General features: G+C 61.7%; 32 protein-coding genes (1 of these 32 running past the window's edge). 18 read left to right on the top strand and 14 right to left on the bottom strand.

Features of this window, described 5'->3' with window-relative positions:
• From HX898_RS29155 to HX898_RS29110, 10 genes are all read left to right on the top strand, one after another.
• Nucleotides 1–990 (top strand): alpha-E domain-containing protein (locus HX898_RS29155; protein ID WP_180196446.1); only part of this gene is annotated, 990 nt, incomplete at its 5' end.
• Between the two features lie 5 nt (nt 991–995).
• A complete protein-coding gene (locus HX898_RS29150; protein WP_180196445.1) occupies nt 996–1,874 on the top strand; it encodes a transglutaminase family protein in 879 nt (292 codons plus the stop codon).
• A gap of 115 nt (nt 1,875–1,989) precedes the next feature.
• Complete coding sequence (locus tag HX898_RS29145; RefSeq protein ID WP_164054203.1) at nt 1,990–3,222, top strand: pilus assembly protein; 1,233 nt, start codon at nt 1,990–1,992, stop codon at nt 3,220–3,222.
• A gap of 276 nt (nt 3,223–3,498) precedes the next feature.
• Nucleotides 3,499–5,961 carry a glycogen/starch/alpha-glucan phosphorylase gene (locus HX898_RS29140; protein ID WP_180196444.1) on the top strand — a complete coding sequence of 821 codons (2,463 nt, stop codon included), beginning with the start codon at nt 3,499–3,501 and terminating at the stop codon, nt 5,959–5,961.
• Nucleotides 5,958–8,165, top strand: coding sequence for a 1,4-alpha-glucan branching protein GlgB (glgB, locus tag HX898_RS29135; protein WP_180196443.1), 2,208 nt, complete (start codon nt 5,958–5,960; stop codon nt 8,163–8,165). The genes HX898_RS29140 and glgB overlap by 4 nt, the downstream gene beginning before the upstream one ends.
• A 19-nt stretch (nt 8,166–8,184) precedes the next feature.
• Nucleotides 8,185–9,447, top strand: a complete 1,263-nt coding sequence (gene glgC, locus HX898_RS29130; RefSeq protein ID WP_012758982.1) for a glucose-1-phosphate adenylyltransferase — start codon at nt 8,185–8,187, stop codon at nt 9,445–9,447.
• A 3-nt stretch (nt 9,448–9,450) separates the two neighbouring features.
• The gene (gene glgA / locus HX898_RS29125; RefSeq protein ID WP_180196442.1) at nt 9,451–10,893 is read left to right on the top strand and encodes a glycogen synthase GlgA; all 1,443 of its coding nucleotides are present in this window, start codon (nt 9,451–9,453) and stop codon (nt 10,891–10,893) included.
• Between the two features lie 6 nt (nt 10,894–10,899).
• Nucleotides 10,900–12,531, top strand: a complete 1,632-nt coding sequence (locus HX898_RS29120) for an alpha-D-glucose phosphate-specific phosphoglucomutase (RefSeq protein ID WP_029871878.1) — start codon at nt 10,900–10,902, stop codon at nt 12,529–12,531.
• 12 nt (nt 12,532–12,543) lie between these two features.
• Complete coding sequence (gene glgX, locus HX898_RS29115) at nt 12,544–14,520, top strand: glycogen debranching protein GlgX (protein ID WP_180196441.1); 1,977 nt, start codon at nt 12,544–12,546, stop codon at nt 14,518–14,520.
• A 90-nt stretch (nt 14,521–14,610) separates the two neighbouring features.
• Nucleotides 14,611–15,099, top strand: coding sequence for a MaoC family dehydratase (locus HX898_RS29110; RefSeq protein WP_171600666.1), 489 nt, complete (start codon nt 14,611–14,613; stop codon nt 15,097–15,099).
• A 15-nt stretch (nt 15,100–15,114) separates the two neighbouring features.
• On the opposite strand, the gene HX898_RS29105 is transcribed toward HX898_RS29110, so the two are convergent.
• The 6 genes from HX898_RS29105 to HX898_RS29080 are packed head-to-tail and all read right to left on the bottom strand — an operon-like array spanning nt 15,115 to nt 21,091.
• Nucleotides 15,115–15,513: a VOC family protein gene (locus HX898_RS29105; protein WP_180196440.1), complete on the bottom strand. Its 399-nt coding sequence runs from the start codon at nt 15,511–15,513 to the stop codon at nt 15,115–15,117.
• 38 nt (nt 15,514–15,551) lie between these two features.
• Nucleotides 15,552–16,100 carry a sarcosine oxidase subunit gamma gene (locus HX898_RS29100; RefSeq protein WP_180196439.1) on the bottom strand — a complete coding sequence of 183 codons (549 nt, stop codon included), beginning with the start codon at nt 16,098–16,100 and terminating at the stop codon, nt 15,552–15,554.
• Nucleotides 16,093–19,086 carry a sarcosine oxidase subunit alpha gene (locus tag HX898_RS29095; RefSeq protein ID WP_138333321.1) on the bottom strand — a complete coding sequence of 998 codons (2,994 nt, stop codon included), beginning with the start codon at nt 19,084–19,086 and terminating at the stop codon, nt 16,093–16,095. Before HX898_RS29095 ends, HX898_RS29100 begins: the two co-directional genes overlap by 8 nt.
• Entirely contained in the window at nt 19,083–19,424 is a 342-nt protein-coding gene (locus tag HX898_RS29090) for a sarcosine oxidase subunit delta (RefSeq protein ID WP_138333319.1), read from the bottom strand. The genes HX898_RS29095 and HX898_RS29090 overlap by 4 nt, the downstream gene beginning before the upstream one ends.
• Nucleotides 19,425–19,436: 12 nt before the next feature.
• Entirely contained in the window at nt 19,437–19,838 is a 402-nt protein-coding gene (locus tag HX898_RS29085) for a hypothetical protein (RefSeq protein ID WP_138333318.1), read from the bottom strand.
• Nucleotides 19,838–21,091, bottom strand: a complete 1,254-nt coding sequence (locus HX898_RS29080) for a sarcosine oxidase subunit beta family protein (protein ID WP_003542921.1) — start codon at nt 21,089–21,091, stop codon at nt 19,838–19,840. Before HX898_RS29080 ends, HX898_RS29085 begins: the two co-directional genes overlap by 1 nt.
• Nucleotides 21,092–21,345: 254 nt before the next feature.
• Between HX898_RS29080 and HX898_RS29075 the strand changes: the two genes are divergently transcribed.
• Nucleotides 21,346–22,368 carry a FecR domain-containing protein gene (locus HX898_RS29075; RefSeq protein ID WP_138333317.1) on the top strand — a complete coding sequence of 341 codons (1,023 nt, stop codon included), beginning with the start codon at nt 21,346–21,348 and terminating at the stop codon, nt 22,366–22,368.
• A gap of 6 nt (nt 22,369–22,374) precedes the next feature.
• Here HX898_RS29075 and HX898_RS29070 read toward each other — a convergent pair whose 3' ends face one another.
• Nucleotides 22,375–24,546 carry an adenylate/guanylate cyclase domain-containing protein gene (locus tag HX898_RS29070; RefSeq protein WP_138333316.1) on the bottom strand — a complete coding sequence of 724 codons (2,172 nt, stop codon included), beginning with the start codon at nt 24,544–24,546 and terminating at the stop codon, nt 22,375–22,377.
• 284 nt (nt 24,547–24,830) lie between these two features.
• On the opposite strand from HX898_RS29070, the gene HX898_RS29065 reads away from it, so the two are divergent.
• From HX898_RS29065 to HX898_RS29045, 5 genes are all read left to right on the top strand, one after another.
• On the top strand, nt 24,831–26,432 hold the full coding sequence (locus HX898_RS29065; RefSeq protein ID WP_138333315.1) for an adenylate/guanylate cyclase domain-containing protein: 1,602 nt from the start codon (nt 24,831–24,833) through the stop codon (nt 26,430–26,432).
• A 178-nt stretch (nt 26,433–26,610) separates the two neighbouring features.
• Nucleotides 26,611–26,826, top strand: a complete 216-nt coding sequence (gene rpsU / locus HX898_RS33365) for a 30S ribosomal protein S21 (RefSeq protein ID WP_003542939.1) — start codon at nt 26,611–26,613, stop codon at nt 26,824–26,826.
• A gap of 135 nt (nt 26,827–26,961) precedes the next feature.
• Nucleotides 26,962–27,831: a tetratricopeptide repeat protein gene (locus HX898_RS29055; RefSeq protein WP_029871866.1), complete on the top strand. Its 870-nt coding sequence runs from the start codon at nt 26,962–26,964 to the stop codon at nt 27,829–27,831.
• A gap of 517 nt (nt 27,832–28,348) precedes the next feature.
• A complete protein-coding gene (locus HX898_RS29050; protein WP_138333312.1) occupies nt 28,349–30,001 on the top strand; it encodes a sensor histidine kinase in 1,653 nt (550 codons plus the stop codon).
• Nucleotides 30,002–30,063: 62 nt separating this feature from the next.
• The gene (locus HX898_RS29045) at nt 30,064–30,546 is read left to right on the top strand and encodes a DUF992 domain-containing protein (RefSeq protein WP_129418983.1); all 483 of its coding nucleotides are present in this window, start codon (nt 30,064–30,066) and stop codon (nt 30,544–30,546) included.
• Between the two features lie 81 nt (nt 30,547–30,627).
• Here HX898_RS29045 and HX898_RS29040 read toward each other — a convergent pair whose 3' ends face one another.
• The 6 genes from HX898_RS29040 to HX898_RS29015 form a co-directional block, all read right to left on the bottom strand.
• On the bottom strand, nt 30,628–32,022 hold the full coding sequence (locus HX898_RS29040) for an NAD(P)(+) transhydrogenase (Re/Si-specific) subunit beta (RefSeq protein ID WP_138390582.1): 1,395 nt from the start codon (nt 32,020–32,022) through the stop codon (nt 30,628–30,630).
• A 7-nt stretch (nt 32,023–32,029) separates the two neighbouring features.
• Complete coding sequence (locus HX898_RS29035; protein ID WP_003542949.1) at nt 32,030–32,428, bottom strand: proton-translocating transhydrogenase family protein; 399 nt, start codon at nt 32,426–32,428, stop codon at nt 32,030–32,032.
• On the bottom strand, nt 32,428–33,576 hold the full coding sequence (locus HX898_RS29030) for a Re/Si-specific NAD(P)(+) transhydrogenase subunit alpha (RefSeq protein WP_180196438.1): 1,149 nt from the start codon (nt 33,574–33,576) through the stop codon (nt 32,428–32,430). Before HX898_RS29030 ends, HX898_RS29035 begins: the two co-directional genes overlap by 1 nt.
• A 155-nt stretch (nt 33,577–33,731) precedes the next feature.
• Entirely contained in the window at nt 33,732–33,956 is a 225-nt protein-coding gene (locus HX898_RS29025) for an aa3-type cytochrome c oxidase subunit IV (protein WP_003542954.1), read from the bottom strand.
• Nucleotides 33,957–34,220: 264 nt separating this feature from the next.
• Complete coding sequence (locus tag HX898_RS29020) at nt 34,221–34,973, bottom strand: hypothetical protein (RefSeq protein WP_138390584.1); 753 nt, start codon at nt 34,971–34,973, stop codon at nt 34,221–34,223.
• Nucleotides 34,974–35,118: 145 nt separating this feature from the next.
• Nucleotides 35,119–37,422: an EAL domain-containing protein gene (locus tag HX898_RS29015; RefSeq protein ID WP_138333307.1), complete on the bottom strand. Its 2,304-nt coding sequence runs from the start codon at nt 37,420–37,422 to the stop codon at nt 35,119–35,121.
• Between the two features lie 328 nt (nt 37,423–37,750).
• On the opposite strand from HX898_RS29015, the gene HX898_RS29010 reads away from it, so the two are divergent.
• Together HX898_RS29010 and HX898_RS29005 are read left to right on the top strand one after the other, a co-directional pair.
• On the top strand, nt 37,751–38,290 hold the full coding sequence (locus HX898_RS29010; RefSeq protein WP_029871859.1) for a TRAP transporter small permease subunit: 540 nt from the start codon (nt 37,751–37,753) through the stop codon (nt 38,288–38,290).
• A 21-nt stretch (nt 38,291–38,311) separates the two neighbouring features.
• Nucleotides 38,312–39,805: a TRAP transporter large permease subunit gene (locus tag HX898_RS29005; RefSeq protein WP_011653546.1), complete on the top strand. Its 1,494-nt coding sequence runs from the start codon at nt 38,312–38,314 to the stop codon at nt 39,803–39,805.
• A gap of 286 nt (nt 39,806–40,091) precedes the next feature.
• Here HX898_RS29005 and HX898_RS29000 read toward each other — a convergent pair whose 3' ends face one another.
• On the bottom strand, nt 40,092–40,521 hold the end of the coding sequence (locus HX898_RS29000; protein WP_018243590.1) for a TRAP transporter substrate-binding protein. Its footprint extends 677 nt past the window's final position; the window shows 430 of its 1,107 coding nt (coding positions 678–1,107); its start codon lies off the right edge, out of view — the gene reads right to left on this strand; it ends in the stop codon at nt 40,092–40,094.

The following is a 40,521-nucleotide window of genomic DNA, read 5'->3' as shown; positions in this document are numbered from 1 at the left end:
GGCCCCGGCCCCGATGTCGCGGCGATCGCCATGCAGTCGGGCGGAGCGGCCGCCGACGTCTGGATCGTCAGCGACAAGCCGGTCGAGCGCCACACGCTGCTGCCGGCCGAGGGCAGCTTTACCCGCAACATGCCGGGCAGCCTGCCAAGCCGGGCAGCCGACAATTTGTTCTGGCTCGGCCGCTACATCGAACGTGCCGAAGGGGCGCTGCGCATTCTGCGCGCCTGGCATGCGCGTTACGCCGAAGCAGCCGATCCGAGCCAGCCGCTGCTCGCCGATGTCTCCGAGTATCTCACCGCCGTCGATATCGATACCGCTGAGGCCGTGCCGGAAACACTGCTGCGCAACATCGACAGCGCCGTTTATTCGGCGAGCAACATCCGCGACCGTTTCTCGCCGGACGGTTGGCTGGCACTCAACGATCTCGCCAAGACCGCCCGCCGCTTCCACGTCACCGTCGCTGCAGGCGACGACGCCAGCCATGCGATGACGATCCTTCTGCGCAAGCTTGCGGGCTTCGCCGGCCTCGTGCACGAGAACATGTATCGCTTCACCGGCTGGCGCTTCCTCTCACTCGGCCGCTATATCGAGCGTGGCCTGCACATGACGCGCCTGCTCGGCCATATGTCCGGCCCGGACGCGCCCGACGGCGCGCTCGACATGCTGCTCGAAATCGGCGACAGCGTCATGACCCACCGCCGCCGCTATAACGTCAACACGGCGCGGCTGACCGTCACCGACCTCTTGGCGCTCGACCCGCTGAACCCCCGCTCGGTCCTCTTTCAGGTGAACGAGATCCACCACGAGGTCGAGCAGCTGCCGAATGCCCTGATCAACGGCCAGATGTCGCCCTTCTACCGCGAGGCGATGCGGCTCCATTCCGGCCTGGCGGTGATGACGCCGGAGGGCATGGGGGTCGAGGTCTATCAACGGCTCGAACGCGAATTGGAGCAGCTTTCCGATCTGCTCGCCCAGACCTATCTCGGGTGACGGCGATGCTCTACGATCTCTCCCTCCGCATGGGTTACATCTATGACGTGCCGGCCTCCGGCGCCCGCCACGTCATGCGCCTGATGCCGCTGTCGCTGACCAATCGACAGCGCCTGGTCGCCGGCTCGATCACCATCTCGCCGACGCCGGACGAGCAGTCGCATTTCGTCGATTTCTTCCATCATCCCACCACCTCCTTCATGCTGCGCGCGCCGCACGAGAGGCTCGACATTCGCATGCAAGCCCGCGTGCAGGTGGAAAGCCAGCCGATCGCCGCCGATTTCTCGCCGCTGCTTGCCGACCTGCCGGAGGAGGTCGCCGGCATCTGGTCGTTGGCGCCGGATTCGCCGCACCATTTCCTTGGTGAAAGCCCGCGCCTGACCCAAGCCCGCGAGATCGCCGACTATGCGCGAAACTGCGCCATACCTGATCTGACGGCGATGCAGATCGCCCATGCGCTCTGTACCCGCATCAACAAGGATTTCACCTACGACCCCGACGCGACGACGGTGGACACGACGCCGCTCGAGGCGTTCAGATTGAAGCGCGGCGTCTGCCAGGATTTCACCCACATCATGATCCTGGCGCTTAGAAGCCTCGGCATTCCGGCGGGCTACGTCTCCGGTTTCCTGCGCACCATCCCGCCGCCCGGCAAGGAACGGCTGGAAGGCGCAGACGCCATGCATGCCTGGGTCAGGATCTGGTGCGGTGAGACGAACGGCTGGATCGAGCTCGACCCGACCAACGACATCCCCGCCGGCACCGACCACATCGTCGTCGCCTATGGCCGGGACTATTCCGACGTCGTTCCCGTCATCGGCGTATTGAAAAGTTATGGCGGCCAACGCGCCGTCCAGGCGGTCGACGTGATCCCGCTGAAATAATCCCAAAACTGGAAAAATCCGACGATTCGTTAAAATTCTATTGACGCCGTAAGGACGGCGGAAAGGAGGAGCGTGCGTAAATCACCTCACAGGGCCTCCTATACAGGTGAACATGATGAGCACCTCCTTTTTGCATCCCTGCCTGCGTCGCATGCTTGGCGACCGTGGCGGCAATTTCGGTATAATGACGGCGATCGTACTGCCCGTCCTTTTTGGTGCCGCCGGCATGGCGATCCAGGTGGGCGATATATTGCTTTCGAAGCAGCAGTTGCAGGAAGCCGCCGATTCGGCCGCGCTGGCAACCGCGACCGCCCTAGCAAACGGCACGATCCAAACCTCGCAGGCCGAGGCCTTCGCGCGGGACTTCGTCGCCGGGCAAATGGCGAATTACATGCAGAGCAGCGTCGATATCAAGAGCACGACAGGCGTCGACGTTCGGACAACGACATCGGGAAAGTCGACATCCTACCAGGTAACTGTTTCACCGAGTTACGACCTAGCGGTCAACCCGCTCATGCAGGCGGTCGGCTTCAGCACGCAACATCTTTCGACGTCGGGCACGACGGTTAGCGGCCATTCGCAAACCCAGGGCTCCATCTCGATGTATCTCGCGCTTGATAAATCAGGATCGATGGGAGAGGCTACCGCAACCGTTAATGCAGATGATCCGACCGAATCCTACACCTATGACTGCAACGGTCACTATAACAAGAAGGGCAAGTGGGTTTACGACACCTGCACCGGCAGTCGCGCGAAGTATTACACCAAGATAGAAGCGCTGAAGATCGCCGCCGGCAATCTCTTCGGCCAGCTTGCCAGCGCCGATCCCAATGCGGAATATGCGCGCACCGGCGCAGTGTCCTACGATATCAAGGAGTACACGCCTAGCAGTCTTGCTTGGGGAACCGCAGGTGTCTCCAGCTATGTCAACGCGCTTCAAGCGAATGGCGGCACGAACTCCAGCGGCGCGATGAGCACGGCCTACTCGTCTCTGACTGCCAAGAACGCGGCGGGGAACGACGCCGAAGACGCCGCCCACAAGCAGAAAACCGGGCAAGTGCCGAAAAAATACATCGTCTTCATGACCGACGGAGACAATAACAACGATAGCAGCAACGGCCGTTCATACGACACGCTGACCAAGGCGACATGCGACACAGCAAAGTCCAAGGGCATCGAAATCTATACGATCGCCTTCATGGCACCCGCTGGCGGACAGGCGCTGCTGCACTATTGCGCCTCCGATGACACGCATTATTTCCAGGCGGAAAAGATGGAAGACCTCCTTGCCGCCTTCAAGGCGATCGGAGCGAAGGCCTCCGCACAGCTGACGCGTCTGACGAACTGACGATAGGTCCCGGCGAAAAGCCGAACAAAAAGCCGCTCCGGAACAAACCGGAGCGGCTTTTCGTTATCGCTAGCCCACCCATCAGATCGGGAAAAGCGATTGAAATCAACCCCCTCGGCCCGCTTGAATATGAAGCTTTCGCAAATTTTTTGTTTGTCCAAATCCTTTGTTGCAAGTGCTTAGTAACGATGCATAAACTGTCGGCGGCGCAAGCGACAAATTGATTAAATCAGGCATAACATCCTGAAACCAAATTAAAATTGGCGAGACCTGACGATGAACACTGTTTCCAAGCCGATCATCCCCTCCCCCGCCCCTCGCAGTTCAAGGCCGGAAATTCTCGCTGAAGAAATTATCGAACGTCTGACCTACCGCATCGGCAAGGATGCCAAGGTGGCAAAGCCGCATGACTGGCTGACCGCGACCATCCTGGTGGTGCGCGACCGCATCATCGACAAGTGGATGGCTTCCACCCGCGAGGTTTATGCGACCGGCGCCAAGCGCGTCTATTATCTTTCTCTCGAATTCCTGATCGGCCGCCTGATGCGCGACGCCATCTCGAACCTCGGACTGATGGAGGAGGTGCGCGATGCGCTCGCCTCGCTCGGCGTCGACGTCAACGTCATTGCCGGCCTGGAGCCGGACGCCGCACTCGGCAACGGCGGTCTCGGCCGACTGGCTGCCTGTTTCATGGAGAGTATGGCGACGGTCGAGGTTCCGGCCTATGGCTACGGCATCCGCTATGTCCACGGCCTCTTCCGCCAGCAGCTGGCCGACGGCTGGCAGGTGGAATTGCCGGAAAACTGGCTCGCCCACGGCAATCCGTGGGAATTCGAGCGCCGCGAAAGCGCCTATGAAATCGGCTTCGGCGGCGCCGTCGAATTTATTACAACCCATGACGACCAGCCGCGCTACGTCTGGAAACCGGCCGAGCGCGTCATCGCCGCCGCCTTCGACACGCCGGCCGTCGGCTGGCGCGGCAAGCGCGTCAACACGCTGCGCCTCTGGTCGGCGCAGCCGATCGATCCGATCCTGCTCGATGCCTTCAACGCCGGCGACCACATCGGGGCGCTGCGCGAAAGCAACAAGGCCGAAAGCCTGACCCGGGTTCTCTATCCTGCCGACGCCACCCCGGCCGGCCAGGAACTGCGCCTGCGCCAGGAATTCTTCTTCTCGTCGGCCTCGCTGCAGGACATCCTGCGCCGCCATCTGCAGCAATATGACGATTTCACTTCGCTGCCGGACAAGGTGGCGATCCAGCTGAACGACACTCACCCCGCCGTCTCGGTCGCCGAACTCGTGCGTCTGCTCTGTGACGTACACGGGATGAATTTCGACCAGGCCTGGGACATCACCCGCCGCACCTTCTCCTACACCAACCACACGCTGCTGCCCGAAGCGCTGGAAAGCTGGGCGGTGCCGCTGTTCGAACGTCTGCTGCCCCGCCACATGCAGATCATCTATGCGATCAATGCCAAGATCCTGATCGACGCTCGCAAGGGCAAGAACTTCTCCGATGGGGAAATCCGCTCGATCTCGCTGATCGATGAAAGCGGCGACCGCCGCGTGCGCATGGGCAACCTCGCTTTCGTCGGCTCGCATTCGATCAACGGCGTCTCGGCCCTGCACACCGACCTGATGAAGGTCACGGTCTTCGCCGATCTGCACAAGCTCTATCCCGACCGCATCAACAACAAGACCAACGGCATCACGCCGCGCCGCTGGCTGCAGCAGTGCAATCCCGGCCTCACCGGCCTGATCCGCGAGGCGATCGGCGACGAATTCCTCGATGATGCCGAGAAGCTGCGTGCGCTTGACGTGCATTCCTCCGATCCGGCTTTCCAGCAGAAATTCGCAGCGATAAAGCGCGCCAACAAGGTGGCACTCTCCAACCTCGTCGCCAGCCGCATGGGCGTGAAGCTCGACCCGTCGGCGATGTTCGACATCCAGATCAAGCGCATCCACGAATACAAGCGCCAGCTGCTGAATATCATCGAGGCCGTCGCGCTCTACGACCAGATCCGCTCGCATCCCGAGCTCGACTGGGTGCCGCGCGTGAAACTCTTCGCGGGCAAGGCGGCGCCGAGTTACTATAATGCCAAGCTCATCATCAAGCTGATCAACGACGTCTCCCGCACGATCAACAACGACCCGTCGGTACGCGGTCTGCTGAAGATCGTCTTCGTCCCGAACTACAATGTCTCTCTCGCCGAAGTCATGGTTCCGGCCGCCGACCTCTCGGAGCAGATCTCGACCGCCGGCATGGAAGCATCCGGCACCGGCAACATGAAGTTCGGCCTCAATGGCGCGCTGACGATTGGCACGCTCGATGGCGCCAATGTCGAGATGCGCGACAATGTCGGCGAGGACAACATCGTCATCTTCGGTCTCAAGGCCGACGAGGTCTCGAAAGTCCGCAGTGATGGCCACAATCCGCGCGCCATCATCGAGGGATCGCGCGAACTCGCCCAGGCGCTTGCCGCCATCGGCTCCGGCGTCTTCTCGCCCGATGACCGCAACCGCTATACGTCGCTGATCGACGGCATCTATTCGCACGACTGGTTCATGGTCGCGGCCGATTTCGACGCCTACGCCCAGGCCCAGCGCGAAGTCGACCAGATCTGGACCAACCAGTCCGCCTGGTACACCAAGACGATCAACAATACGGCGCGGATGGGCTGGTTCTCTTCCGACCGTACGATCAGACAATATGCAGACGAAATCTGGAGAGCCGGATGAAAACGCCGAAAACCGTCCCTGAAGTAAAGCTTTCCTGGGAAATTTCGGCAGATGAAATCACGGCAATCCTTGCCGGCTCGCATTCCAATCCCTTTGCCGTCCTCGGTGTGCACCAGGCCGGCGACGCTTTCGTCGCCCGGTGCTTCATCCCGGGCGCGGAGGAGGTGACCGCCATGACGCTCGACGGCGGCGTCATCGGCGAACTGAAGCAGCTCCATGCCGATGGCTTCTTCGCCGGTCCGGTTTCCCTCACCAAACTCCTGCCGGTGCGTTACCGCGCCCGGCGCGGCGATGCCGAATGGGCAGTCACCGATCCCTACAGCTTCGGTCCGGTGCTCGGACCGATGGACGATTATTTCGCCCGCCAGGGTTCGCACCTGCGCCTGTTCGACAAGATGGGCGCCCACCTCATCAAGCATGACGGCGCCCAGGGCATCCATTTCGCCGTCTGGGCGCCGAACGCACAGCGCGTCTCCGTCGTCGGTGATTTCAACAATTGGGACGGCCGGCGCCACGTGATGCGCTTCCGTGCCGATAGCGGCATCTGGGAAATCTTTGCCCCTGACGTACCGGTCGGCGTTGCCTACAAGTTCGAGATCCGCGGCCAGGACGGCGTATTGCTGCCGCTGAAGGCAGATCCCTTTGCGCGCCGCAGCGAGCTGCGGCCGAAGACCGCCTCCGTCACCGCCGCCGAGCTGGAGCAGGAGTGGGAAGACGAGGCCCATCTGAAGCACTGGCGCGAGACCGACAAGCGCCGCCAGCCGATCTCGATCTACGAGGTGCATGCCGCCTCCTGGCAACGTCGGCAGGACGGCACGATGCTGTCCTGGGACGAGCTCGCCTCCAGCCTCATCCCCTATTGCGCCGACATGGGCTTCACCCATATCGAATTCCTGCCGATCACCGAGTACCCCTACGACCCCTCCTGGGGTTACCAGACGACCGGCCTCTACGCGCCGACCGCTCGTTTCGGCGAGCCGGAGGGTTTTGCCCGTTTCGTCAACGGCTGCCACAAGGTCGGAATCGGCGTCATCCTCGACTGGGTGCCGGCGCATTTTCCGACCGACGAACACGGCCTCGGCTGGTTCGACGGCACGGCACTCTACGAGCACGAAGACCCGCGCAAGGGCTTCCACCCGGACTGGAGCACGGCGATCTACAATTTCGGCCGCACCGAGGTCGTTTCCTATCTCGTCAACAACGCGCTCTACTGGGCCGAAAAATTCCACCTCGACGGCCTGCGCGTCGATGCCGTTGCCTCGATGCTCTACCTCGATTATTCGCGCAAGCACGGCGAATGGATCCCGAACGAATATGGCGGCAACGAGAACCTCGAAGCGGTCCGTTTTCTGCAGGATCTCAACATCCGCATCTACGGCAAAAATTCCAACGTCATGACCATCGCCGAGGAATCGACCTCCTGGCCGAAGGTCTCGCAACCCGTCCATGAAGGCGGCCTCGGCTTCGGCTTCAAGTGGAACATGGGCTTCATGCACGACACGCTGAGCTACATGAGCCGCGATCCCATCTATCGCGGGCACCATCACAACGAACTCACCTTCGGCCTGCTCTACGCCTATTCGGAAAATTTCGTCCTGCCTCTCTCGCATGACGAGGTTGTGCACGGGAAAGGCTCGCTGATCGCCAAGATGCCGGGCGACGATTGGCAGAAGTTCGCCAATCTGCGCGCCTACTACGCCTATATGTGGGGCTATCCCGGCAAGAAGCTGCTGTTCATGGGCCAGGAATTCGCCCAGTGGAGCGAGTGGAGCGAAGAGAAGGCACTCGACTGGAACCTGCTTCAATATCGTATGCACGAGGGCATGCGGCGCCTGGTGCGCGACCTCAATTTCACCTATCGCAGCAAGCCGGCGCTGCATGAGCGTGACTGCGAGGGCGAAGGTTTCGAATGGCTGGTCGCCGACGACCACCAGAATTCCGTCTTTGCCTGGCTGCGCAAGGCGCCGGGCCAGAAGCCGGTCGCCGTCATCACCAATTTCACCCCTGTCTATCGCGAGAATTATTCGATCCGCCTGCCGTCCGCAGGGCGCTGGCGGGAAATCCTGAACACCGATGCCGACATCTACGGCGGCAGCGGCAAGGGCAATGGCGGGCGCGTGCAGGCCGTCGATGCCGGCGGCAACATCACCTGCTCGATCACCTTGCCGCCCTTGGCGACAATCATGCTTGAACCTGAAAATTAGTGACTGGTGGGAGGAGAAAATGGTAGAAAAGCGCGTTCAGCCACTTGCCCGCGATGCAATGGCTTATGTTCTGGCGGGCGGTAGGGGAAGCCGTCTCAAGGAACTCACCGACCGGCGTGCCAAGCCGGCCGTCTATTTCGGCGGCAAGGCCCGCATCATCGATTTCGCTTTGTCGAACGCCCTGAATTCCGGCATCCGCCGCATCGGCGTCGCCACGCAATACAAGGCGCATTCGCTGATCCGTCACATGCAGCGCGGCTGGAACTTCTTCCGCCCCGAGCGCAACGAGAGCTTCGATATTCTGCCCGCCAGCCAGCGCGTCTCCGAGACGCAATGGTATGAAGGCACGGCCGACGCCGTCTATCAGAACATCGACATTATCCAGGATTACGGCGTCGAATACATGGTCATTCTTGCAGGCGACCACGTCTATAAGATGGACTATGAGTGGATGCTGCAGCAGCACGTCGATTCCGGCGCCGACGTCACCATCGGCTGCCTGGAAGTGCCGCGCATGGAAGCGGTCGGCTTCGGCGTCATGCATGTCAACGAGAAGGACGAGATCATCGCCTTCGTCGAGAAACCGGCCGATCCGCCGCCCATTCCCGACAAGCCGGATTTCGCCCTCGCCTCGATGGGCATCTACGTCTTCCACACCAAGTTCCTCCTCGATGCGCTGCGCCGCGACGCAGCCGACCCGACCTCGAGCCGCGACTTCGGCAAGGACATTATCCCCTATATCGTCAAGAACGGTAAGGCGGTCGCTCACCGCTTCGCCAAGTCCTGCGTCCGTTCCGATTTCGAGCACGAGCCCTATTGGCGCGACGTCGGCACGATCGACGCCTATTGGCAGGCCAATATTGACCTGACGGCGATCGTTCCGGAGCTCGACATCTACGACAAGTCCTGGCCGATCTGGACCTATGCCGAGATCACCCCGCCGGCGAAATTCGTCCATGACGACGAGGATCGCCGCGGCTCGGCCACCTCCTCCGTTGTGTCGGGCGACTGCATCATCTCGGGCGCCATGCTCAACAACAGCCTGCTCTTCACGGGCGTCAGGGCCAACTCCTTCTCCAAGTTGGAAGGAGCGGTCGTCCTGCCGAACGTGAAGGTCGGACGGCGCGCGCAGCTCAAGAATGTGGTGATCGACCATGGTGTCGTCATTCCGGAAGGCCTGGTCGTCGGCGAGGATCCCGAGCTCGATGCCAAGCGCTTCCGGCGAACGGAAAGCGGCATCTGCCTGATCACGCAACCGATGATCGACAAGCTGGATATCTGACTTATGAAAGTTCTTTCGGTTTCGTCCGAAGTCTTCCCTTTGATCAAGACAGGGGGTCTGGCCGATGTGTCCGGCGCCCTGCCGATTACTCTGAAAGCCTTCGGAGTCGAGACCAAGACCCTTCTCCCCGGCTATCCCGCCGTGATGAAGGTCATTCGCGACGCCGTCGTCAGGCTCGAATTCCCCGACCTGCTCGGTGAGCGGGCGACCGTGCTGGAGGTCCAGCACGAGGGCCTCGATCTGCTCATCCTCGATGCGCCGGCCTATTACGACAGGCCGGGCGGACCCTATCTCGATCCGCTCGGCAAGGACTATCCCGACAACTGGCGTCGTTTCGCCGCCCTGTCGCTCGCTGCCTCCGAGATCGCCGCCGGCCTGCTGCCCGGCTGGCGGCCGGATCTCGTCCACACCCACGACTGGCAGGCGGCGCTGACGTCGGTCTATATGCGTTATTACCCGACGCCGGAACTGCCGAGCGTGCTGACCATCCACAACATCGCCTTCCAGGGTCAGTTCGGTTCCGAGATCTTTCCCGGCCTGCGTCTGCCCGCCCATTCCTTCGCCACCGACAGCATCGAATATTACGGCACTGTCGGCTTCCTCAAGGGCGGCCTCAAGACTGCCCATGCGATCACGACGGTCAGCCCGACCTATGCCGATGAGATCCTCACGTCGGAATTCGGCATGGGGCTCGAGGGCGTCATCGCCAGCCGCATCGACGATCTGCACGGCATCGTCAACGGCATCGACACCGATATCTGGAACCCGGCGACCGATCCTGTCGTCCACACCCATTATGGCCAGACGACGCTGAAGAATCGCGAGGAGAACCGGCGCTCGATCGCCGAATTCTTCGGTCTCGACAATGACAACGCCCCGATCTTCTGCGTCATCAGCCGTCTCACCTGGCAGAAGGGCATGGATATCGTCGCCAACATCGCCGATGAGATCGTCGCCATGGGCGGCAAGCTCGTCGTGCTCGGCTCCGGCGAAGCCGCCCTTGAAGGCGCGCTGCTCGCCTCCGCCAGCCGCCACCCCGGCCGCATCGGCGTTTCGATCGGTTATAACGAGCCAATGTCGCACCTGATGCAGGCCGGCTGCGATGCGATCATCATCCCCTCACGCTTCGAACCCTGCGGCCTGACCCAGCTTTACGGCCTGCGTTACGGCTGCGTGCCGATCGTCGCCCGCACCGGCGGTTTGAACGACACCGTGATCGACGCCAATCACGCCGCACTTGCGGCGAAAGTCGCAACCGGCATACAATTTGCCCCCGTGACCGAAACAGGCATGCTACAGGCAATCCGCCGTGCGATGCATTTTTATCAGGACCGAAAACTCTGGACCCAATTGCAAAAGCAGGGCATGAAATCGGATGTCTCCTGGGAGAAGAGCGCCGAACGCTACGCTGCCCTCTATTCAAGCCTCGTCTCGAAAGGCATGTGACCTAAAATGATCAAGTCCGTCCCCACCACGCCCTATCTGGATCAGAAACCCGGCACGTCGGGCCTGCGCAAGAAGGTTCCGGTCTTCCAGCAGCCGAACTATGCGGAGAACTTCATCCAGTCGATCTTCGATTCGCTGGAAGGCTATCAGGGCAAGTGCCTGGTCATCGGCGGCGACGGACGCTACTACAATCGCGAAGTGATCCAGAAGGCTGTCAAGATGGCCGCGGCCAATGGCTTCGGCAAGGTCATGGTCGGCAAGGGCGGTATCCTGTCGACGCCGGCCGCTTCCCACATCATCCGCAAATACAAGGCTTTCGGCGGCATCATCCTCTCCGCCAGCCACAATCCCGGCGGCCCGACCGAAGACTTCGGCATCAAATACAACATCAACAATGGCGGCCCGGCGCCGGAAAAGATCACCGACGCGATCTATGCGCGCTCCAAGACGATCGACAGCTACAAGATCGCCGATTTCGCCGACGTCAATCTCGACCGCATCGGCAAGGACGAGCTTCCCGGCGGCACGATCCTCTCGGTCATCGACCCGGTCGAGGACTATGCCGCGCTGATGGAAGAGCTGTTCGATTTCGGCGCCATTCGCAATCTGATCAGCCTCGGCTTCCGCATTGCCTTCGATGGGATGAGCGCCGTCACCGGTCCCTATGCCAAGGAAATCTTCGAAAATCGTCTCGGCGCTCCCTCGGGTTCGGTGCGCAATTTCATGCCGCTGCCGGATTTCGGCGGCCATCACCCGGACCCGAACCCGGTGCATTGCAAGGAACTCTTCGATGAGATGATGGGCGATGACGCGCCCGATTTCGGCGCCGCTTCCGACGGCGACGGCGACCGCAATCTGATCATCGGCCGCGGCATCTTCGTCACGCCTTCCGACAGCCTGGCGATCCTCGCCGCCAACGCCAATCTCGCCCCCGGCTATTCCGGCGGCCTTGCCGGCATCGCCCGCTCGATGCCGACATCGGGTGCTGCCGACCGCGTTGCCGAAAAGCGCGGCATCGGCATGTACGAAACGCCGACCGGCTGGAAATTCTTCGGCAACCTTCTCGACGCCGGCATGGCGACGATCTGCGGTGAGGAAAGCTCCGGCACAGGCTCCAGTCACGTCCGCGAAAAGGATGGCCTCTGGGCCGTGCTTCTTTGGCTGAACATTCTTGCCGTGCGCGGCGAGAGCGTCGCCGACATCGTCACGCAGCACTGGCAGACCTACGGCCGCAATTATTATTCACGCCATGATTACGAAGGCCTCGACACCGATGCGGCGAACGGCCTGGTGGACAATCTCCGCAGCCAGCTTCCCACTCTGCCCGGCAAGAGCTTCGGCAGCCTGAAGGTGGAGAAGGCCGACGACTTCGCCTACCACGATCCGATCGACAAATCGGTGAGCGAGCATCAAGGTGTCCGTGTGCTCTTCGAGGGCGGCTCCCGCGTCGTCTTCCGCCTGTCCGGCACCGGCACGTCTGGCGCAACCTTGCGTGTCTATATCGAGCGTTACGAGCCGGATTCGACTCGCCACAACATCGAAACGCAGGAAGCGCTCGCCGATTTGATCGCCGCCGCCGAAAGCATAGCCAGCATTCGTGAACGCACGGGACGCGATGCGCCAACCGTGATCACCTGATCCGGGGGGAACATGCGGGGGAACAGTTCGGCGCAAGCCGGCGCGATCGTCTTCGAGACCGGCGTCGAATTTGCCGTGTGGTCGCATCATGCCGCACAGATCGAACTCTGCCTCTTCGAGGATGACGGCAACAGGGAATTCGCGCGCCTGCCGATGGCGCGCGACAGCAACTACTTTCATCGTCTCTTTGTCGACGGACTGAAGCAGGGCGCGCGCTACGGCTATCGCGCCGACGGTATCTATGCGCCCGATAACGGCCTCTGGTACGATCCTTCCAAACTGCTGATCGATCCCTACGCCAAGGAGATCGATAGGCCGTTCCGCTACGATCCCCGCCTCGGCATCTATGGCGAGGACAGCCAGGATCTGATGCCGAAGGCGATCGTCACCACCGATACCCGAGCCGCGATCCGCAAGCCGCTGTTCAAGCCAGGCGGCTTTATCTATGAGGTGGCGGTGCGGCCCTTCACCATTCTTCATCCCGACGTGCCGGAGGCTGAGCGCGGCACGGTCGCAGCCCTTGCCCATCCCTCCGTCGTCGCGCATCTGAAGCGGATCGGCGTCGATGCCGTCGAACTGATGCCGATCACTGCCTGGATCGACGAACGCCATTTGCCGCCGCTCGGCCTCACCAACGGCTGGGGCTACAATCCCGTCGCCTTCATGGCGCTCGATCCGCGGCTCGTCCCCGGCGGCATGACGGAGCTGCGCGAGACGGTCGCGGCCCTCCATGCCGAAGGCATCGCCGTCATCCTCGACCTCGTCTTCAACCATACCGGCGAGAGCGACCGTTACGGCGCGACGCTGTCGCTGCGTGGCCTCGACAACCTGCATTATTATCGCCACGCCCAGAATTGCCCGGGCGAACTCGTCAACGACACAGGCACCGGCAACACCCTCGCCTGCGATCATCCCGAGGTTCGCCGCCTCGTCATCGACAGCCTGCGCCATTTCGTGCTCAACGCCGGCGTCGACGGTTTTCGCTTCGATCTCGCCCCGGTGCTTGGCCGCACCGCGACGGGCTTCGAACGCGACGGAACACTGGCCGCGATCCTCTCCGACGATGTGCTTGCCGACCGGATCATGATTGCCGAACCCTGGGATATCGGCCCGGGTGGTTACCAGCTCGGCAATTTCCCGCCGCCCTTCCTTGAATGGAACGACCGGGTTCGCGACGACCTGCGCTGCTACTGGCGCGGTGACGATTGGAAGACCGGCGCGCTTGCAACCGCACTCGCCGGCTCCTCCGACATCTTCTCCCGCAACAACGGCAAGGAGACGCGCAGCGTCAATTTCCTCGCCGCCCATGACGGCTTCACGCTAATCGATCTCGTCTCCTATGCTGGAAAGCACAACGACGCCAATGGCGAACACAATCGTGACGGCCATAACGAGAACCACTCCTGGAACAACGGCGTCGAGGGGGAAACCGTCTATCCGACGATCCGCAGGCGTCGCCGGGACGATGTGATGGCGCTGATCTCAACTCTCTTTGCCACCCGCGGCAGCATCATGCTGACGGCGGGCGACGAGGGCGGCCGCAGCCAGCACGGCAACAACAACGCCTATTGCCAGGACAACGAGATCACCTGGCTGGACTGGAAAGCGTTGGACGGGGATCTCATCGCCCACACCGCCTTCGTTGCGGGGTTGCGTCGCCGCTTCACCGTCTTCTCTGAAACGGACTTCCTGTCAGGAAACGGCGATGTCGAATGGATTTCGCTCTCCGGCGAGCCGATGACCGTTGCCGAATGGGAGACGCCGTCGCTTTCCACCCTCGGCATGCTGTTATCGACCGGTGACCGCTCCTCTCGCGGCAGGCAGACCCGGCTCGGCGTGCTTTTCAATCGCTCGGGGAGCCGCCAATTTTTCACGCTGCCTTCTGAGGGCGAACCGGGCTGGCGCCAGTTGACCCCTGATGGAGCAAATAAAACCGGTGGCCGCGCAACCGTCGAGCCGCGCTCGATTGCCTTTTTCGTAGAAAATTGACCGCCTCCCCTCCCTCGCGCAAATCCTTGTCGCAATCGTCACAAATGCACGATAAGGCTTTGCCGCGGCGGCTTGTTTCACGAGGAATTCATGGTCACGGAAATTTCACTCTCCGACGTGCGGGGATTGATCGGCATGGAAACGGGCCTTTCGGATTGGGTCACCGTCGACCAAACGATGATCGACGCCTTCGCGTCGGCGACCGACGACCATCAGTTCATCCACGTCGATCCTGAGCGCGCGGCGGCCGAGAGTCCGTTCGGCGGCACCATCGCCCACGGCTTCCTGACCCTGTCTCTGCTGTCGACGATGAACTACAATTGCCTGCCGAAAGTGCGCGAGCAGACCCTCGGCATCAACTACGGCTTCGATCGCGTCCGCTTCATGACGCCGGTGAAAAGCGGCGCCCGCGTCCGCGGCCGCTTCCTGCTCTCCGAAGCCCGCTTCCGCGGCGCCGGCATGCTGATGACCACCTATGACGTCGCGATCGAGATCGAAAACGAGAAGAAGCCGGCACTGACGGCAAAATGGATCACCATCATCCAATTCGACCCAAAGGACCGTCCCGAGGACGTCTAAGCAAAACTGCTTTTGTTACTCAGCCGAATTGAACACGGCTTCGAGAGCGTGCCCGTCGGGATCCATGACGAACGCCGCATAATAATGCTCACCGTAATGGGACCGCAGGCCGGGACGGCCATTGTCACTGCCGCCTTGCGCGATTGCCGCCACATAAAACTGATCGACTGCCTTGCGGCTCGGCGCGGCAAACGCCAGATGAAAACCCGGGCCGGGCGCACGCTGGCCGTCCGGGCTATGCTTGATCGCCAGTTTGTCCCCGCCGCCGGGAAGGCCGTAGCCGATTGCCTGCCCTGTTTGCCCCGGCCTGATATCGTCCCAGACCCTGATATAACCGAGCGCGGCAAGGGCAGCATCGTAAAATGCCGCCGACCGCTCGATGTCGGAAACGCCGAGGGAGGCATGATGCAGCATTCGCTTACCTCTTGAATGAGCGCACGCCCCGCTGGGGCTCAGTGCCCCGCGTCTTCAGCCGCCTCGTTCAGCAGCCCGAAGACATACTCCGAAAACGACCGCCAGCATTCCACACGGAACGTGTCTTCTTCCGTACGGAAAAGCACGATTTCCGCCTTGCCGAAAATCGTGCGCGATGCGGCGCCGACCGGAAAGGAAGAAAGCGACAGATCCTGCGGGCAGCCGGCCGAAAGCGTCGCCTCGGCACCCGGTCCCGAGACGATGATCGCGACATTGCGGTGGGAAACGTCGGTCGCCGAATGCAGCGTGCCGGCACCGGAAAGTGCTGCCATCAGATCGGCGCCGGCCTCGTCGATCACCAGCCACTCGTCCGGCCCGATCCAGAGCGCCGATCGGGCGCCGGCTCGGCCGGATGTCTTCGGGGCATCCGGCAGCGCCAGGCCGAGAGCAGAGGAAATTGCTGCCAGCGATCCCGCCGGCGCGCGCAGCGCCACCCGGCTGGCAGTGGGAGCGGTCGTCAGCCGTACCGCTGCGGAGCCGCCGAGACGTCCGGCAAGCGCCGGTTTGCGAATTGCGACATCAGCCATGGATGCGGCCCCCTTCCTTGTCAAAGAATACCAGATCCGTCACTTCGACGGCGATCATCCGGTCCGGCATCGGCACATAGAGCGTCTCGCCCATCCGCGCCCGGCCGCCGGCGACGAGCGCGAAGGCGATCGACCTGCCGCAATTTTCTGACCAATAGGCTGATGTGACATGGCCGAGCATGGTCATCGGCTTCGGCTCGTTCGGGCTCGCGACGATCTGCGCGCCTTCTTCGAGCACCAGCTTCGGGTCCTTGGTGACGAGGCCGACGAGCTGTTTGCGCCCGTCCTTGACGAGATCCGGCCGCTTCAGCCCGCGAATGCCGACGAAATCCGTCTTTTTCTTCGAAACCGCCCAGGAAAGTCCGGCGTCATCGGGGGTCACCGTCCCATCGGTATCCTGCCCGACGATGATGTAGCCCTTCTCGGCGCGAAGAACGTGCATCGTCTCCGTACCGTAGACGCAGGCGCCGAGCGGCTGGGCATTGGCCCAGACCGCTTCGAGCACCGACTGGCCGTAATCGGCCGGCACATTGATTTCGAAGCCGGTCTCACCGGTGAAGGAGACGCGGAAGAGCCGCGCCGGCACGCCGCAGACCGTGCACTCGGCAACGCTCATATGCGGGAAGGCCTCGTTCGAAAGATCGAGCCCTTCGACCAGCGGCGCGACGATCTCGCGCGCCTTCGGCCCCTGTACGGCGATGACAGCCCATTGTTCGGTCACCGAGGTCAGCCATACCTTCAGATGCGGGAATTCCGTCTGCAGGTAATCTTCCATATGATGGAGAACACGCGGCGCGCCACCGGTCGTCGTCGTGACGTGGAAGCGGTCGTCCGCCAGGCGTCCGACAACGCCATCGTCATAAACGAAGCCATCCTCGCGGGTCATGATGCCGTAGCGGGCCTTGCCGGGCTTCAGCGTATCCCAGGCATTGGTGTAGATGAGGTTGAGGAATTCCGCAGCATCCGGCCCCACCACCTCGATCTTGCCGAGCGTCGAGGCGTCGAAGATACCGGCCGCCTCGCGTGCCGTCCGGCATTCGCGAGCGACCGCCTGGTGCATGGTCTCGCCGGCCTGCGGATAGAACCAGGCACGCTTCCAGTTGCCGACATCCTCGAAGACCGCGCCATGGGCTTCTTCCCAACCGTGCAGCGGCGTCTTGCGTGTCGGATCGAACAGCTCTCCGCGTGAATGACCGATCAGCGTACCGTAGGTGACCGGCGTATAGGGCGCACGGAAAGTGGTGAGCCCGACCTGTGGGATTTCCTTGCCGAGCATTTCGGCGGCAATCGCCAGGCCATGCATGTTGGAGAGCTTGCCCTGGTCCGAGGCCATGCCGTTGGTCGTGAAGCGCTTGATATGCTCGATCGAATGCATGCCCTCGCGCACGGCGAGGCGGATATCCTTGGCGCAGACGTCATGCTGGAAATCGATGAAGGCCTTGGCGTTGGTCTTCGGCCCGGCGCCTTCGGCAGCGCCGATCATCCCGCCCGTCCAGTCATAAGCCTGCTCAGCCGAAATTGCGATCTTCTCGCCGCTGCTTCTGCCGGTGGCCTGCGCCATCAGCTCGCCGGCGGCAAGCGATTCCTCGATCGTCCGCTGCAGGTCGTCGGTGCCGTTGCAGGCGCCGACCGAGAGGCAGTCCTGCGCATAGGAGCCGGGCAGGAAACGCTGGCTTTCTGCATCGAAGGCCACTTTACCGCGCGACTGCGAGAACAGATGGACGGACGGTGTCCAGCCGGCCGAAACCAGCAGCGCATCGACCGCGATCTTGCGCGGCGAACCGCCGCCGTTACGCGCCACGGTCATTGACGAGATGCGCAGCCGCCCCGACGTGTTGACGACCGATTGGCCGGCCAGAACATCGATGCCGAGCGCCCGCGCCTCTGCCAGCACTGCCGCTCCCGGCGCCTGCCTGCTATCGACGATGGCGGCGATCGAAACACCTGATCGTTTCAGATCGAAGGCCGCCTCATAGGCCGAGTCGTGCGCCGTGTAGATGCCGACCTTGGTCCCGACCGCAACGCCGTAATGATTGAGATACATCCGCCCCGCCGAGGCGAGCATGATGCCCGGCCGGTCGTTGTTCGGAAATACCATGTGCCGCTCGATCGCGCCGGTGGCAAGGATGACCCGCTTGGCCCGGACCTGCCAAAGCCGCTCGCGCGGCAGATCGCGCGAAGGCTTGGCGATATGATCGGTGACGCGCTCGGCAAGACCGACGAAATTGTGGTTGTAGTAGCCGAAGGCGGTCGTGCGGACCAGCACTTCGACATTGTCCATCGCCTTCAGACGCGCCACAGCCTTCTGTGCCCAGCTATTGCCGTCCTGTCCGTCGATCCTTACCCCGAGATCGTAGCGTAACGCGCCGCCGGCTTCCGCCTGCTCGTCGCAAAGGATCACCTGCGCGCCGGTCTCGGCCGCAGCCAGCGCCGCCGAGAGCCCGGCAACACCGGCGCCGACCACCAGCACGTCGCAATGGGCATAGCGGCTGGCATAATGGTCAGGATCCTCCTCCGTCGGTGCGACGCCGAGGCCGGCAGCGCGACGGATGAGCGGTTCGTAGACGTGTTTCCAGGCGGCGCGCGGCCACATGAAGGTCTTGTAGTAGAAACCGGCGGCGAAGAACGGCGACATCAGATTGTTGACCGCGCCGATGTCGAAGGCAAGCGAGGGCCAGCGGTTCTGCGAGCTGACGATCATGCCGTCGAAGACTTCCTGCACGGTGGCGCGCACGTTCGGCTGCTTGCGCGCCACATCGCGGGAAACGTCGATCAGCGCGTTCGGCTCCTCGGCCCCTGCCGACAGAATACCGCGGGCCCGGTGATATTTGAACGAACGTCCCAGAAGATGCACGCCGTTGGCGATCAGCGCCGAGGCCACGGTATCACCTTCGAGCGCTGTATAGCTCTTGCCGTCGAAGCTGAAGCGCGCGGTCCTGGCCGGTGTCAGGCGCCCCTTGCCGGCGATACGGTTCGCGCCGCTCATTGCGCCTCTCCTTCCACGGCTTCATATGTCTCGACAGGCCCATGCTGCTGGACCGCCGCACCGATCTCAGGCTTCGGTTCACCCGCCTTGTAGGTCACGATGAACTTGTCGGTCACCGTATCGCGCGCCGCATTGAAGAAGCGCCCGCAGCCGTGAATATGCCGCCAGCGTTCGAAGATCAGCCCCTTCGGATTGTCGCGGATAAAGAAATAGGACTCGAAGTCCTCGTCCGAAATCGAGGCGATATCGGCGGGCCGCGCGATATGCGCGTCACCCGCGCCACGAAATTCGAGCTCGGAGCGCTCTTCCTGACAGTAGGGGCAATAGATCAGCAGCATGTGTTACCCGTCTTAGAGTTCCGATCCGGAAACATTGGTTCCGGGAGGTTGATTGCAAAGGCGCTTTCCCATCGTCACATAGGGAACGAGGCGCTTGAGAAGCTGTTCGAAATTGTCGTAGGGCTCCAGCACACCGGTCATGCCGATATTCGCAAAAGCCATCATGGTGATATCGTTGTCGATCACGAAGGCACGTCCCGGCGTTCCGGCGACCTCGGGCACGAAATAGACGGCTGGTTGGCGCAGGACCATCGCGCAAAGCAGCGTGCCGCTCTCGGCAACGAAGGGCCATTCGCTTTCGCCGGCGGCCCTGTGGATCTTCTGCAGGCGGAAATCTCCGACGCCGGGAAAGACGTCACCGGCCGGCATTGCCGCGCCGCTGATCCCGATCGTCAGGAGAGCCGCCGTCCACATCAGTGCGCCACCGCCGCCGCCGCCGCCTCGTCGATCAGCCGGCCGCTGCGGAAGCGCTCCAGCGTCAGCCCGGCATTGAATTTGTGCGGCTCGTCGCGAGCAATCAGATGGGCGAAGAGATTGGCCGAGCCCGGCGTCGCCTTAAAGCCGCCGGTGCCCCAGCCGCAATTGACGTAAAGCCCGGGAACCGGCGTCTTCGACTGGATCGCCGAACGATCCGGCGTATTGTCGACGATGCCGCCCCATTGCCGCATCATCTTGACGCGGCGGAACATCGGGAAGAGCTCGCAGATGGCATCCAGCGTATGGGTGATGATCTGCAGCCCGCCCGTCTGGGAATAGGAATTGTATTGGTCGGTGCCGGCGCCGATGACGAGCTCTCCCTTATCGGACTGGGAGATATAGGCATGCACCGTGTTCGACATGACGACGCAGGGAAAGATCGGCTTCAGCGGCTCGGAAACCAGCGCCTGCAGCGGGCTCGATTGCAGCGGCACGCGCACGCCGGCCATCTGCATGACTGTCGTCGTATGGCCGGCCGCCGACACGCCGACCTTCCTGGCGCCGATGAAGCCGCGCGAGGTCTCAACCCCGGTCACCCGTCCGTCCGGACCGCGCCGGATGCCGGTCACTTCGCAATTCTGGATGATGTGCACCCCGCGGTCTGAGGCCGCCCGTGCATAACCCCAGGCAACCGCGTCGTGCCTGGCCGTGCCGCCGCGCCGCTGCAGGGCTGCGCCGTTGATCGGGTAGCGCGCGCTGGCCGAGATATCGAGCGGCGGACAATAGGCCTTCGCCTGCTCCGGCGTCAGCCATTCATTGTCGATGCCGTAGAGCCGGTTGGCATGGATATGTCGTTTGAAGGACTGCTGGTCGTGAATATTGTGCGAGAGCATCATTACGCCGCGCGGCGAATACATCACATTGTAGTTGAGCTCCTGGGATAGCCCCTCCCAGAGCTTCATCGAATGCTCGTAGATGTGCATGCTCTCTTCGTAGAGATAGTTCGAGCGGATGATGGTGGTGTTGCGCCCGGTATTGCCGCCGCCGAGCCAGCCCTTCTCGATCACCGCCACATTGGTGATGCCGTGCTCCTTGGCGAGATAATAGGCGGCACCCAGCCCGTGGCCACCGGCGCCGATGATGACGACGTCATATTCGGCGCGCGGCTCAGGCGAAGTCCACTGCTTCTCCCAGCCCTTGTGGCCGCGAAGGGCCTCCCGTGCCACGGCAAAAACCGAATATTTCCGCATCCGCCTTCTTCTCCTTCGGGAAAGGGCCTGTTCTCCGCGCTCATACAAATCGCAAATCCAAATGCGGCACAACGGTTCTTTTGCGACGCACGAGAGCTTTGCTTTCGACACGCTGATGAGAATGCCCTTCCAGGCCGATGACCCAAGCGTCTGCATTTCCGCTTAGCCGCCGGCCCGGCCCTAACCCAAGAGGGTTAGAAGACAAGCAATTGCTAAAATGTTAACAATCGCCTGTTCCCGGGGGTACGTGTATCATGTGGGGTTGGCGCGCAGTATCGGTCGCGATGCTTTGCATCGCGTTAAACGGCGCATGGCCGGCGCTCGCCGCCGAGCCGGTCGGCCAGGCCGTCGTCATCAAGACACAGGTGACGGGACAGAGCGGGCCGATCGAGGTCGACACCCGCGTCCATCGCAACGAACGCATCAAGACATCGCAATCGGGGCTTGGCCAATTCGTGTTTCGTGACGGCACGAAGCTCGCGGTCGGCTGGGGTTCGTCGGTCGTGATCGACAAATATGTCTTCGATGATTCCCAATCGGTCAAGAAACTGACGATCAGGGCGGCAAAGGGCACATTCCGCTGGGTCAGCGGCAATTCCAATTCCTCGGCCTACCAGATCCTGACTCCCGCCGGCACGATCGGCGTGCGTGGCACCGCTTTCGATTTCTACGTCGGCCCGGATGGTACGACCGCCGTCGTGCTGCTGAATGGTGCTGCCCGTTTCTGCGGCCCGGGCGGCTGCCGGCAACTACAGCAACGCTGCGATTGCGTGGTGGCCAAGCCGAATGGCGATATGTCCGCGGCACGCCGGGTCGACCCCAGCATCCTCGCGACGCTCGGAAATCAGCGCGCCCTACCCTTCCTCTCCGGCAATCAGCGACTTGCGGGCGGCATCGGCATGCTCGGCGGCTGCAATATGGCCTCAGCCGCGCCGGAAAGAAAAGACAGGACGCGGCCTCCGCCGGCAGTTGCGCCTGCTCCGCAAAGGCAGGATCCGCCACAGAGACAGGCCGAGCCGCAAAAGGAGCGGCCGAACAAGCCCGACAAGCCGCATCACGACAAGCCTCATCATGACAGGCCGCACCACGATAAGCCCCATCATGACAAGCCGGATAGGCCCGACAAGCATGATGGCCACGGCCGGCATGACAATGATGGCAAGCCCGGAAATCACGGTTTGGATCATCGGGGGCACGAGCGCCACCATGATCGAGATCGAGATCACGACAACGATCGGAACCGCGACAGGGGTCATAATTTCAATCGCGGTCGCTGAGCCCTGTCAATCTGCGGCGCTTTTTTCGACCTCCTCCGGCACCTCGCGGAAATGATCGGCTCTGCGGGATACGCGCTCGTAGAACTCAGCCAGACCGCCGATCACCTGCACAGCCCTGAGCTTTGCCGTACCGATAAGCTTTCGGCTATTCCTTGAGTGTGATTGCAGGGCCTGCATCAACTGATTGTGGACGACCTTGAGCGCGGCAAATTCCAGAGATGCTGCGACCCGCTCATCGCCGACAACGGCGAGGATCTGTGTCCGGCTGCTCTTCCCCTTTAGCGGGAGCGCGCCGGCCTCGATCAGCGCCATTCCCGGCACTGACCGTGCCGTGCTGTCGGAAATGAGGATATCGAAGCCGACCTCCTTGCAGGAGGACTCGATTCGAGCCGCAACGTTGACGGCATCTCCGACAGCCGAATAGTTGAAGCGGGTCTTGGCGCCCATATTGCCAACGCAGGCAAGGCCAGTATGAATGCCGATGCCGATGCTGACTTGCTGATCGGGCCCGAAGCCAAAGGCGTCGCCGGCGTTCAATTCGGCGAGTGTCTCGCGCATGGCAAGCGCTGCGCGAACAGCCTTGGCTTCGTGATCCGCCACATCGACGGGCGCATTCCAGAATGCCATGATCGAGTCGCCGATGAACTTGTCGAGCGTGCCCTCATTCGCCACGACATGGCGGCTCAACGCATCGAGCAGCGTGTTCAGGAAAGCGACGACATCCGTCGGCGCCAGCCGCTCGCTCATTTCGGTGAAATTCCTGACATCGACGAACATCATCGTCAACTCGCGGTCGTCTCCGCCGAGACGCAATGCGTCGCGATTATGCTCGATACGGTGGAGCAGCGCTGGGGAAAGATAATGTCCGAAGGCGCGCCGCACCTCGCGTCGCTCTCGATCGATCACCAGGATCTTGAACGAGGTCGCGGCAAAATGGATGATCGATCCGCTGACGATCGGAGCCAGTGGATCGAAGAGAAGCCCTGCATAAAGAAACGAGAGCCAGGACGCCACCAGCGCCATCGCCGTGATCAGCAGCCCGCAGATCAGAGCGACGGCGGGGCTGACGAAGGTCGTCACCACGACGAGCAGGCAGCCGAGCACCGCGATCAGCAGGATTTCCAGCCCGTCGGCCCAGTCGGGCCGCGACAGGAAATGGCCGGAGAGGATCTGCTCGACGGCCTGCGCATGCAGCGAAACGCCGGGAACATTCTCGCCGAGCGCGGTGACGCGGATGTCCTGCAGGCCGGCCGCCGATGTGCCGATGAAGACGATGCTGCCGTCGATGGCGGCCGCGACCTCGGGAGAGGCCCCGTCGACCGCGAGCACCTGACGGGCGGATATGTACCGCTCGGCCCGGTCGGGGCTGACATAAAGCCAGAGTTCGCCCGCCGCCGTCAGCGGCACGACGAAATCCCCGATCTTTGCCGATGTCATGATGCCGGCGCGATCGGGCGCGCCCGATAGCACATAGGTCGACGCCCCCTGCGCCACGCGCAGAGCCTCGATCGCGAGATTCGGATAGAGCTGTTCACCGTCTGTCAGGAACAGCGGCACCGCCCGCACCACCGGCGAGGGATTGCCGGGGTTGAGGCTGATATGGCCGAGCCCCGCCGCATTGGCCTCCAATTGCGGTCTGAGCGGCGTCGAGGCGCCGAGATAGGGCGGAGCCGAGACAGGACTTTCGCCGGTGAAGGCGAAGCCCGCCTTGACGGGCGGCCGGTAGTTGCCCTCGTTGGAAAGACCGAAGCCGAGCACGACGGGTTTTCCGGCAATCGAACGGGCGAATATCTCGTCATTGTCTGGCAGCTTCTCGGCCAAGGAAGGATCCACACCGGCAACGTCGCGCACAACATTGCGCGGCGACAGCCGGTCCGGCTCGGCGAAGAGAACATCGAAGGCAATGGCTGAGGCACCCATCTCGGAAAGCCGGTCCACCAGCAGAGCCATGCGGTCCCGCGGCCACGGCCACTGGCCGAATTCGCGCAGCGACGTCTCATCGATGTCGATCACGCGGACGGGCATCGGCTCGAAGGTCCTGGGAACCAGCCGCTGATACTCATCGAAAGTCACGCCCCGGATCAGCTTGAAAATCCCGGGATCGCCTGCCCGGAGGATCGTCAGCATAGCCACGATCGCCAGGCCGATAACGACACCGATTTGCTGCACGCGCGTCATGATCTCACCGGCTGTCCCCTCCGACGGCCGACAGAACGGCCCGCACCTGCCGGCAGACAGGCTACGCCGCTTTCGGTCCAAACGCCATTCGCAGATGCATCAAGGACGCCGTCTTTTCAGCCTCCCGCATTTCGCTTTCCGGCGGACGGCAGGGAACCGTCTTCAATAAGGCCACGCCTCCAGTTTTGGCCGGGCTTTTGCCTGGATGACAAGGCTTCGACCTTGCCCGGCGCGCAGCGAAATGTTCTTGTAACGATCGAAATCGGATGCTTTTCGAGAGAGGGATGAAGGTCGCCGTGATTTCCGAATCCGCCGCACGCCGCAGCGGCTACTGGCTGATTGTCGTCGTGCTGGCAATGCTCGCAGGGCTGCCACTTGCCGTCTGGCTTGATATCAGCGATCTCTCGGGGAATACCCTGCGCCGCCAGGCGCGCGACATGAGCTCGTTGATATCGAGCATCCGCTCCTATTATTCCGCGAATGTCGTGGGCCGTGTTCTCGCCGCCCATGCCAGCGGCGCGACCGGAGGCACGGTCGTTTCACACACTTACGCGAATATTCCAGGCGCCATCCCGCTGCCGGCCACGCTCTCCCTGGAACTCGGCGACGTCATCAAGGAGCAGCAGGCCAATATCACCTACCGTTTCGTATCCGACCTGCCGTTCAAGAGCCGCGCATCCCACGAGCTCGACGATTTCGAGAGACAAGCGCTCGCCGCGTTGCGTGCCAATCCGCAGCAGACGCTGAACGATCTCACCCGCGTCGGATTGACCGATACCTTGCGGCTCATCACCCCCGTCGTCATGGGCCAGGCCTGCGTTGCCTGTCACAATACCCATCCGGAAAGCCCGAAGACCGATTGGAAAGTGGGCGATGTACGCGGCATTCAGGAAGTCGTCATCAGGCAGCCCTATGCGAGCAACGTCTTCGCCTTCAAATACTTGCTCTGTTATTTTCTTTTCGTCGCCATCATCGGCATCAGCTTCATTGTGCTCCAGCGGCAGCAGACGCGCGCCATCCATAGCGCCAACCAGGACCTGGAAGCGGCGAACGAATTCCTCGCTAGCGTTTCCATGAAGATTTCGCGCTATCTCTCGCCGCAGATCTACAAGAGCATCTTCTCCGGGCAGAAGGACGTCGTCGTCCATACCGAGCGCAAGCGCCTGACGATCTTCTTCTCCGACATCAAGGACTTCACGGCGACGACCGAGCGCCTGCAGCCGGAAGCCCTGACGGAGATGCTCAACGAATATCTGACCGAGATGTCGAACATCGCGCTGGAGCACGGAGGCACGGTCGACAAATTCATCGGCGACGCGATGCTGGTCTTCTTCGGCGATCCCGAAACCAACGGGCCGGAGGAAGACGCGAAAGCATGTCTGCGAATGGCCGTCGACATGCAGCGCCGTCTCGGCGAACTCAAGGACAGATGGCGCAGAAACGGCACCGAAGAGCCTTTCGTCGTCCGCATGGGAATTAACAGCGGTTATTGCAACGTCGGCAATTTCGGCAGCAGCGACCGCATGGACTATACGATCATCGGGGCGGAGGCCAATCTCGCAGCCCGGCTGCAATCGATCGCCCAGGGAGGAGAGATCGTCATCAGCTACGAAACCTATGCGCTGGTGAACGAAATCGTCGACGCTCACCCCTTGCCGCCGATCACGATGAAGGGCATACAGCGCGAGATCGTGCCCTATGGGGTGGATGGGCTGACACTCGGTGCGGACCACAAGAGCCGCGTTCTGAGTGAGCACCTCTCCGGCCTCGACCTGCACCTGGATATGAGCCGGCTGGAGCCTGCCGATCGCCTAAGGGCCAGGACAGCTCTCAAGGAGGCCATCGCCGCGCTGGATGAAGCTGCGCCCGAACCGGCCCGATCATGACCGGATATCAGGCGAGGCGTGATTTTTCCGCTCGCCTCCCATATCCATCTGGACTTCCCGTACCCGATCTGCTATTTCGCATCACCAATCGCAAGGCTCCGGCCGCGCGAACGTTATTGTTTTGCCTCTGGCCGCTGCGCCGCCTCCGGCATCAACCAACCAAAGGAACGTGATTCTCGTGCAGGTACTTGTCCGCGATAACAATGTTGATCAGGCTCTCCGCGCTCTCAAGAAGAAGATGCAGCGCGAAGGCATTTTCCGCGAAATGAAGATGCGCGACTACTACGAGAAGCCGTCGCAGAAGCGTGCTCGCGAGAAGGCTGAAGCTGTTCGTCGCGTTCGCAAGCTGGCCCGTAAGCGCGCCCAGCGCGAAGGTCTGGTCGCAGCACGCTGAGCGTTGCCGTCGTTTTTTCGACGTTTTCAGATGCATTGTGGCGGGGGCGATGGGTTCGCCGCCGCCTTTTTTAGTTTGCCGCTGAAGATCGCATATCCGCGTACCGGATATGCCGTATGGGGAAAGCGAGCCCGAATGGCTGTCAACACCTTCAATCCGTCCCGCGCTTTGCGCTTGCAGAAAACCGCATTCCTGCCCGCTTTGGCGCTGGCGGCAATGTTCGGCCTCGCCGGCTGCGAGACGACCAATACCACGGATGCCGTAATCCGCATCGACAAGGCGCAGGGTTCGGAAGAGAATATCGCGTCGCTGACGGCGGTCATCAACGCCAATCCGAGGGATCCCGAAGGTTACAACGTCCGTGGTTCCGCCTATGGCCGCGCCGGCCAATTCCGCCCGGCGCTGAACGATTTCAACACGGCATTGCAGATCAATCCGCGGTTTTTCCAGGCTTACGCCAACCGCGCTCTCGTCTATCGCAACATGGGCCAGCAGGCTCAGGCGATTGCCGATTACAATGCCGCCCTGCAGATCAATCCGAGCTACGACGTCGCCTATATCGGCCGCGGCAATGTCTATCGCATGGCTGGACAGGACGACCAGGCTTTCAACGATTTCGACAAGGCGATCCAGCTCGGTACCACCGATGGCCGCGCCTATCACAATCGTGGCCTGCTCTATCAGAAGCGCAATCAGCAGGATAAGGCGATCGACGATTTCTCGAAAGCGATCTCGCTCGCGCCGAATTCGGCCGAGCCCTATAATGGCCGCGGCATTTCCTATGTCGCGCTGAACGACGACGACAACGCCTTTGCCGATTTCAACCATGCAATCGAGCTTAACGGCAACATCGCCGAATCCTGGGCCAATCAGGCGCTCGTCTACGAACGCCGCGGCGACAAGGCCAAGGCTGCCCGCTCCTATCGCCATGCGATCGGCCTCGATCCGAAGTACCAGCCGGCTCGTGACGGCCTTGCTCGCGTCGGCGTCGCCCCAGCCGGCTAAGGACATCATTGGGCGGCCCGAAGCATCGGGCGGCTCGCAACCGCCTCTTGCCGGTGGCACCGCCCATCGGGGCTGCGGCCAAACCTCAGATGGTTCAAACGAATCTTCCGGCCGTTAGATATCATCGAGGTGATATCGTGTCATGCCGGGCGGAGGAAACGATGCTGCCGCAAGCCGGCCGCACCGCCCTGCAAAGAGAAGCCGAAAAAGCGTCCTTCGTCGTCGATCGCCTGTCATAGTGTGTTGCAACCTGCTCTTGCTCCCCCTAACATGGGCCTGCTTCGATAGCCCGCTATCGGATGGTCGAACACGTGTTGGGGGCGGTTTGCGAGAGATGCGGATCTTTGCTTTCCTGGCCGCAAGCCAAAACCGTTGCGGGCCAAGCGCATTCCAGCGCCGCGCGTCTTTTCAAACGCACAAAGGACGCTTTAGCACTTTGAATTCCCGCATGATTTTGTCCTTAGATCGATTCCGATTTAAGGAATTATGCATGTGCGCATGCGATGTGGCGTAACAGATGAAAATCGTAGCGCTGTTCTTTCCCAAGGCTTCGATCGGCACCTACCTCGTCGCCATGGCCGTGGCGATCGCACTGCCGATCTTCGCCTTCGTGGCGCTGCTTCTGCTGCAGCTGGAGGACAACCAGCGTTCGACGCTGAAGCGAGAGACGGCCCAGGATGCGCTTGCCCTTTCACGCATCATCGACCGCCAGCTTCAGGACATGGCGACGACGCTGCGGCTGCTTTCGAGTTCACCGGAGCTTGAAAACGGCAATCTCGCCTCCTTCCATGAGCGCACGGAAACGGCCCTCAGAGACAATACGCTTTTCGTTATCGCCGTCGACCGCAGCGGCCAGCAGTTGTTGAACACCCGTCGGGCGTTCGGCACGCCGCTCGGCCAGACGGCGAATATCCCCGCACTCGAGGCGGTCATGGCGTCCGGTCGCATCGAAGCGTCCGACGTCTTTCGCGGCCGGACCAGCGGCGAATGGGTCTATAACGTCACGCTGCCGCGGAAGAATGAGCCGGTCGCAGCCCTTATCATCACGCAAAACGCCCAGGATCTGCGCAAGCTCGTGACCACCGAGGGCCTTGGCCCCGGCTGGTCGGCCGCCGTCATCGATGAGAGCGGCCACGTCGTCGCGGCCACTGGCCCCGCCAATCTCGAACCCGGCACACCTTTCGATCCGCGCATTCTGCCGGCGCTCACCGTCTCCCGTGGCGTCTTCGAGGACGAAACGATCCTGCCGCACATGCTCCTCGGTTATGCTCAGATTCCCGGCTGGTCGTGGAAGACGGTGATCTGGGGACCGATCGCGCAGGCTTCGATCCTCAGCACCTGGCGTTTCCTGATCATCGGCGGCGTGGCACTAGTGCTTGTCGCCGTGCTGGCCGCCTATGCCGTCGCAAGACAGGTGCGCACCACCATCCGCGATATCGCCGACATGGCAAACCGGATGGGCGAAGGTCATATCGTTTCGCCGGTCGAGACCAGCGTCATCGAGGCGAACCAGGTGGCGATTGCCCTTTCGAATGCCTCTTTCGACCGTAGCCAGACCGAGGACCGGCTGCGTTTCGTCATGCATGAACTCGTCCACCGCACCAAGAATCTTCTGACACTTGCCCAGGCAATGATGCGCCAGCTCGCCAAGCAGTCCGACAGCGTCGAGACCTTCCGCGCCGCGGTCGCCGACCGCCTTGAGGGATTGGTGCGTTCGATCGAACTCCTGACCAGCGAACAATGGGGAGGGGTATCGCTGCGGCGGGTCGTCGACATCCATTTGCACGCCTTCCCGCAATCGCGCGAGCAGATCGACATCAGCGGCGAAGACTTCGTGCTGAAACCGGATGCCGTGCAGAATCTCGGTCTCGCCTTGCATGAGCTCGCCACCAATTCGGTGAAATACGGTGCGCTCTCCGTACCGCAAGGCCGTGTCCGCTTCGAATGGCTCGACGTCAGCGAGGAGGACAAGCCGGATGCCCTGCTCCGCTTCACCTGGGAAGAGCGCGGCGGCCCGCCGGTCACCGAGCCATCGCGCTCGGGCTTCGGCACGACCGTTATCAAGGCTCATGCCGCCTCCGCCTTTCGCGGGACGGTTGAGATCGATTTCCGGCCCGAAGGCCTGTTATGGGTGCTGACGGCGCAGCGCGCCACGCTGGAGCGGGAATAAGAGTCCCGGAACAATCGCTAGCTCCACCCGTTTCGGACAGGTCGTTCCAAAGGAGAAAGACCATGTTCAAGCAAACGATGATCGCAGCCGCGGCACTGACAGCCGCTGCCTGGGCGAGCCCGGCGGGCGCGGAAAACTATGTCACGCTTGGCCGTCTGGTCTGTGGATCGGATGGCGGCCAGGGTCTGATCGTCACCTCGCAGAAGAACCTTATCTGCACCTACACGTCGGCGGCCGGCGGAGCCAAGGCAGTCTATGCCGGCAAAATCGAGAAATTCGGCCTCGATATCGGCCAGACCGGCAAGAGCGTCATGATCTGGCAGGTGCTGGCAAAGACCGGCACGGATATCCCGCAATTCGCCCTTGCCGGCGAATATTACGGGATCGGCGCCGATGCGAGCATCGGTGCAGGCGCCGGCGCCAAGGTCATCGCCGGCGGCACAGACAAGGCATTCATGCTGCAGCCGTTGAACGTTCAGGCTCAGGAAGGTTTGAACCTGGCGATCGGCGTCGAGAAAATGACGCTCGTGCCGGGCGAGACCTGACGGAAGCAGCCGCGTCGGCCAAGGCACAGTAGTTGCCTGCTTGGATGAATCAAACAGCCGCCCGAAGGGCGGGTGTAGCGATCAATGCGCGAGCGCCTTGTTGATATCTTCGGTCATCTTCTTCGCGTCACCCAGCAGCATCATCGTGCCGTCCTTGTAGAACAGCGTATTGTCGATGCCGGCATAACCGGAGCCGAGCGAGCGCTTGACGAAGAGGCAGGTCTTTGCCCGGTCGACGTCAAGGATCGGCATGCCGTAGATCGGCGAGGTCTTGTCGTCGCGCGCCGCCGGATTAGTGACGTCGTTGGCACCGATGACATAGGCGACGTCGGCCTGGGCGAATTCCGAGTTGATGTCCTCAAGCTCGAAAACCTCGTCATAGGGAACATTCGCCTCGGCGAGCAACACGTTCATGTGGCCGGGCATGCGGCCTGCGACCGGGTGGATTGCATATTTCACCTCGACGCCGTTCTTTTTGAGATTATCGGCGAGCTCGCGCAGCGCATGCTGGGCCTGGGCGACCGCCATGCCGTATCCCGGCACGATGATGACCTTCGATGCATTGGCCATCAGATAGGCCGCATCCTCGGCCGAGCCGAGCTTGACCGCCCTGTCTGATGTATCCGGTCCGCCGGACGCCGTCTCACCGCCGAAACCGCCGAGGATGACGGAGACGAAGGAACGATTCATGCCCTTGCACATGATGTAGGAGAGGATCGCGCCGGAGGAGCCGACGAGCGCGCCCGTAATGATCAGCGCCAGATTGCCGAGCGTGAAGCCGATGCCGGCCGCGGCCCAGCCCGAATAGGAGTTCAGCATCGACACGACGACCGGCATATCGGCCCCGCCGATCGGCACGATCAGCAGAACGCCGAGCGCCAGCGACAGCGCGACGACGGCCCAGAAGTCGAAATGGCTCTCGGTGGCGGCAAGCCCGATGATGAAGAGCACGATCAGCACCAGCAGGCTCGCATTGATCACATGCCGGTAGGGCAGCAGGATCGGCTTGCCGGACATGCGTCCATCGAGTTTCAGGAAGGCGATGATCGAGCCGGTGAAGGTCAGCGCCCCGATCGCCACGCCGAGCGCCATCTCGACGCGCGCCTCGGTGTGGATCTGGCCGATCTCGCCAATGCCGAAGGAAGCAGGCGTATAGAGCGCGGAGGCTGCGACCAGCACGGCGGCGAGGCCGACCAGCGAATGGAAACCGGCGACGAGCTGCGGCATCGAGGTCATGGGGATGGTGCGGGCGACATAGGCGCCGACGCTGCCGCCGATGGCAAGGCCAAGGACGATCAGCACGAAACCGCCGAAGTCAGGGGTTGCCAGCACCAGCGTCGTCAGGATCGCGATCCCCATGCCGATCATGCCGTAGAGATTGCCCTTGCGGCTGGTGGCCGGATGCGACAGGCCGCGCAGCGCCAGGATGAAGAGCACGCCGGAGACGAGGTAGAGGAAGGCTGCGATATTGGTCATCAGTCCCTCACCGGTCCTTCTTGCGGTACATCGAAAGCATCCGCTGCGTGACGAGGAAACCGCCGAAGATGTTCACCGAGACGAGCACCAGGGCGACGAAGCCGAAGCCGGTGGCAAGCCCGCTGGTCGAGATGCCGACCGCCAGAAGCGCGCCGACGACGATGACGGAGGAGATCGCATTGGTGACGGCCATCAGCGGCGTATGCAGTGCCGGCGTCACCGACCACACGACGTAATAGCCAACGAAGATCGACAATACGAAGATCGCGAGCTGGAAGACGAAGGGATCGATCGCCCCGCCGGTCGCAGCACTTGCCGCTTCCGGTGCCTGGGCCGCCGCCGTGATGACGGCGGTCACCGCCTGGTCGAGCTGTTCCAGCGCTCTGTCCATTGCTTCACTGGCCATCAGATGTCTCCCTTCTTCGCGCCGCCGAAGGCGGGATGAACGACGTCGCCGGCATAGGTCAGCATCGTCGCCTTGACGAGTTCGTCGTCGAGATTGACGACGACGCTCCGGGTCTCCTTGTTGACCATGGTCTCGAGGAAGGTGACGAGGTTCTTGGCGTAAAGCGCCGAAGCGCTGGCCGCAACCCGGCCCGGCATGTTGGCGAAACCGATCACCCTGACGCCTTCGACATCGGCAACCTCGCCGGGAACGACGCCCTCGATATTGCCGCCGCGCTCGACCGCGAGGTCGACGGCGACCGCACCTGATTTCATCGAAGCGAGCATGGCGCGCGAAACGAGGCGCGGCGCCGCACGACCGGGGATCAGCGCGGTGGTGATGACGATATCCTGCTTGGCGATGTGTTCGGCAACCAGAACCGCCTGTTTCGCCCGATAGTCGGCGGACATTTCCTTGGCATAACCGCCGGCCGTTTCCGCCGCCTTGAACTCTTCATCCTCGACGGCGATGAACTTGGCGCCAAGCGAAGCGACCTGTTCCTTGGCGGCAGGGCGAACGTCGGTGGCCGAGACCGCCGCGCCGAGGCGGCGCGCGGTCGCGATCGCCTGAAGACCGGCGACACCGGCGCCCATGACGAAGACCTTGGCAGCCGGCACGGTGCCGGCTGCCGTCATCATCATCGGCATGGCGCGGTCATAAACCGCCGCTGCCTCGATGACGGCTTGGTAACCGGCGAGATTGGCCTGGGACGACAGCACGTCCATGGACTGGGCGCGGGTAATGCGCGGCATCAGTTCCATCGCGAAAGCCGAAAGCCCGGCACTTGCCAGTGCCGCGATCGCTTCGTCATTGCCGTAGGGATCCATGATGGCGATGATCACGGCGCCGCTTTTATAGCCGGAGATTTCCGATCCGCTGGGACGGCGCACCTTCAGCACCACGTCGGCCGAGGCTGCATCCGCAAAACTGCCGATCCTGGCACCGGCGGCCTCGAACTCCCCGTCGGGAATGCGCGAAGCCGCACCGGCATCGGCTTCGACGACGACGTCGAAGCCGAAACTCTTCATCTTCTTCACGGTCTCAGCGGAGGCGGCGACGCGCGTCTCCTCGCCCGTGTTTTCCCTTGCAACGAAAACGGTATTGCCCAACTGCCCCCTCCTCCGGGTCAGCCAGACCGCCGCAGGCTTCCCTGCGCAGGCCAAGCACCTCATTCAAAAAGCTTCGGAGAAGCTCTCCTCCCCTCAAAGCGCCGTGCGTCCTTTCGGACGCACAAAGGACGCTCTGACCCTCTGAATCTATGCGATCAGCGGAGCAGGAAGATGCCGGCAGCGAGTAGAATGATGAAGACGAAGAGACCGCCGAGAAGGCCGGCGCCGCCGAAGAAACCGGCGGTCATAGCAAGCAGGAGGACGATGAGAAGCATCGAGCCGTATTTCGCGCTGGCGATGAACATGTCGTAGGTCTTTTCATGTTCTTTGTAATCCATCGGCGCGCCGGTCTCGACCGGTCCGGTATGATGTTCGGCCATAAATATCGTCTCCCTGAAATGCCTCTGCGCTGCCTAATTTCCCTCTAGGCGAGGGAAATCCCTACGTGCAGGGATTACACAATGACAGGCGAAAGCGCAATGCATGAGAATGCCGCAGGCGCGCCTCGCAGCGACCTCATCCGGACGAGAAGACGACCTCAACGGTCGGATGAAAGGAGATCCGGCGACAGATGCGGTTTTCGCCTGTCGTCCACCCCTCATCTGCCCTGACGGCATCGCCTCTCTATCGCGGAGAAAGGGAAATCACAGCGGCAGATCGGTGCCAAGTTCGCCTGGCGGCACGAAACGCGCCGTCGGAATGATGGTGAGCGGCGGCAGCGTGTCGTTGGGATTGCGCGAAAACATCATGCGCTGCTCGCTGGCGCTGGAGATGAAGAAAGGATAGCGCGTCAACAGCTTGCGCCCGACCTCGATCACGTTCGTCGCCATCAGCGTCACGTCAACCCCGTAACTCTCCGCCAGCCGGCCGGGCACGATGGTATCGGCATAGAAGACCCGCTTGTAGAAGGCGGCATGCGGGGGCCGGACGGACTGAATAACGCGGTCCGCCCGGAAATACGCTGCCGCAACGATGGCGGGTCTCAGCGTCAGATAGGGAACCCATGGCATGTCGGCGGTGAACTCCGGATCGGCCGCGAAACGCGCCGGGTCGATCAAGGTCAGCCCGGCGTCCAAAAGCTCATCCATCGCCTCGGGAAAGGCCTCTCCGGACCGGCTGATACGATGCTCCGGCGTCACATAATGAATTCGGATCGTACTGACCAGTTCGCCATAATAGTACAGACCGAAGATATAGGCATGGCTGTCGAAATCGACATCATCCAATAGCCCTTCCGGGGCAAGCGACAGCGCGCCGTGGGCCCTGTAGGCCTTGTAGCGCAGCCGCTCCACTTCCTCCATGTCTTCGCCGCTTTCGACGCGGCGATACTCTACATTATCCAGAATTTCCAGGATTTTCCTGCTGAAATCGCCACGCGTAAAAAGTGTGTCTGACATTCTCTCGATCCGCTCGTTAACGGATCATTAATCATATACCGGCGGCATATAGGCAAGAAAATCTAAGAATTTGCGTTGGATTTAAATTATTAAGGTTAACGGGGCGCAAGATTTTCGGCTGGATAACCAGTCACTTGCAGGCGGCTCAGGCGACCTTGTTGCGACGGCGCTGGACGGTGCGGCGGCCGATGCCCTCTTGTAGCAGCGTGATGTTCTGGGAAGGCACCGGCCGCGAGAAAACGTAACCCTGCACGAGATCGGCGCTGCGGTGCTTGTTGAGCAGCGCCAGCTGCTCCTCGGTCTCAACGCCTTCGATGACAATCTTCAGGCCCAGTTCGCGGGCGAGATTGACTGTGCCGCGCAAGAGCTTGAGGCGGCGCGCATCCTCGACGATGTTGCGCACGAAGGACCGGTCGATCTTGACGATATCAAGCGGCAGCGTGTCGAGATAGCTGAGGCTGGAGAAACCGGTGCCGAAATCGTCGATGGCAATGGTGATGCCGCGGGACCTGAGCTCCGCCAGGATGGCGCGCACCGCCGCCGGCTCGTCGATCAGGCAGCTCTCGGTGACTTCGAGATGCAGTCGTGCCGCGGCGAGGCCGGAATGGGCAAGCGCCTCGGCAACCACCGAAAGGATGTCGGCATCGCGCAGATCCCGCGCCGAAAGGTTGACCGAAACGGCGATATGTTCCGGCCAGTTCATGCATTCGCTGCACGCCTTGAACAGCACGAAGCGGGTGATGTCGGAGATGATGCCCATATCTTCGGCGAGCCGGATGAAGACATCGGGGGGGATCGAGCCCCTCTCCGGATGCACCCAGCGCGCCAAGGCCTCGGCACATTCGATCCGCGAGCCGTCGGCCCGGAACATCGGCTGGAAGACGAGATGCAGCGCCTGCGCCGAGACCGCATCGCGCAGATCCGCCTTCAGCTTCTGTTGCTCGATATAGCGGCCGTCCATCTCCCGCTCGAATCCTGAGATGCCGCCCTTGAAGCGCGACTTGCTTTCGAACAGAGCAAGATCCGCCTTGACGCTCCATTCGTCCATCGCGAACGCGTCGCTTTCGAGAATCGCGTAGCCGGCGCTGAGCGAAACGAGAAAAGTCACTTCGTCGACCTCGTAGTTACCCTGAATCGCGGCATGAACGCGGCGGATTTCGCGGTCGAGCGAGACCTGCTCCTTCGCACGCGGGAAGAACAGAATGAACTGATCGCCCATCAGCCGGCCGAGGATGGCATTACCGGAAGCCTGCTTGATGCGGGCGGCGATAGCGCAGAGCAGATGGTCGCCGGTCACATGGCCGCGCATGTCGTTGACATGTTTGAACTCGTCGATATCGAGCACCATGAAGCCGAGCGGCCCGTTCTTCTTCGGATACTTGGCAAAATACTCCTGCACCAACTGGCCGAAATATTGCCGGTTGGGCAGGCCGGTCAGCGCGTCGAAGCGCACCATGTGCAGGATCTTCTGCTCCGCCTTCACCCGGCTTGACACGTCCTCGAAGATCAGCACGGCGCCGCCGTCGGCCCTGCGGCTGGCGGAGAATTCGAGCGACAGGCTCTCGGGAAAATGAATGAGCGTGCGCGACAGGCTGCCCTCGGCGACCTGGGTGAGCTGGCGCAGGATGAGCTCCGGCTGCGAGGCATCCATGAAGCTGTAGCGCGCGCCGTAGCGCAGCACGGCGCCGAGGTCGCGGTCCTTCAGCCGCTCCGGCGCACCGATCTTCAGAAGCTCGCAGGCCTTGCGATTGACCACCTGGATGCGGTTTTCGGCATCGACCATGACGAGGCCGTGCGGCATGTTGTTGAGCGCCGTATCGAAACGGTCGGCAATGATGGTGATTTCCCGGCGCGCAATGACGTTCTCATAGAGAAAATCGCGCACGCCGTTTGCCATGGCCCGCGTCGTCAGCCAGAAAGGAATGAGGAGGATCGACAACACGCCGCGATAGAAATCTAGCACCAGCAGGCTGCAGACGATCATCGGCAGGCAGCAGAAGAACGTCTGGAGGTCGACTGCGAAGCGCGAACCGTAATTGCGGCCGACGACGGAAACCATGGTTGCCATGGTGACGGAAATGCATGCAAGCTCCGCAAAGGAATCGCGCACGACGAAGATGGCGTAGCCGCTGGCGATGCCGAGGAGCGCCGTGGTGCAGGCTCCACTGGCAACGAGAACCTGCTCCCACCGTTCGATTCCGGCGTGCGACAGGCTCTGCTTGTCGACACGATCGAACTGCCGGAAGATGGCCATGCGAGCGCCGAAGACCAGAAGGAAGGCGACCGACAGCAGGATGTAGATGGAGTATTGTGTCTTGGCAGCCACGGCAAGGCACGTCGCAACATGTACAATCACGCCAACAAGAAGCGTCATGCGATTCCCGGAGAGGGAACTCACAAACGACAGATACACATCTATTGGGACCCTGTTCGGGTTATCTGGCTTCATCCACACTTTCCCTGTGCGCGGGAATTCTAAGCCCAACCCTTTAAAAATTGATTTCAATGGAATCAAACATTTGGTCAAATTTTCTAAAACCATAGGGTGAACTGCACAGCCTACGCGAGTTAATGCAGCCTACCGGCGAGATTACTGAAATAATTTATCCACGCCTGGGTTGTTGAAATATTTGACGGCCCTACGGCGAGGCCGATGCGTCTAAGACTATACTCCAACGCGAGGCATTTATCCTTCCAATTTCAAAGGCCGTGGTCTACATCGATTGCAAGTGGGAAAACTGCCGGAAAACCGGCGGGACAAGAACAAGGGGAGGCGAATGTCGGTACTTCTGGCCGCAAGCCGGCTGATCGATTCGATCAGTCAGTTCATGGGCAAACTTTCCGAATATATGGTGCTGTTCTGCTGCCTGATCAGCGCCGGTAACGCCATCGTCCGTTATGCCTTCAACTACAGTTCGAACGGCTGGCTGGAGATCCAGTGGTATCTCTTCGCCTTCGTCGTCATGCTCGGCGCCTCGCATGCGCTGCGCAACAATGAGCATGTTCGCGTCGATCTGATCTATGGTTCTGTTTCCGACAGGGCGAAGATCTGGATCGACATCGTCGGCCTCATCGTCTTCCTCCTTCCCGCGTGCGTCTATCTCACCTGGCTGTGCTGGCCCTTCTTCGCGCTCTCCTATCATCAGGGGGAAATATCGGGCAATGCCGGTGGGTTGATCCGCTGGCCCGTCAAGTTGATCCTCGTTGCCGGCTTCGCGTTGCTCTCCCTTCAGGGCCTCTCGGAACTGGTCAAGCGGATCGCAGCGCTCACCGGCTATATCAGCATCGATACGAAATACGAAAAGCCGCTGCAGTAACGCGGGCTGGGAGACACGGATTTGTTTGATTTCGGCATCATCCCGCCGGCCATGTTCCTGGGCATGATCATCTTCATGCTCTACGGCTTTCCGGTCGCCTTTTCGCTCGCCGCCGTCGGTTTGTTTTTCGCCATCATCGGCATCGTCACCGGTCATTTCGGCGAGGTCTTCCTGCAGGCTCTGCCGCTGCGCTTCTTCGGCATCCTTTCCAACGACCTCCTGCTCGCCATTCCCTTCTTCACCTTCATGGGCGCGGTGCTGGAGCGCTGCGGCCTGGCCGAGGACCTGCTCGAAGGCACCGGCAAGCTCTTCGGTGGCATACCCGGCGGCCTTGCCTATGCCGTCATCCTCGTCGGCGCCGTACTCGGCGCGATTACCGGCACGGTGGCCGCCTCCGTCATCACCATGGGGATGATCTCGCTGCCGATCATGCTGCGCTACGGCTACAATCCGCGCCTTGCCACCGGCGTCATCGCCGCCTCGGGCACGATCACGCAGGTGATCCCGCCCTCGCTCGTGCTCGTCGTTCTCGCCGATCAGCTCGGCAGGTCGGTCGGTGACATGTATCTCGGCGCGATCGGCCCCTCGATCCTGCAGGTGACGATCTTCGTGCTCTTCATCCTGGTCATGTCGATTATCCGGCCGAAATCGATGCCGCCGCTGCCAAAAGAGGTGCGAGGCGATTTCAACTGGGCTCTGCTCGCGAAGGTGCTGATGGGCATGGTCCCCTCGATCGTGCTGATCTTCCTGGTGCTCGGCACGATCTTCATGGGTCTTGCAACGCCGACGGAAGCAGGCGCGCTCGGCGTCGTCGGCGCCATTGTACTTGCCGCCATGAATCGCCGCCTCACCTGGCCGCTGATCCGCGAAGCCATGTCATCGACCACGCACATCACATCCATGGTGGTGATGATCCTGATCGGCTCCACCTGTTTCAGCCTGGTCTTCCAGGGCATGGACGGCTCGCGCTGGATCGAGCACATGCTGTCGGGCATTCCGGGCGGCCCGGTCGGTTTCCTGATCTTCGTCAACATCTTCATCTTCGTGCTCGCCTTCTTCCTCGATTTCTTCGAGATCGCCTTCATCGTCATCCCGATGCTCGCCCCCGTCGCCTCCAGTCTCGGCATCGACCTGATCTGGTTCGGCGTCCTGATCTGCGTGAACATGCAGACGAGCTTCATGCATCCGCCCTTCGGCTTCGCACTCTTCTACCTGCGCTCGATCGCCAGCAAGGACGTCAAGACCTCGGATATTTACATGGGGGCTCTCCCCTGGGTCGGTATGCAGCTGATCCTGGTGGCGATCGTGATCTTCTGGCCGCAATCGGTCACCTATTGGCTGGATCACGGCCCGAAGGTCGACCCGAACTCGATCAAGATCGAAGTCCCGGGCTTCGGCGGCCAGCTCGGCCTGCCGCCGCTGGGCGGCGGCGGCAATGGCTCACCGCAGATCCCAGGCCTGACCCTGCCGCCGCTGAACGGCCTGCCGGGAGCACCGCCGCCACCGGCAAAATAGAGCCTTTCCGGGTTAGATTGCAGCATTCTGCCGGAGCAGGTTTTCGTCAGGGCAGAGGCGATTGGCGACGGGCATACCCCTTGGTACGTCCGAGCCGATCGCCTTTGCTCTGGCGGAAAGATGCCCGGCCCTTCGGGTTGGCTGAAACGGGCCGGTCGACCATCCGACTGCGTTTGAGCCAACAGAATGCTTCAATCTAACCCGGAAAGGCTCTAGTCCAGCAAAAGCAAAACCCCGGATGGAGATCCGGGGTTTTGTTATTGCGCACGCGTCGACGGCGGAAAGCTTAGAGCTTTCCGGCCCGCTGCTGGATCATCATGAACGTATCGAAGGTGTATTCCGACAGCTGCATCCAGAGATAGGCGTCCCGCTTGAAGGCGGTCTGGTCGTCGTAGATCTTCTTGAAATACTGGTTCGTGCCCGAGATTTCACTGTAGATGCCCGTCGCTGCCTGGAAGCAGGCTTCCATGATCTCCTGGCTGAAAGGGCGCAACGTCGCGCCCTCCGCGACGAGTTGCTTCAGCGCGGTTGGGTTCTTCGTGTCGTACTTCGCCAGCATGTTGGTGTTGGCGAAGGCGCAGGCGTCGGTCAGCGCTGCCTGATAATGCTTGGGCAGGCTGCTCCACTTTTCGAGATTGAAGAACCCATGCACCGTCGGGCCACCTTCCCACCAGCCCGGATAATAGTAGTACTTCGCCACCTTGTGGAAGCCGAGC

The organism is Rhizobium sp. WYCCWR 11128 (genome assembly GCF_013416305.1).
GTDB classification, from domain to species: Bacteria; Pseudomonadota; Alphaproteobacteria; order Rhizobiales; family Rhizobiaceae; genus Rhizobium; species Rhizobium indicum.
The sequence above is the reverse complement of the archived record's forward strand: the minus strand, read 5'-3'. Positions and strand labels throughout refer to the sequence as shown.

Excerpts from the sequence above, each read along its gene's own strand:
- HX898_RS29150 (WP_180196445.1), top strand. The coding sequence starts at position 996 with ATGCTCTACGATCTCTCCCTCCGCATGGGTTACATCTATGACGTGCCG.
- HX898_RS29145 (WP_164054203.1), top strand. The coding sequence starts at position 1,990 with ATGAGCACCTCCTTTTTGCATCCCTGCCTGCGTCGCATGCTTGGCGAC.
- HX898_RS29140 (WP_180196444.1), top strand. The coding sequence starts at position 3,499 with ATGAACACTGTTTCCAAGCCGATCATCCCCTCCCCCGCCCCTCGCAGT.
- glgB (WP_180196443.1), top strand. The coding sequence starts at position 5,958 with ATGAAAACGCCGAAAACCGTCCCTGAAGTAAAGCTTTCCTGGGAAATT.
- glgC (WP_012758982.1), top strand. The coding sequence starts at position 8,185 with ATGGTAGAAAAGCGCGTTCAGCCACTTGCCCGCGATGCAATGGCTTAT.
- glgA (WP_180196442.1), top strand. The coding sequence starts at position 9,451 with ATGAAAGTTCTTTCGGTTTCGTCCGAAGTCTTCCCTTTGATCAAGACA.
- HX898_RS29120 (WP_029871878.1), top strand. The coding sequence starts at position 10,900 with ATGATCAAGTCCGTCCCCACCACGCCCTATCTGGATCAGAAACCCGGC.
- glgX (WP_180196441.1), top strand. The coding sequence starts at position 12,544 with ATGCGGGGGAACAGTTCGGCGCAAGCCGGCGCGATCGTCTTCGAGACC.
- HX898_RS29110 (WP_171600666.1), top strand. The coding sequence starts at position 14,611 with ATGGTCACGGAAATTTCACTCTCCGACGTGCGGGGATTGATCGGCATG.
- HX898_RS29105 (WP_180196440.1), bottom strand. The coding sequence starts at position 15,513 with ATGCTGCATCATGCCTCCCTCGGCGTTTCCGACATCGAGCGGTCGGCG.
- HX898_RS29100 (WP_180196439.1), bottom strand. The coding sequence starts at position 16,100 with ATGGCTGATGTCGCAATTCGCAAACCGGCGCTTGCCGGACGTCTCGGC.
- HX898_RS29095 (WP_138333321.1), bottom strand. The coding sequence starts at position 19,086 with ATGAGCGGCGCGAACCGTATCGCCGGCAAGGGGCGCCTGACACCGGCC.
- HX898_RS29090 (WP_138333319.1), bottom strand. The coding sequence starts at position 19,424 with ATGCTGCTGATCTATTGCCCCTACTGTCAGGAAGAGCGCTCCGAGCTC.
- HX898_RS29085 (WP_138333318.1), bottom strand. The coding sequence starts at position 19,838 with ATGTGGACGGCGGCTCTCCTGACGATCGGGATCAGCGGCGCGGCAATG.
- HX898_RS29080 (WP_003542921.1), bottom strand. The coding sequence starts at position 21,091 with ATGCGGAAATATTCGGTTTTTGCCGTGGCACGGGAGGCCCTTCGCGGC.
- HX898_RS29075 (WP_138333317.1), top strand. The coding sequence starts at position 21,346 with ATGTGGGGTTGGCGCGCAGTATCGGTCGCGATGCTTTGCATCGCGTTA.
- HX898_RS29070 (WP_138333316.1), bottom strand. The coding sequence starts at position 24,546 with ATGACGCGCGTGCAGCAAATCGGTGTCGTTATCGGCCTGGCGATCGTG.
- HX898_RS29065 (WP_138333315.1), top strand. The coding sequence starts at position 24,831 with ATGAAGGTCGCCGTGATTTCCGAATCCGCCGCACGCCGCAGCGGCTAC.
- HX898_RS29055 (WP_029871866.1), top strand. The coding sequence starts at position 26,962 with ATGGCTGTCAACACCTTCAATCCGTCCCGCGCTTTGCGCTTGCAGAAA.
- HX898_RS29050 (WP_138333312.1), top strand. The coding sequence starts at position 28,349 with ATGAAAATCGTAGCGCTGTTCTTTCCCAAGGCTTCGATCGGCACCTAC.
- HX898_RS29045 (WP_129418983.1), top strand. The coding sequence starts at position 30,064 with ATGTTCAAGCAAACGATGATCGCAGCCGCGGCACTGACAGCCGCTGCC.
- HX898_RS29040 (WP_138390582.1), bottom strand. The coding sequence starts at position 32,022 with ATGACCAATATCGCAGCCTTCCTCTACCTCGTCTCCGGCGTGCTCTTC.
- HX898_RS29035 (WP_003542949.1), bottom strand. The coding sequence starts at position 32,428 with ATGGCCAGTGAAGCAATGGACAGAGCGCTGGAACAGCTCGACCAGGCG.
- HX898_RS29025 (WP_003542954.1), bottom strand. The coding sequence starts at position 33,956 with ATGGCCGAACATCATACCGGACCGGTCGAGACCGGCGCGCCGATGGAT.
- HX898_RS29020 (WP_138390584.1), bottom strand. The coding sequence starts at position 34,973 with ATGTCAGACACACTTTTTACGCGTGGCGATTTCAGCAGGAAAATCCTG.
- HX898_RS29015 (WP_138333307.1), bottom strand. The coding sequence starts at position 37,422 with ATGAAGCCAGATAACCCGAACAGGGTCCCAATAGATGTGTATCTGTCG.
- HX898_RS29010 (WP_029871859.1), top strand. The coding sequence starts at position 37,751 with ATGTCGGTACTTCTGGCCGCAAGCCGGCTGATCGATTCGATCAGTCAG.